Origin of the sequence: Pseudomonas sp. PDM02, assembly GCF_014852285.1 — a bacterium.
In the GTDB taxonomy this organism is placed as follows: Bacteria; Pseudomonadota; Gammaproteobacteria; order Pseudomonadales; family Pseudomonadaceae; genus Aquipseudomonas; species Aquipseudomonas migulae.
In genome coordinates, this window is sequence record NZ_JACVBL010000005.1 from 1 (window position 1) to 54845 (window position 54845).

Sequence of the window (54845 nt, forward strand, 5' to 3'; positions counted from 1 at the left end):
GCGATATAAGCCATTTTTTGATGCATCGCTACAACTGGATTCGGCCTCATCAATTCAACGATGGGTTGGCACCAGCGCGGGCCGAGGAAAAACTTAACGTCGTGTCCGGGATTAGTTGACCACTACACACCCCCCGTCAGGCAGTTTCCTTAGGTTCAGCTCTTTTGCCAGCAAGTAGGCCTGGTGGTTCACGTTCTTTGCCGTGCGTGAAGGCAACTTCAAGAAAGCGTCGTTGATTGGCTGATAAATCTCCAGCCAAGAGACGCGCTTCTGCGTGAAATTCAGCAATTTGTAGCAGCTTCGCCTTTCGTTTTTTTAGGCTCATGCATACCTCGTCTATCGAACAGATCAAGACGAAGAGCATAGGGGCGCGGGTTCGGGGAATAAATCAGTCCTGGGATCTGCTTTTTGTAGGACCGTGCCGAGATAGATGAAGGACATCGGCGAAAGAGAGTGGATGGTCTTGCGAGGTGAAGATTGCTGCTTATGATCGAGCTGAATGCAGCCGTAGGAGGCGTGAATGAACACGAGTGGAATGCGCCCGATTCATCCTGGTGAAATTCTCAGTGAGGAGTTTTTGAAGCCGCTGGGTATGACAACCGAAGCTTTGGCTCGCTCGCTGAATGAGACGGAGGCGGAAATAGGCGATGTTGTGAGTCAGCAGGCCGGTGTCAGTGCTGGTCTGGCGAAGAAGTTATCCATCCAGTTGAACACCACGCCCGAATTCTGGCTGAATCTGCAATCGAGCTTCGATTTGCGTACAGCCCAGATCGAGCGTGGTTGACGTCAAGTGTTCAAAGCGATTGCAGCATCCTCGAAGCTCGCTTCCACCACGGCGTATTCACGGCGCATTGGTGTGGTTCGTGATCAACCAGCATCTGCGGAACATCCTGCAACCGAATCCACGGCTGGTTATTCCAGTGCAGCAAACTCAGCGACATTTCCGGCCAGTTCAGCAGGCTCAGGATGGGGCGTTCGGTTGAGGTGGGTTGTTCTGCGTCTCTGAGGGCTGGCACTACGTCGTGGGTTAGCCATTCGCGCAGGGCTCGGTGTTCGGGGCAGTAGTGGTAGATCAGTAAGGCGTAGACGCCGGATTCGCTGATCAGCAGGGCATCTTCGATGCTGCCGTGGATGAGCATTCGCGCGGATTGACGTTGGTCGGGGTCGAGTTTTCGGACGGCGCGGTCGTCGAGGTGGAGGCGCAGGAAGCGGCCGAGGTCGCGGGCGCTGAACCAGGGTTGGTTTTCGAGGAGGAGGGCGTGGAGGTGGAGTTTGTGGCGGGTGAAGACGTGGGGGATCAGATAAGCATCATCGCTATTCATTGATACAGCTCCTCTTGCTAAAAGGGCTGCCCGCAATCGTCGCCAAACAATTGGGTGGCAGTTGTACGCGGGTTGGCGAACCGGAGCAAAAGGAACCCGGCAGACCCGAAGGCCTCCCACGCACAACCGCCATGACTTGTGTCGATGGTCGTCATGCTCCTTAAGCTTCCAGGTCGCCAAACCCAGTGCTGAACATTCAGCATTGGGCGAGCTTAGGAACCGGGGCATTGCGACGCAATCGGACGGCGGTGGTTTTGTTGTAGGACGTTGCCGGGATTTTTGCGGGGCTGAAGATCAAATGATCGCAGCCTGCGGCAGCTCCTACAGATGAATCTGAAGGTCGTTCCGACCTTCAATCGCGAGCAGGCTCGCTCCCACAGTGGATCGGGTTTCAAAGTGGGATTTGCGGGGTTACTCGGTTGGGGGGTTGAGCTTTGCTTCCAGCTCGGCAACCTTCGCTTCCAGGCTTTCCAAGCGTGCCCGCGTGCGTGCCAGCACGACCATCTGGCTATCAAACTCTTCCCGGCTCACCAGGTCCAGTTTGCTGAAGCCGCTCTGCAGCAACGCCTTGAACTGGCTTTCGATTTCGCTTTTCGGCAGTGGGGTGTCGCCGCTGAAGAGGCGGGAGGCTGTGCCGGTCAAGGCGTCGAGGAAATCTTTGGGCGCGAGCATGGGAAAGGTCCTGGAAACAATGGCGGGCAGTGTATCACGCAGTGTCTATAGTCAATCCCGACCGCAGGGATGCACGCTTTTCGCGCATGCGGACGGACGGTGCCGCACCGTTGTTGTGCGTAACGCGTCCGGTGTTGCAGCGATGTGGTGGGCATCTACGGCCAAGAGCTTGAAAACTGAGGGTTTTGTGGAGATGGCAAGCTTTCTGCTTAGACGGTAGTGACCCATGCACTGATGCAGTCGATGTGACGAATGCAGTGCGCCAAGCGAAACGGGGGAAGAGTTTCGTGCGGAGCGGTTAGCTGGCGTCGGACGGGCAGGTAAGGCCGACGATGCGTTACAAAGCCAGGCACTGCGCTTAGACTTGAGCCGGGTTTGTTTTCCTGGGGCAAGTCCACCAATTCGGGAGAGAGTTTTCATGAAGCTAGTCACTGCCATCATCAAGCCGTTCAAGTTGGACGACGTGCGCGAATCGCTGTCCGAGATCGGCGTGCAGGGCATTACCGTTACCGAAGTCAAAGGCTTCGGACGGCAGAAGGGTCACACCGAGCTGTATCGCGGCGCGGAATACGTGGTCGATTTCCTGCCCAAGGTGAAGATCGATGTCGCCATTGACGACAAGGATCTTGATCGGGTTATCGAGGCGATAACCAAGGCAGCCAACACCGGCAAGATCGGTGACGGCAAGATCTTCGTGGTCAATCTGGAACAGGCGATTCGCATCCGTACCGGCGAAACCGATACCGACGCGATTTAAGCCGCCACAAACCCCAACGCCCCAGGAGAAAACAATATGACTCTGCGTAAATTCGCAGGGCTAGGAGCCCTGTTGTCCCTCGTAATGCCCAGCCTGGCCATGGCGGCAGACGAAGTGGCGGCCCCAGTCCTCAATTCCGGCGATACCGCCTGGATGCTGACCTCGACGGCCCTCGTGCTGTTCATGACCATTCCCGGCCTCGCGCTGTTCTACGGCGGCATGGTTCGCTCCAAAAACATTCTTTCCGTGATGATGCAGTGCTTTGCCATTACCGGTCTGATCAGCGTCCTGTGGGTCATTTATGGCTACAGCATCGCGTTCGACACCACCGGCATGGAACAGGGCGTCGTCAACTTCAACTCCTTCTTCGGCGGCATGGGCAAGGCTTTCCTCGCTGGTGTCACCCCCGCCAGCCTGACGGGTCCTGCGGCGTTGTTCCCTGAGGCGGTGTTCATCACCTTCCAGATGACGTTCGCCATCATCACCCCGGCGCTGATCGTCGGTGCCTTCGCTGAGCGGATGAAGTTCTCCGCGATGCTGATCTTCATGGGCATCTGGTTCACTCTGGTTTATGCACCGATCGCGCACATGGTCTGGTCCGGCAACGGCGGCCTGATGTGGGACTGGGGCGTGCTCGATTTCGCTGGCGGCACCGTGGTGCACATCAACGCCGGTGTGGCCGGTCTGGTGGCGTGCATCGTGCTCGGCAAGCGCAAAGGCTTCCCGACCACCCCGATGGCCCCGCACAACCTCGGTTACACCCTGATGGGCGCGGCCATGCTGTGGGTTGGCTGGTTCGGCTTCAACGCCGGTTCCGCCGCAGCGGCCAACGGCACTGCTGGCATGGCGATGCTGGTTACCCAGATCGCAACCGCCGCCGCCGCACTGGGCTGGATGTTTGCCGAGTGGGTCACCCACGGCAAGCCAAGTGCACTGGGTATCGCCTCTGGTGTGGTCGCCGGTCTGGTTGCAATCACCCCGGCCGCTGGCACCGTGGGCCCGATGGGCGCGCTGGTGATCGGTCTGGCAGCGGGCGTGGTGTGCTTCTTCTGCGCCACCACCCTGAAACGCAAACTCGGTTATGACGATTCCCTGGACGCCTTCGGTGTACACGGTATCGGCGGTATCCTCGGCGCGATCCTGACCGGTGTGTTCGCCGCTCCGTCGCTGGGTGGCTTCGGCACCGTCACCGACATCGCCGCACAAGTCTGGATTCAGTGCAAAGGCGTGGGCTTCACGGTGATCTACACCGCAATCGTCACCTACATCATTCTCAAGGTGCTGGACGCTGTCATGGGTCTGCGTATCACCGAAGAAGAAGAGGCTGTCGGCATCGATCTGGCGCTTCACAACGAACGCGGCTACAACTTGTAAGACGCGCATAAAAAACTTGCCCGGCTTGCCGGGCATTTTTTTGTCTGGAGTTTGTCAGTGTGAGGACTGCTGAAAGGTTTTTTCGTACACGTTTAGTGGTGTTTACGGCGGGCGTTTTTCTGCGGCCAATGGCTTACATGATTGAAGGAATATTAGGGCCTTTGTTTTTTCCCAGAGCGCGCTAGAATGCGCCCCGAACGTGCGGAGAACTGTATGTGGCAACAGACTCTGATTACCCTGCGGGCGAGGCCCCGGGGCTTTCATCTGGTAACGGACGAGTTACTCGCCGGCCTGCCTGAACTCAAGGCGTGTCGGGTCGGTCTGTTGCATTTGTGGCTGCAGCATACCTCGGCGTCGTTGACCATCAACGAGAACGCCGATCCGGCGGTACGTCGCGACTTCGAACGATTTTTCAATCGTCTGATCCCACAAGGAACAGACGGCTATGAGCATAACGACGAAGGCCTGGACGACCTCCCGGCGCACTTCAAGGCCAGCGTGCTTGGCTGTCAGCTCAGTTTGCCGATTTCGGCGGGCCGACTGGCGTTAGGGACCTGGCAAGGCGTTTATCTGGGCGAGCACCGTGATTTTGGCGGTGCCCGTAAAGTCCTCGCCACCGTGCACGGTGAAGAGGCATGAGCCGCTGGTCACCAGCGGTTATTGAATTTTTCCGGCAGCCTTCGACAGAGGGCAAAGCTGGGCTATAACTAATCTGCTTTTCGCAAGTCATGAGGTAGAACATGAGCGACGATGATCTGGAAAACGACGACCTCGAAGTAGGCGACGACGACGAAACCGAAGAAGGTCTGGAAGCAGCGGCGGAAGACGTCGCTGAAGACGACGGCGGTGATGCGCCCGTTCCGACCGCCAAAGGCAAAGCCAAGGCAGCGGTATCGGTCGATGAGCTGCCGAGCGTCGAAGCAAAAAACAAGGAACGCGATGCCTTGGCCAAGGCCATGGAAGAGTTCCTGGCCAAGGGCGGCAAGGTGCAGGAAGTGGAGGCCAACGTGGTCGCCGATCCTCCCAAGAAGCCTGACAACAAGTACGGCAGCCGGCCTATCTAAGCGTCTGCCCTTGCTTGCTGAAAAAGCCCGCCGTCGCTGCGGGCTTTTTCATGGGTGATAGATAGGTGGACCGCGTTATCGTTCTTCGCGGGCAAGCCTCGCTCCTACAGGATTTGTGTCGTTCACATAATTGGCGTGCGACACAAATCCTGTAGGAGCGAGGCTTGCCCGCGAAGGCGGCCTCAAAGGTGCTACGAAATTGAATTCCACCGAGCCAGCAACGCCGGCAGCTCGGTCAGGCTGCGGATTTCTGCGTCCGGCGCTTTCTGCGCCTCCCACAATTTGCCTTGCGGGTTGAACCAGATCGCCCGCAACCCCGCCTGCTGTGCCCCGGCAATGTCATCACCCGGATGGTCGCCGATATGCACCGCCGTCGCGGCCGTTGCGCCGCCACGCTTCAGCGCCTCATGAAACAGGCGTGCGTCCGGTTTGGCGATGCCGATGTCTTCGGCGCACAGCGCAAATTTGAAGTAGTCGGCCAGCCCTAAACGGCGCACATCGGCATTGCCATTGGTGACGACGCCGAGTGCATAGTGTTTGGCCAGCGTCTCCAGTGTCGGTTCGACTTCCGGGAAGATTTCCAGCTGATGCCGGGCATGCAGAAACACTTCAAAACTCTGATCGGCCAGGTCTGACGCCTGTTCATGGCCGTAACCGGCTTCTTCCAGTGCGTGGAAAAGCACCCGGCGACGCAAGGCGCTGATTCGATGCTTGAGGCCCGGTTCGTTGCCCAGAATGCGCTCGCGAATCCCCCACAAATGCTCCACCGGCACCGCGCCCAGATTCGGTGCATGTTCGGTCAGCCATTCACGCAATACGGCTTCGGCGCTGACGATGACCGGGGCGGTATCCCACAAGGTGTCGTCGAGGTCGAAGGTGATCAATTGGATCGTCATGAATCATCGCCCTTAATGCGTTTGGCCCGTGGATGGGCGCTGTCGTAAACCGTCGCCAGATGCTGGAAGTCCAGATGGGTGTAGATCTGGGTGGTCTTGATGTCCGAGTGGCCGAGTAATTCCTGCACCGCGCGCAGGTCCTGCGAGGACTCCAGCAGGTGGCTGGCGAAGGAGTGTCGCAACATGTGTGGGTGCAGGTTTTGCCCCAGTTCACGCTCACCGGCGGCCTTGACCCGCACCTGAATCGCCCGAGGGCCGAGGCGCCGGCCTTGCTGGCTGACAAACACGGCGTCATCCGCCGGGTTGGTCATGGCGCGCAATGGCAGCCACAACTCCAGTGCTTCGCGGGCCTTTTTACCGACCGGCAACAGGCGCGTCTTGCTACCTTTACCGAGCACCTGAACCATGCCGTCGGCCAGGTCCAGTTGATCGAGATTGAGCCCGGTCAGCTCCGAAAGCCGCAAGCCCGAGGAATAGAACAGCTCCAGAATCGCCTGGTCCCGACGCGCCAGAAAGTCATCCTCCACCGCACCTTCAAGCAGTTGCAGCGCACGGTCGGTGTCGAGGGTTTTCGGCAATCGCCGCTCGCCTTTCGGCGGCGCCAGGCCATTGGCTGGATCGTGATCGCAAAGGCCTTCGCGGTTCAGATAATGATAGAGCCCACGCACGGCCGAGAGCAGGCGCGCCAGGCTGCGCGACGATTGACCCTGGGAATGCAGGCGGGCGATCAGGCTGCGCAGGCGCTGGATATCCAGCGCGGCCCAGCTGCCGATGTTCTGTTTGACACAGAAGCCCAGCACTTTGTCGAGGTCGCGGCGGTAGGCGTACAGCGTGTGGGGCGACACCTGCCGCTCACTGCGCAGGTGTTCGCAGTAAGCGTCCAGTTGCCGTTCCACGATCAGCGTACCGAGCGCAGAGAGCTGTTGACCCGTGGCAGCACGCGGCCCATGACTTCGGCGATGTAGCTGAGGAACAGCGTGCCGACCGAGCTTTTGTAGTGCTGCGGATCACGGCTGGCGATGGCCAGGACGCCGAGAATGCCTTGATGGCTGATGGCGACGACGGCGGTCGAGCCGATCTGCTTGCGCTGCTCTTCGCCGAACAGGAAGTCCAGTTCATGCTCGCGCAGGCTGCCGCTGACGCTTTTGTCTTCCGAAAGCAAACCGCCAATGGCCGTCTGCGCGTCGGCGTGGGTCACCCAGCGGCCAACCGGCATCGGGTTGTCGCCCAGCAGGATCAGGCTGACAAAAGGCACCTGAAAGTCCTGACGCAGACTGTCTTCGACGCTGATCACCACATCTTCCAGGCTGGTGGCGTCCATCAGCGCGAGAATCAGGCGGCGGGTCTTGTCGAAGAGACGGTCGTTGTCGCGGGCCACGTCCATCAAGTGCGAGAGGCGATGGCGCAACTCGATATTGCGGTCGCGCAGGATGGTCATCTGGCGCTCGACCAGCGAAATGGTGTCGCCTCGCTGGTGCGGAATGCGCAGGGCCGGGAGCAGTTCTTCGTGCTCGACAAAGAAATCCGGATGAGCCTCCAGGTACGCGGCAATCGCCGCCGCCTCAAGGCTTTCGGAAGGGGATTCGTCGGGCTGTAGGGCGGGAACCTGGGGCTTGTCGGTCATGGGTTTGACTCACTCAAAGACGTACTTGTCCTTCATAAACACGGACTGCCGGGCCGGTCATCAACACCGGTTGGCCAGGGCCTGCCCATTCAATGGACAGACGCCCGCCGGGCAGGTCGATCAATAGCGGCGAATCCATCCACCCCTGGCTGATCGCGGCCACTGCAGCAGCGCAGGCGCCAGTGCCGCAGGCCTGGGTTTCCCCGGCGCCACGTTCCCAGACGCGCAACTGCGCGCGGTTCCGGTCGATGACCTGGAGAAAACCGACATTGACCCGCGCAGGGAAGCGCGGGTGATGTTCGATTTTCGGCCCCAGTTCATGCACCGGTGCGTTGTTGATATCGCTGACCCGCAGCACGGCGTGCGGATTGCCCATCGACACGGCGGCGAGTTCCACCGTGGTGCCGTCGACGTCGAGCGAGTAGCTCGGCGCCTGACTGTCGGCAACGAACGGGATGTCGGCCGGCACCAGGCGCGGTGCGCCCATGTCGACGCTGATCTGGCCGTCACTGCGGATATCCAGCTCGATGATGCCACTTTTGGTTTCGACGCGAATCTGCCGTTTTGCGGTCAGGCGTTTGTCGAGTACGAAGCGGGCGAAACAGCGCGCACCGTTGCCGCACTGTTCCACTTCGGAACCGTCGGAGTTGAAAATCCGATAGCGGAAATCCACGTCCGGGTTACTCGGCGCTTCGACGATCAGCAACTGGTCGAAACCGATGCCGGTGTGCCGATCGCCCCATTGCTTGGCATGCTTGGGCAGGATGTGCGCGTGCTGGCTGACCAGGTCGAGGACCATGAAGTCATTGCCCAGGCCGTGCATCTTGGTAAAACGCAGCAGCATGGTTTTACTCCGGCAGCAGGCTTTCGCCAGCAAACAACTCGGCTACCGTCTCACGGCGACGCACTTCAAATGCCTGATCACCGTCCACCAACACTTCAGCGGCGCGGCCGCGGGTGTTGTAGTTGGAACTCATGACAAACCCGTAGGCACCGGCCGAATGCACAGCCAGCAGGTCGCCTTCTTCGAGGGCCAGCTGACGATCCTTGGCCAGGAAGTCGCCGGTCTCGCAGATCGGCCCGACGATGTCGTAGGCACGAGCGGCGGTGGCGCGAGGGCGCACGGCGGTGACGTCCATCCAGGCCTGGTACAGCGCCGGGCGGATCAGGTCGTTCATGGCCGCGTCGACGATGGCGAAGTCTTTGTGTTCGGTGTGCTTGAGGTATTCGACCTGAGTCAGCAGCACGCCGGCGTTGGCGACAATGAAGCGGCCCGGCTCGAACACCAGCGCCAGGTCACGACCGTCGAGACGCTCGCGCACGGCTTTGATGTAGTCGGCAGCCAATGGCGGCTCTTCATCGCGATAACGCACGCCCAAGCCACCACCGAGATCGATGTGGCGCAGGTAGATGCCGCAATCGCCGAGGCGGTCGACCAGGCCCAGCAGGCGGTCGAGGGCGTCGATGAACGGCGGCAGGGTGGTCAGTTGGGAGCCGATGTGGCAATCGACGCCGACCACTTCCAGGTTCGGCAGCTGCGCGGCACGCACGTACACGTCTTCGGCGTCGGCAATGGCGATGCCGAACTTGTTCTCTTTGAGACCGGTGGAAATGTACGGGTGCGTGCCGGCATCGACGTCCGGGTTCACACGCAGCGAGATCGGTGCGCGAACGCCCAGCTCGGCGGCGACGATTTGCAGGCGTTCCAGTTCATCGGTGGACTCGACGTTGAAGCAGTGCACGCCGACTTCCAGGGCGCGACGCATGTCGTCACGGGTCTTGCCGACACCGGAGAACACGATCTTGTCGGCGCTGCCGCCGGCGGCCAGTACGCGTTCCAGCTCGCCACGGGAGACGATGTCAAAACCGGCGCCCAATCGCGCCAGGACATTCAGCACACCCAGGTTGGAGTTGGCCTTGACCGCGAAGCAGACCAGGTGCGGCATGCCGGCCAGTGCATCGGCATACGCCAGGTACTGGGCTTCGATGTGGGCGCGGGAGTAGACGTAGGTCGGTGTGCCAAAGCGTTCGGCGATGGCGGACAGGGCAACACCTTCCGCGAACAGCTCGCCGTCACGGTAGTTAAAAGCGTCCATGGCGTTCCCTTATTGGTAGACGTCGTGCTTGTGTGCTTTCGACGGCTGCTTTTGCGAGGACTGGGCCTGCTCGGCAGGGTCCTGGGAATCGTCAGGCAGGTACAGCGGACCTTTTTGACCACAGGCCGACAATAAACAAGCAACCGCGACGAGCGCAGCAAAGGAAGAGATCAGGCGCTTCATGGCGAAATCCTTGAAAATGCGTTAATTGCGCCGGAGTATACCGGCCACCCGGCAGCTTGCCTATGCGACCAGGGTCCCGTCCGGCGGGGCTTCGCATGAAGCCGGCTAGCAAGGTGCAATCCCTGTGGGAGCGAGCCTGCTCGCGATGGCGGTGTGTCAGGTGACGATGATGTTGAATGTGCCGGCCTCTTCGCGAGCAGGCTCGCTCCCACAGGTGTACCTAAATCGGCCCTTGGTCGTTATCCTTTGCAATCACCGGGGCTCGCCCGTATCTTGCGGCGCTTGAGCCTGATCAGACACTTTTTGAGGTTGCCGTAATGAGTTTGTCCGAAGCGCGTTTCCACGATCTGGTCGATGCCACCCAGCAAACCCTGGAGGACATCTTTGACGACAGCGACCTGGATATCGATCTGGAGAGCTCGGCCGGTGTGCTCACCGTCAAGTTCGAAAACGGCACTCAGTTGATCTTCAGCCGCCAGGAACCCCTGCGTCAGCTGTGGCTGGCGGCGGTGTCGGGTGGGTTCCACTTCGACTACGACGAAGAGAGCGAGCGCTGGATGTGCGACAAGAGCGAAGAGCAGCTCGGCGAGATGCTTGAGCGCATCGTCCAGCAACAGGCCGGCGCTGAATTCGATTTCGAAGGTCTGTGAGATCGTGACCCAGCCGGCCCCTGTTCGACCACCCAAGCCGCTTTACAGCAATGTCAGCCCGGCGGTGCCTTCGCCGTGCAGCGGTGTGTGTCGGCTGGATGAGCAGAAGGTCTGCCTGGGGTGTTTTCGCCATGTCGAAGACATCCGCGAATGGCGCTCGGCGGATGATGAGCGCCGGCGGGTTATCTGCGCGCAGGCTATACAACGCAAATCCTTGGCTTGATGCACAGACCTGTAGGAGCAGAGCTTGCTCGCGAAGGCGGCGCATCAGTCGATACCCATGTTGGCTGACACGCCGCCTTCGCGAGCAAGCTCTGCTCCTACAGGTTTCATCGGCGTTACCGAAAAATAGGGTCCATCGCGCCCTGCTTGTATATTTTTTGAGCTGTGATAGTGTCCAGAAACGCCTCAACCCATCGAGGCTCGTGAAAACCCCGCCTTTTTCTGGCGGGGTTTTGCTTTTTCTGTGCAGAAGAAAGGAGTCTGCCTCTATCATGACCGCACCTTCCATCACCCTTACTCGTCTGGACGTTCAACGTCTGGAACGCCTGATCGACAGCCTGGACGACACGCTGCCGGGCGTTATCGCGCTGCAAACCGAACTGGATCGCGCCGATACCGTGGTCGGTCACGATGAAGTGCCCGCCGATGTCGTGACCATGAATTCCAGAGTGCATTGCCGCGAAGAAAGCAGCGGCAAGGACTATCACCTGACGTTGGTGTACCCCAAGGATGCCAACGCGGACGAAGGCAAGATCTCCATTCTGGCGCCTGTCGGTAGCGCACTGCTGGGCCTGAAGGTTGGCCAGCACATCGATTGGCCCGCTCCGGGCGGCAAAACCCTCAAGCTGACCCTGCTTGAAGTCGAATCGCAGCCAGCCAATGGCGGCCCCTTCCCGGAATAACTTGCCTCAGACCAGCTCGAGCGCGTCATTCAATGCGCGCTCCAGATCGGCCTTGTAGCGCAGGTACAAATTGCTTGAGCTCTGACCATCACCGAGCAGGCCCGACAGGTCCAGGTCGGTGATGTAGCAGCGATAGCGTTCGGTTTCACGGCGCTGCTCGACGATTTCCCGGGCGACCACACTGAACAGTTGGTCGCCATGCTCCAGCTCTGAAAATTCCCGCTGATTGCAATACAACGTGACTTGCACCTTGCCCGGTGCGGCCTTGCCGACGATCGCCTGCACATCGTAGAACGGCTTGTTGACCGGAGTTTGCGGCGCGAGTCGGGCTTCGACACGGCGCGCTCGTCCGGGACCCGACGGCAGCAGTTGGTAATACAGCGTGTCGAGGCTCAGTGGCTGGGCTGCGTCCATCGGCAGCAAGGCATCGCGCCGGTATTGGATCGATTGCAGGAAGCGTTGCAACGGCACCAGCAGGCTTTGTTCGTCGTGATAGGGCAAGCGCTGCTGCCACAAGGCATTGTACTCATCCAGCACGTACAGATCGGCCTGGTCATCGTGAATCCGGTAGAACACCTGAATGCACTCGGGCTGACCCATGGGCAGAATCAGTGCCAGGTCCTGATCCTCCAGCGCCATTGGGTCCAGGTGCAGCGGGCTGTAGCTCGCCAGCTCTTCGCCGAGGTAGTCGAACAGCGCCGGCAGGGTGGCGAGGGCGACGTGATTGACCTGCCCCGGCACCAATTCCAGCACGTGATAATGCTGCTGGACCTGAATCAGGTAGCGATGATTGAGTTTGCTCAGCAGCAGGTTCTGCGCGGTGTCGATCACTTCCTCGACCCGTTGCGCAATGAACTGCGCGCGGTTGTGGCAGAAACAACGCACCCGCAACTTGGGTTGCTGTGGGCCGTTCGGCAGGTTGTTGAGGTAATCGCGCAGGCAGTCGAGCAGGGCGTGAGGGCCGTCGAAGCGATTGACCGAGACCTCGTTCCAGCTGTTGAGCGTGACCTGATCCAGGGTCAACACCAGGTTCTCGCGGACCCCGGCGTAACTCAGCGAGTCAGTGCGCTCGGTGGTCATCAGAATGTTCAGGTCGCGGTGATGCTTGAGCGGATCGACGCCGACATTCACCAGAATCAGCACCTCGCTCGGCACGCTGGCGCGCAGCAGCGGTTCTTCGGCGACCGTGGGCAGGGGCAGGGCGATGCTCTGTTGCAGGCTGCCGAGCAGGTTGAACAGTTCGAATTCGCTCAGGTCACTGTCGCCGGGATGCAGCGCCAGGCGCGTGCTGCTATCGATCACGCCGTTGCGATGGCACCAGGTCAGCAGTTCCAGCAATTGGCGACTGCGCTTGATCGGTGCGAAATGCTCCCACTCGAGGGCGGTCAGGCTGCCGTTGTACAAGCCCCACTGGGTTTGCCCCGATTCTTTCTTGTCTGGCGCATGCACCAGCGTCAGGGTGTCTTCGGCCAAGTCCGGGGCGATGCCCGGGTTGATGAACTCGACTTTGTCAGCCTTGCGCTCGAACGCTGCGTACAGGCGTCGGCCCAGCACGTTGAGGTCGCGCTTGTTGATCAGGCTGACGGTCTGTTCGCTGCGGGCGAACTCGGTCAGGAAGCGGTAGCTGTAATTCAGTTCGTTGACCAACGCCCGGCGCTCGGAACTGACCTGACGGACTTTCCATTGGCTACGACTATCAAGCAGCGCCAGTTGACGCTGATCCCAATGCCATTCGTGGGCCAGACGTTCAAGCAACGAGCGCTGCCAGCTCTGGGTGCGGCTGCTGCCAGTGAGTTTACGATTGACCTTCAGGTACAGCGCGCGCCGCACCAGCTCCAGGCGCTCCGATTCGCCACGGGCGGTGAGGTATTCCTCGATTCGCCGGTAAACCACGACGTACGGGTCCAGCTCATCGAGGTCGAGCTGGTTGGCGAACACCGCTTGTTTGAAGCGCAGGCTCAGGCATTGAACCCTGGGGTGTTCGCTGGCGTAGACCTCGGTCAGCAACAGCTTGAGCACCGACTTGTAGGGTGACTCGATCCCTTTGAACAACTGCCAGAGCCCGGCACCGATGAACTCGCCGGGCGGGATGTACGCCAGATGCCCCAGGTCCAGGGTTTCGTCGGCACGGATGAAGCGTTTGGACAGCAGCGTGTGGGTGTAGCGGTCGTACGCAGCCTCTTCGTACACCGGCACCAGCCACCAGATGGGCGTGCGGCCAGCCAGCCAGATTGCTGTGCGGTAGAACTCGTCCAGCAGCAGGTAATGCTGGGTGGTGCCGCAGTCTTCCGAACTGAGTTGATTATCCCGCTCGCCGAGCACGAAGCGGGCCGGGTCGATCAGGAAAAAATGCGCCTCGGCACCCTGGCTCGCGGCCCAGGTTTCGAGCAACTGGCATTTTTTACGCAGCTCGTTGAGTTCGCTTTCGCTCAAGTCCGGTGCGTGACAGACCCACACGTCCATGTCGCTTTGATCGGCCTGCGCCAGGGTGCCGAGGCTGCCCATCAGGAACAGGCCGTGAATCGGTCGCGGTGGATTGCTGCCGTGGCGCGGCTTGTATGAAAACGAGCGGGTCAGGCGCTGGGCTTCGGCCAGGGCGTTGGCGTCAGGCTCGAAGTTCGACAGCCCGGCGGGGGTGCTTCCGGAAACGTAACCTGGCAACAGCGGATGATTGACGTGGAAAAACAGCGGCAGCAGGGTCAACACCCCTTGCTGACGGGTCGACAGCCCTTCCATGGCCCGCGCCATGCGGCCCTCGTTGAGCTTTAGAAAACGTGCGCGCAACTGACCGAGAACCTTGCGGTCGATTCCCTCGTCCAGATCGGGGCGGATTTCATGGGTGCGGGTCATGTCAGCTCAAACCGGCTCGCAGGGCTCGGACGTGGAGGATCTCAGGATGAGGGGCAGTTTAGCGCCTCGGCCCCGGGATATTCAGGCTGATTTTGTTTTTTGGCGTCAGATTTCTATCGTTGGGCGACAGTTCGTATCGAAGAGTGCCCGCGGAAATCCCGTAGCGGGGGTTTCCGTGGGCGATACGGTGGGTCAGGCTGTTTCCTGGACGCTCAGAATGGTGAGAACGGTTTGCACACTTTGCGCGGCATCACGACCCAGGCTGGTCAGATAACCGCCATCGGGTTGGTCGATCAGTTCTTTTTCGAACAGGCGTTGAGCGGCAGCTATGGCTTTCGGGGCAGCGGTCTGATGAATTTTCAAACCTTCCTGGGAACTGTCCAGGTTGAAGAGTGCGAGGATTTCCAGTTCGGCAACCAACTCAGGGGTAAGCGACATAAGGACTCCAGACTTTCTAGGAATTGGACGACAGCGCCCCTAAGGTGATCCCACTCGCGCGGCATGTCCAGTGCTCGCGACAGGGTTTTTTCTCTTCGGGAAGCATTCCCCGGCAGCGGGGTGCGTACCAGTGTAGTCAGGGTCTGGGGGAAAGGCCTGGGGATTGTTTGTAGGAGCGAGGCTCGCCCGCGAAGAACGGTAACGCGGTGTTTCAGAGGGACCGCGGTGGAGCTTTCGCGGGCAAGCCTCCCTCCTACGAAGGGCGGGGGATTACTTCTTTTCCGGCGGCAATTCCGGCAAGGCACGCAGTGCCGCTTCGTACCATTCGGTGTTGAACGCGCGGTCTTCTTCGAGGATCGCGTCGATTTCTACCGCTAAAACGTGAGCCATCAGGTTGAGGATTTCCTCACGCTCGTAACCCACCAGGGTCAACTTGTTGAAGGTCGCCTTGGCGGCTGGCGGGTTGTCGCTCTCGATCTGGTTTTCGATCGCTTCGATCAGGGTATTTTCGGTGAATTCTTCTTCGTCGCTATCGATGTCGGTTGGCTCGCTCATGGCAGGCTCCTCAAGTTAAGGCGGGCAGTTTACCTGCATTCAGCGCTGTGATGCTGCTGGCGAGAAACGCCCGGGCGTTCTATAAACAGGCACTGCCAACCCCCGCACGGCCTGGAGGCTTCGTGATGCTCAAGCTTTATGGATTTTCCGTCAGTAACTACTACAACATGGTGAAACTGGCGCTGCTGGAGAAAGGACTGCCGTTCGAGGAAGTGCCGTTTTATGCGGGGCAGAGCCCTGAGGCGCTGGCCATCAGTCCGCGTGGCAAGGTGCCGGTGCTGCGCGTCGAGCAAGGGTTTGTCAACGAAACGTCGGTGATTCTCGAGTACATCGAGCAGAGCCAGAAAGGCACGCCGCTGCTGCCGAGCGATCCCTTCGAGCGCGCACAGGTCCTGGCGCTGGCCAAGGAAATCGAGCTGTACATCGAGCTGCCGGCTCGTGCCTGTTATGGCGAAGCATTTTTCGGCTCGCCTTTACCCGACGCCATCAAGGACAAGACCAAAGCCGAGTTGCTGCTGGGTTTTGCCTCGCTTGAACGGCACGGCAAGTTTGCCCCTTATGTTGCAGGCGATAGCCTGAGCATTGCGGATTTGTACTTTCTGTACAGCGTGCCGTTGGCCTGTGCGGTGGGCCACAAGTTGTTTGGTGTTGACCTGTTGGCAGACATGCCAGCGGCCAAGGCATTGCTCGAGCGCCTGGAGCAGAACCCGAACGTGCAGCGGGTTGCGGCGGACAAGGATGCGGCGATGCCAGCGTTCCTGGCGATGGTGGCGTCCAAGAAATAAAGAAGTGGCGGCCATTGTGTGTGTCAGAAGATTCGCAATCTTTTGTCCCATATGGCCGTCGCCCTTGTCCGACGGGCCGTTCAGGCATTTGCGTCTTACGCGGTAATAACCGGGTTCTTCCACGGCCCCGGGTATTGGTTACTTTGAGCATCGATCGTTTCCGATCAGGAAACCTCCACGGTCAAGGAGACCCGACGATGCTCAAACTGTATGGCTTTGCCGCCAGCAATTATTTCAACATGGTCAAACTGGCACTCCTGGAGAAAGGCGTGCCGTTTGAAACGGTTCCGTTTCATGGATGCCAGAACCCGGACATCCTGGCGGTCAGCCCACGCGGGAAAGTGCCGGTACTGGAAACCGAACAAGGGTTCTTGAGCGAAACGGACGCGATCCTCGATTTCATCGAAGAGACTCAACCGGGCATTTCACTGTTGCCGCAATCGCCATTTGAAAGGGCAGGCGTTCGAGCCATGGCCAAGGAGATCGAGTTGTATATCGAACTGCCGGCGCGAGTCTGTTATGTCGAGGTGTTCTTTGGTGGCAGGCCGACCCCCGAGGCGCTGAAGGCCAAATCCGAGCGAGACCTGATCAAGGGATTTGCCGCCCTGAAACACCGGGCGCGGTTTGCGCCGTACGTGGCGGGCGAACAGTTCACCCTGGCCGATTTGTACTTTCTTTACAGCGTCGATCTGGCTGTTGACGTCGGAAAGCGTTTGTTCAACGTCGATTTCCTCGACGACATGCCCGGCGCCAAAGCGTTGCTGGAGCGCCTGGCGGATAACCCGAATGTACAAAAAGTCGCCGCTGACCGGCTGGCCGAGGCGCCTGCCTTTTTGCAGCGGGTGGGAGCCGTTGGGCGCGCGACAGCCTGAGCATAAAAAAGCTCGATGGCCTTTCAGCCATCGAGCTCAGGTGTTACAGAGGCCGTTTAACGGCTGGCGAGCAACGCCTGGCCGCGAGCCACCGCCTGCTTGACCTGCGCCGGAGCGGTCCCGCCGATGTGGTTACGGGCGTTCACCGAACCTTCGAGGGTCAGCACGGCGAACACGTCCTGATCGATCTGGTCGCTGAACTTGCGCAGCTCTTCCAGGCTCATTTCCGCCAGGTCTTTACCGCTTTCCACGCCGTACTTCACGGCATGGCCAACGATTTCGTGGCAGTCACGGAATGGCAGGCCACGACGCACCAGATAGTCGGCCAGGTCGGTGGCGGTGGAGAAACCGCGCAGCGCCGCTTCGCGCATCATTGCGTGCTTGGGTTTGATCGCCGGGATCATGTCGGCAAAGGCTCGCAGCGAGTCGCGCAGGGTGTCGGCGGCGTCGAACAGCGGTTCCTTGTCTTCCTGGTTGTCCTTGTTGTAGGCCAAAGGCTGACCTTTCATCAGGGTCAGCAGGCCCATCAGTGCGCCGAAGACGCGACCGGTCTTGCCGCGAACCAGCTCCGGCACGTCGGGGTTTTTCTTTTGCGGCATGATCGAGCTGCCGGTGCAGAAACGGTCCGGCAGATCGATGAACTGGAACTGGGCGCTGGTCCACAGCACCAGCTCTTCGGAGAACCGCGACAAGTGCATCATCGCGATGCTCGCGGCCGAGCAGAACTCGATGGCGAAGTCACGATCGGACACGTTGTCCAGCGAGTTGCCGCCCACGGCGTCGAAGCCCAGCAGTTGCGCGGTGTATTCGCGGTCGATCGGGTACGTGGTGCCCGCCAGCGCGGCACTGCCCAACGGCATGCGGTTGGTCCGCTTGCGGCAGTCGACCAGACGCTCGTAGTCGCGGCTGAGCATTTCGAACCAGGCCAGCATGTGGTGCCCGAACGTCACCGGCTGCGCGGTTTGCAGGTGAGTGAAGCCTGGCATGATGCTGCCGGCTTCGCGCTCGGCCTGTTCCAGCAAGCCTTTTTGCAGGCGGGTGATTTCGCCCAGGATCAGGTCGATCTCGTCACGCAGCCACAGGCGAATGTCGGTGGCGACCTGGTCGTTACGGCTGCGGCCGGTGTGCAGCTTTTTACCGGTCACGCCGATGCGGTCGGTCAGACGCGCCTCGATGTTCATGTGCACGTCTTCGAGGTCGATGCGCCAGTCGAACTGGCCGGCCTCGATTTCACCCTGGATGGTCTTCAGGCCATCGGTGATGCTGTCGCGCTCGGCATCAGTCAGCACGCCGACCTTGGCCAGCATGGTGGCGTGGGCGATCGAGCCCATGATGTCGTGGCGATACAGGCGCTGGTCGAAAGTGACGGAGGCGGTGAAGCGGGCGACGAAGGCGTCGACGGGTTCACTGAAGCGGCCGCCCCAGGACTGATTGGTCTTGTCAGTGCTCATGAATTCGCTCGTATCGGCTGAAGAAAGATGGCGTTGAAAGCTGCGGCGGATAATAACAGGGTTGCCAATCCTGTCGCTGACACTGGTCGATACGTTTTTTTCTCATGCGTCGACCCATACTCAAGGCAGGCATTGTGGAAATTGCGCAACGATATTTTTCAATTGAGCAATAACGTGCCGGCAACCGTCTACAGTTGGACAGTAGGATCAGCGCACTTCCTGGCGCTGCAGCGGACGATAAGAAGAGGGGGTGTTCATATTGTGTATCAGCAAACCCTACGGCGATGCCTCGCCAACCGCCAATTGCCCGGCAAATAAAAATTTAGCAGTCGGACGGGCGGCACTTTTTGGCCCTCGCGCTAGTCTTAGCGTGGATCGCGGTGACAGACGTCACTTCACCTGTCTACGCTATCCTTGTGCGAGACTCACGCAGGAATCCAGCGCAATATGAATGTCCTGATCGTTGATGACGAACCCCTTGCCCGCGAGCGCCTGAGCCGAATGGTCGGCGAACTCGAGGGATACAGTGTCCTGGAGCCGAGCGCCACGAACGGCGAAGAAGCGTTGGCACTGATCGACAGCCACAAACCGGATATCGTGCTGCTCGATATCCGCATGCCGGGCCTCGATGGCCTGCAAGTGGCTGCACGATTGTGTGAACGCGAAACCCCGCCCGCCGTGGTGTTTTGCACAGGTCCCGATGAATTTGCCGTGGAAGCCTTACAGGCCAGCGCCGTAGGCTATCTGGTGAAACCTGTGCGTACAGAACAATTGCATGACGCGTTGAAAAAAGCCGAACGCCCCAATCGCGTCCAGCTCGCGGCTTTGACCCGTCCCGCCGCCGAAACCGGCAGCGGCCCGCGCAGCCATATCAGCGCCCGTACCCGTAAAGGTATTGAACTGATCCCGTTGGGGCAGGTGGTCTACTTCATTGCGGATCACAAATACGTGACCTTGCGCCATGAAGGCGGCGAAGTGCTGCTGGATGAGCCGCTCAAGGCCCTTGAGGATGAATTCGGTGACCGTTTCGTGCGAATCCACCGCAACGCCCTGGTCGCCCGCGAACGCATCGAACGCCTGCAACGCACGCCACTGGGGCATTTTCAGCTGTTCCTCAAAGGCCTGAACGGTGACGCCCTGATCGTCAGCCGACGCCATGTGGCCGGTGTGCGCAAAATGATGCAACAGCTTTAATTCGCCACCCGCAGGCGAACTTCTCACCCGATTGCCGGACGTCCGGGGCCAGGGAGGCCAGGCAATTCCTGATTCAAGTCAAAGCGGATTTGGTTGAGCTGTTATTATCTGCCGTATCTATTCAGTACGGATTGATCCATGTCCTCTCGCGAAATCCGCATCGCCACCCGCAAAAGTGCTCTCGCCCTGTGGCAGGCCGAATACGTCAAAGCCCGTCTGGAAGAGGCCCATTCAGGGCTGCTCGTGACGTTGGTGCCCATGGTCAGTCGTGGCGACAAGCTGCTCGACTCGCCGCTGTCGAAAATCGGCGGCAAGGGCCTGTTCGTCAAGGAGCTGGAAACCGCGCTGCTGGAAAATGAAGCCGACATCGCCGTGCATTCCATGAAAGACGTCCCGATGGACTTCCCGGAGGGCCTCGGTCTGTTCTGCATCTGCGAGCGAGAAGACCCGCGCGATGCCTTCGTCTCCAATACCTATGCCAGCCTGGACGAATTGCCGTCAGGCAGCATCGTCGGCACCTCCAGCCTGCGCCGTCAGGCTCAGTTGCTGACCCGTCGCCCGGACCTGGAAATCCGCTTCCTGCGCGGTAACGTCAACACGCGCCTGGCCAAGCTCGATGCGGGCGAGTACGACGCCATCATCCTCGCGGCGGCCGGCCTGATTCGACTGGGCTTCGAGGATCGCATCACCTCGGCCATCAGCGTCGATGACAGCCTGCCCGCCGGTGGCCAGGGTGCCGTAGGCATTGAATGTCGCTCCGCCGACCGCGAAATTCACGCCTTGCTCGCGCCGCTGCACCATCAGGACACCGCCACCCGTGTCACCGCCGAACGTGCCCTCAACAAACATCTGAATGGCGGTTGCCAGGTGCCGATCGCCTGCTACGCCGTGCTGGAAGGCGAGCAGATCTGGTTGCGTGGCCTGGTGGGCGATCCGAGCGGCGGTCTGCTGCTCAGCTCCGAAGCCCGTGCACCGCGCGCCGATGCCGAAGCACTGGGTGTGCGAGTGGCCGAAGACCTCCTGAGCCAGGGTGCCAACGACATTCTGAAAGCGGTCTACGGTGAGGCAGGTCACGAGTGACGGGCTGGCGCCTGCTGCTGACGCGTCCGGCGGATGAGTCGGCGGCGCTGAGCGCTGTGTTGGCCGAAGCGGGGATTTTCAGCAGCAGTTTGCCGCTTTTGGAAATTGAACCGATTCCGGCCTCTGCCACAATGCGCCAGGTGATTCAGGATCTGGATCGTTATTGCGCCGTGATCGTGGTCAGCAAACCCGCCGCCAGAATCGCGGTGGACCTGGTCGACCAGTACTGGCCGCAAGCACCTCGCCTGAAGTGGTTCAGCGTAGGCGCGGCGACGGCGCAGATCCTTGATGAACACGGGTTGGACGTGAGTTTCCCGGCCGAGGGTGATGACAGCGAAGCCTTGCTGGAGCTTGCGTCGTTGCGCGAGGCTGTCGAGCAGCCTGATCCACGGGTGCTGATCCTGCGTGGGGAGGGTGGTCGCGAATTGCTCGCTGAGCGTTTGCGCGAGCTTGGTGCTAGTGTCGACTATCTGGAGTTGTATCGCCGCAAGCTTCCACAGTATCCGCCGGCAACACTGCCTGAGCGGATCAAGGCGGAACGCTTGAACGGGCTGGTGGTCAGCAGTGGACAGGGTTTTGAGCATCTGCATCAATTGGCCGGCGATGCCTGGCCACAGTTGGCGCAGTTGCCGTTGTTTGTACCAAGCCCCAGGGTCGCCGAGCTGGCACGTGCCGCCGGGGCCCAAACAGTTGTGGATTGTCGTGGCGCGAGTGCCACGGCTTTGCTGACGGTGTTACGGGAGCATCCCGAACCCGTTCTCTAATGCAAAGGATGGATACGTGAGCGAAACAGCCTTGCCTAAAGATGACTCCCGGCCATTGATCGATGCGCCGGTAGATGCACCGGTAGAAAGTGCGCCACCTGCTGCAGAGCAGCGCCGAGGCAATGGGCTGGCAATCGTCGCGCTGTTGCTGGGCGCCGCCGGTGTGGCGGTGGGCGGTTGGGGTGTCTGGCAGGTGCGTCACCTGCAAGCCAATACGCAGGAGCAGTTGAGTCAGGTGCAGGCGTTGAACGATCAGGCGCAAAGCCTGAAGCTCAACGAACAGCGCCTTAGCGCACGCCTTGAGCAAATGCCTGCCGCCGAAGAACTCGATGCCCGCAGCCGTCTGGTGATCCAGCTGCAAGGCGATCAGCAGCGCTTGAATCAACGCCTGGAAACCGTCCTCGGCGCCAGCCGCAAGGACTGGCGCCTGGCTGAGGCCGAACACTTGCTGCGCCTGGCCAGCCTGCGGCTTTCGGCGTTGCAGGACATCAACAGCGCTCAGGCGCTGGTGCAGGGCGCCGACGAAATTCTTCGCGAACAGAACGATCCAGGTTCCTTCGCCGCTCGCGAGCAAGTGGCGAAAACCCTGGTCGCCTTGCGCAGTACCGAACAGCCGGATCGCACCGGTCTTTTCCTGCGACTGGGTGCGCTGCGCGATCAGGTGGTCAGCCTCACCGAGCTGGCTCCCGAATACAAGGACCGGGGCGATTCGCTGCTGGGTCTGACCGCCGACGGCGACGGCGCGAGTCGTTGGGCGCAGTGGTGGGATCAGATCTCGCGTTACATCCGTATCGATTTCAATGCGGATAAAAATGTCCGTCCGCTGCTGGCAGGGCAAAGCCTGAGCCAGGTGCGCCTGGCCTTGAGCCTGGCGCTGGAGCAGGCGCAGTGGGCGGCGCTCAATGGTCAGGCTGCGGTCTACACCCAGGCGCTGGCCGAGGCGCGGGACGTGCTCAAGGGTAATTTCAACCCGGACAACCCGCAGAGCAAAGTGATGCTCGAGCAGGTGGGCGAACTGAGCAAGCAGCCGGTCACCGTGGTCACGCCGGACCTGACCGGCACGCTGAGCGCGGTTCAGGGCTATCTCGAGCGACGTAATGTCAACGCCGAGGACTCGATCAAACCCATGGCCAAACCTGCCGCAAGCACCGCGCAGGAGGCCACGCCATGAAACGCCTCTATGTGATCGTGTTTCTGGCCATCGCCGTTGCCGCCGCGCTGGGGCTGGCGATTGCCGAGCATTCCGGCTACGTGCTGATCGCCTACAAGAGCTTTCGTTTCGAATCGAGCCTGTGGGCCACCCTGGCGCTGGTGGCGGTGCTGTGGCTGGTGTTCTGGGGCATCAAGGCGTTGATCGAATTGGTGACGACCTCCAGCGGCGTGGTCAACCCATGGTCGCGGCGCAATCGCAGTCGTCGGGTGCAAGTGGCGATCGAGCACGGTCAGTTGGATTTGGCTGAGGGGCGCTGGGCCAGCGCGCAGCGTCATCTGCATCGCGCCGCCGAAGCCGAGCGCCAGCCGCTGCTTTACTACCTCGGCGCTGCCCGCGCGGCGAACGAACAAGGTCATTACGAAGAAAGCGATAACCTGCTGGAGCGCGCACTGGAGCGACAGCCTCAGGCCGAGTTGGCGATTGCCCTGAGTCACGCCCAATTGCAAACCGACCGTGGCGACACCGACGGCGCCCTCTCGACGTTGCAGGCGATGCATGAGCGTCACCCTCACAACGTACAGACCTTGCGCCAGTTGCAACGCTTGCATCAGCAGCGCGGCGACTGGTCGGCGGTGATTCGCCTGCTGCCGGAGCTGCGCAAGGACAAGATCCTGCCAGCGGCCGAGCTGGCCGAACTTGAGCGCCGGGCCTGGGGTGAAAACCTGTCCCTGGCTGCGCGTCAGGAAGAAGACGGGACGGTGGGTTTGCAATCGCTCAACCGCGCCTGGCAACAACTCACCTCGGCTCAGCGCCAGGAACCGCAACTGGTATTGGCGTATGCCGAGCAACTTCGGCAACTGGGCGCGCAGGTTGAGGCCGAAGAGGTCCTGCGAACGGCGCTCAAGCGCAACTACGACAGCCATCTGGCACGCCTTTACGGGCTGGTTCGCGGCAGTGACTCTGCGCGTCAATTGCAGACCGCCGAGGGCTGGCTCAAGGATCATCCGGCTGATCCGAGCCTGTTGCTGACCCTTGGTCGTCTGTGTCTGCAAAACAGTTTGTGGGGCAAGGCCCGGGACTATCTGGAAAGCAGCCTGCGCGTGCAGCGCAACCCGGAAGCCTGTGCCGAGCTGGCTCGGCTGCTGGCGCAACTGGGCGACACCGAGCGCAGCAACCAGCTGTTTCAGGAAGGCCTTGGTTTGCTGGACGAACGCTTGCTGGCCGCGCCGCTACCGGCGCCGGTTCATGCCTGATTGTGTGGCGAGGGGGGCAAGCTCCCTCGCCACGCAGTAGGTGTTGCAGCGACGTTTTCTTACATTCGTAGAGCCTCGACGGCAAAGTCCTACAGAGGACTACACCTGATCCTCTCGCTTCTGTCGGGAATTCCCTACACCTCTGCTGAAGTGTCCTTGCTGGCTTGCCTTGAAAGGCTGCTGCGCTTTCCTCTACCGTAACCACTTGTCTCTACTGGTACGGAAAAGCCATGACGTTGGCCTGCTCACGCTCCTTGTTTTTCATGGTTTTCATTGCCGGCGCGCTGGCGTTGGGCGTTTCCTACTACCTGGAATATGCAGTCGGCCTCAAGCCCTGCGGGCTGTGCCTTTTACAGCGGATTTGCCTGGCGGTGCTCACGGGTGTCTGCCTGATGGCTTCGGTTCATGGCCCCGGTCGCTTCGGTTCGTTCCTGTACTGGCTGCTCGGTTTGCTGTGCAGTCTGGCGGGTACGGTGACAGCGTGGCGTCAGGTGTTGTTGCAAGGCGATCCGGTGCAACAGCTGTCAGCGTGCTCGCTCAGCCTGGCGGACCCGTTCGCAAGCACCCCCTTGGTTTATGTGGTGCAGCAGATGTTCAAGGGCGCGGCCGAATGCGCACAGATTTCCTGGACGCTGTTTGACCTGAGCCTTCCCGAGTGGAGTCTGCTCTTCTTCATCGCCATGACGATCGTGAGTGTTTACCAGTTGCTGCGCGTGGTCTGGATCGCTTGTCAGCGACCGCTCAGCGGCACGTCGTCGCACCGGGCGCTGGTCGGCGATTAAACACTTGTATGAACTTTATCTGCTGCGTACCTTGAAGCCACAGTCGCGCGGGCATAATCTGGCCCGCACGTGTCATTGGAATTATGTTGCTCGAATGACGCTCTGCCTGGCCGACTCTTGATCTTCAAGTGTGCGACAGGTGTAGAGCAGCATGACCCACAAGGGAAGAGAGACCGCCATGCTCGAAAGTTGTCAGAATGCTCAGGAACGCTGGGGTGGAGTGCATCTGCTGATCGATCGCTGGTTGCAGGAACGTCACGAACTGGTTCGGGCCTATGATGATCTCGGCGCCAAGCCTGAGGCGCTGGGTGAGAACCGCAAGCCTTTGCAGGAATTCTGCGGCGTGCTGGTCGATTACGTGTCTGCCGGGCACTTCGAGATCTACGAACAGCTGACGGGGGAGGCCAAGGCTTTCAACGACAAGCGTGGCCTTGAACTCGCCGAGACCATCTACCCGCGCATCGACGTCATCACCGAGAAGCTGCTCGCGTTCAACGACCTGTGTGACGCAGGCAAATGCGTCGCAGAGAAATTCAAAGAGCTGGGTGGCCTGTTGCACGAACGCTTCGAACTGGAAGACTGCCTGATCGAAGTGCTGCACACCGCTCACAAGGAAGTGGATTCGGTTCAGGCCTGAATCCTTTCCCGCCACACCTCAAAACGGTGCGCTTTGCGCGCCGTTTTTTGTTTCCGCTGTTTAGCTGGTGGCGCCGCGCAATTCGACTTCGAATACCAGCGGCGTGAACGGCTCGATCAAGTCGCCGGCACCGTCGGCGCCATAGGCCTGAGCCGATGGAATCACCAATCGCCACTTCGCACCGACCGGCATGTTTTGCAGCGCGCTGCGCCATCCGCTGATCACGCTGTCGAGACTGAACCATTGCGGTTGGGTGTTCTGATCGAACACGGTGCCGTCGGGAAGACGACCGACGTACAGCACCTGAACCTTGCCATTCGGACCGGCTTTCGCGCCGGTGCCAGGTGTCAGCTCCGTCAGCAATATTCCATCGGCCAGTTCGCGAACGCCGGGTCTGGTTTTTTCTTCGGCGAGAAATCGGTGCTCTTTTTCGAGGGCGGCTTCGCTCTGTGGCGGAGGCGACTGCAAAGCTGTCTGCGCTTCGTGCTCGGTCAGAATCTGTTCGATCTGCTCATCTTTCAGGGCCAGGGGTTTGCCTTGATAGGCTTGCTGCAAACCTTCGACCAGCGCCTGCAGTTGCAGGTCGGGAACCTCCAGGCGCAAGCGTTCGCCGAGGCTCGCGCCCAGGCTGTAAGCGAGATCGTGAGCTTCATTTTCCTTGGTTTTTTCGGCGGCTTGGGCGATGGAAAAAAACACGCACAGCGATAAAAAAAGGTAGCGCGACATGGGCACTCTCCGACCTGAGATGCGGCAGATTATGCCAGTGTGAATGCGTTCGACAGTGAACTTGTTTTGCGTAAGCGCAGAAGATTTTCGATCCGTTGCAACGCGACGCTTTCGATACTGTCAACATGCCCTAGCGGCGGTAGCAGCAGAGGTCTAGTATGAGCCGCACCCACGTCAGCCAGGAGGTAAACCATGTCGGCCACCAAGAAGCCTGTAAATACCCCGTTGCACTTACTCCAACAACTGTCGGGCAGCTTGCTCGAGCATTTGGAAACCGCTTGTTCCCAAGCCTTGGCTGATGCTGAAAAACTGCTCGCCAAACTGGAAAAACAGCGCGGAAAAGCACAAGAGAAATTGCACAAATCCCGCACCAAATTGCAGGACGCTGCGGCGGCCGGCAAAGCCAAGGCACAAGCCAAGGCGAAGGACGGCGTGCAGCAACTCGAAGACGTGCTCGATGCCCTCAAGGATCGTCAGTCCGACACCCGCGCCTACATTCTGCAACTCAAGCGCGATGCCCAGGAAAGCCTGAAACTGGCCCAGGGCGTCGGTCGTGTTCAAGAGGCTGTCGCCAAGGCGTTGTCCTTGCGTGCGGCCAAGCCTGCTGCGGCCCCTGCGAAGAAAGCCGCTGCCAAACCGGCTGCTGCAAAAGCACCGGCCAAACCTGCCGCCAAGGCACCTGTGAAAGCGGCGGCTAAACCTGCAGCTAAACCTGCGGCGAAAAAACCAGTCGCTGCCAGCGCTGCTAAACCGGCTGCAAAACCAGCCGCTAAAACTGCTGCTGCCAAACCTGCTGCCAAGCCAGCCGCTGCCAAAACAGCTGCCGCAAAACCGGCTGCAAAAACCACTGCTGCCAAACCGGCCGTAGCGAAAACTGCAGCGGCCAAACCCGCCGCAAAACCGGCCGCTAAAACAGCTGCAAAACCAGCCGCTAAAACTGCCGCTGCGAAGCCTGCTGCCAAGCCAGTCGCCGCTAAAACCGCTGCCAAGCCAGCTGCAAAACCAGTGGCTAAAACTGCTGCTGCGAAACCTGCTGCCAAACCGGCCGCTACCAGGACTGCTGCTGCAAAACCTGCGACTGCAAAACCTGCCGCCGCTGCCAAGCCAGCCACCGCGGCAAAACCTGCCGCAGCGAAACCAGCAGCCAAACCTGCCGCTGCCAAGCCGGCTGCAAAACCAGCTGCCAAGCCAGCAGCCAAACCAGCCGTGAAAAAACCGGCCGCTGTTGCCAAGCCGACCCCGGTAATTGCTGCCAAGCCAGCGACTCCGGCGCCATCCGCTTCGGCCGCGCCTGCACCAGCAGCCTCCACCTCGACAGTCACCACGGCGCCAACGCCTGTCGCACCGTCGAGCACCAGCTCCACCCCAACCAGCGCTTCCTAAGTGCCGGTTGCCGCGACGCGCAGCTGATGCAGCGCGTCGCGGTCCAGGTGGGCGGCACCCGCCGCCACACCCTCCAGCCAGGCCGATAAATCGGTCGCCTCACACTGCGGCCAATTCAACGCCGCTCGCTCCAGCCGCATCAGCAAATGCCGCTCGGCTTCCAGCTCCAGCGTTTTTACTTGTTCGCGTAACGCATTCAGTTCGGCGTCCTCAGTCGCGACGACTTTCCATCGCATGCGCAAGGCGCGCAGCGGTTGAACGACATCCGCGTCCCAAGGCTGCGCCACGTTGCGAAGCTGCTGCAGTCGATGCTCGTTGCAGGCGACTCCCCGCTGGCCCAGCCACAACCCGCATAGCAACAGGCACACATTCACCCCCGTCGATTGCAGGGTCAGGCACGCGGCTTCAACGCCGGGACGGGCGTAAGTGCCAAGGGAAAAGCTCCACAGGTCAGAGGACATAGTGCTACTCGCGCCAGTTGCGAGCGAAGCTGGTAGACTCCGCCGCCATTATGATTCGACTTCAGAACCTGACTTTACAGCGTGGCCCGCAACGTCTGCTAGAAGACGCCGAGCTGACCCTGCACGCCGGCCACAAAGCCGGCCTCATCGGTGCCAACGGCGCCGGCAAATCGAGCCTGTTCGCCTTGATCCGGGGCGAACTGCACCCGGACTCGGGTGACTGCTTCCTGCCGGCCGACTGGCGCATCGCCCACATGCGCCAGGAGATCGAGACGCTCGAGCGCCTGGCGGTCGACTACGTGCTCGATGGCGACCTGCGCCTGCGCGAGGTGCAACGTGACCTCGCCGCGGCCGAAGCCGCCCATGACGGCACCGCTCTGGCCCGCCTGCACTCGGAACTCGACAGCGCCGACGGTTACACCGCCGACGCTCGTGCCCGCAAGCTGCTGGCCGGGCTTGGGTTCACCAATGAGCAGATGGATCGCCAGGTCGGCGATTTCTCCGGTGGCTGGCGGATGCGCCTGAACCTGGCGCAGGCATTGATGTGCCCCTCGGACTTGCTGCTGCTCGACGAACCGACCAACCACTTGGACCTCGACGCCATCATCTGGCTCGAAGAATGGCTGAAAAGCTATCCCGGCACCTTGCTGCTGATTTCCCACGACCGGGATTTTCTCGACGCCGTGGTCGATCACGTGGCCCACGTCGACCAACGCAAGATCACCCTGTATCGCGGTGGTTACAGCGCTTTCGAACGTGCCCGCGCCGAACGTCTGGCCCAGCAACAGCAGGCCTACGAGAAGCAGCAGGCGCAGCGTGCGCACATGGAAAGTTACATCGCCCGCTTCAAGGCCCAGGCCACCAAGGCCCGTCAGGCCCAGAGCCGGATCAAGGCGCTGGAGCGGATGGAAGAGTTGTCCGCCGCCCACGTCGATTCGCCGTTCGACTTCGTCTTCCGCGAGTCGACGAAGATTTCCAGCCCGCTGATCGATCTGTCCGATGCCCGTCTGGGCTACGGCGACAAAGCCGTGCTGGAGAAGGTCAAGCTGCAACTGACCCCCGGCGCGCGCATCGGTTTGCTCGGCCCCAACGGTGCCGGTAAATCGACCCTGATCAAAAACCTCGCCGGTGAGCTTTCGCCGCTGGCCGGTCGGCTGACCCGTGGCGAGAACACCGTCGTCGGTTACTTCGCCCAGCATCAGCTCGATTCCCTCGACTCGAAGGCCAGCCCGTTGCTGCACTTGCAGCGTCTGGCGCCAACCGAGCGTGAACAGACGTTGCGCGACTTCCTCGGTGGTTTCGACTTCCGCGGCGCGCGCATCGATGAGCCCGTGCTGAACTTCTCCGGTGGCGAGAAAGCCCGGCTGGCCCTGGCGTTGATCGCCTGGGAGCGGCCGAACCTGTTGCTGCTCGACGAACCGACCAACCACCTGGACCTGGAAATGCGCCTGGCGCTGACCATGGCCCTGCAGGAATTCAGCGGTGCGGTACTGGTGGTCTCCCACGATCGTCATTTGCTCAAAAGCACCACCGACAATTTCTATCTGGTGGCGGACGGCAAGGTCGAGGAGTTTGATGGCGACCTGGAAGACTACGCCCGTTGGCTGGTCGACTACCGTCAGCGCAATGCCCCGGTCAGCACCACGCCGGTCAATCCGGACAAGACTGACAAGAAGGCCCAGCGCCAGGCCGCCGCTGCGTTGCGTCAGCAACTGGCACCGCACAAGCGCGAGGCTGACAAGCTCGAAGCCGAGCTGGGCAAGCTCCACGAGAAGCTGGCGAAGATCGATACCAGCCTCGGCGACAGCGACATTTACGAGCCGGCGCGCAAGAACGACCTGCGTGATCTGCTGGCCGAGCAAGCCAAGCTGAAAGTGCGTGAAGCCGAACTGGAAGAAGCCTGGATGGAAGCCCTGGAGTTGCTGGAAAGCATGCAGGCGGAGCTGGAGGCGCTGTCCTGATGGAGGCGTTCAAGCTGCCGCTGCCGGCGGTGTGGGTCGAGCCGATCTGGCTCGTCGTGCAAATCCTGCTGATTCTGTTGGCCGGTTACTTCACCCAGCGCTTTGTCGCGAAGTGCCTGACACGCCTGGGCGAGCGCTACCCGTTTCCGCCGCAGCTGCTGATGCCGCTGCGGGGCGGCCTGCGCTGGCTGATCATGGGCAGTGCGCTGATTTTCGTGCTGGAACGCCTCGGGGTGTCGGCGACGGTGCTCTGGACCGCACTGTCCGGCTTCGTCGCGGTCGCGGCGGTGGCGTTTTTCGCCATGTGGAGCGTGCTCTCCAATCTGCTCTGCGCGATCCTGATCTTCACCGTCGGCCCGTTTCGCCTCGGCGATGTGGTCGAGTTGGTGGACACCACTGACAAGCCCGGCGTCAAAGGTCGGGTGGTGGCGATCAATCTGCTTTACACCACGTTGATCGAAGCTGAAGAGCTTGGGACCGGCAGTGCGATGGTTCAGGTGCCTAACAGCCTGTTCTTCCAGCGCTCGGTTCGACGCTGGCGCGGTACGGATGTATTCCCTTCCAGCGGGTTTGAAAAGTAAGCCCTCCGTTGCCTGACATACCGCTTTCGCGAGCAAGCCCGCTCCCACACTAGGTCCGTGTGGTTCGCATGATTTGTGTTCGCCAAGATCAACTGTGGGAGCGGGCTTGCTCGCGAAGGGGCCCTTGAGTCTTAAAACGCTGGTCGGCGACCGCAACATCCTGCAAAAAATCGATGGTCATCGGCCCAAAGCCGCATTAGCTTAGACATCTGTTTACGAGTCCGAGTCGAGGTGTGCGATGGAGCTTCAAACATGGCTGGCGTTTTTTGCCGCCTGCTGGGTGATCAGCCTGTCCCCCGGTGCCGGCGCCATTGCGTCGATGTCCAGCGGTCTGCAATACGGTTTCTGGCGCGGTTACTGGAATGCCCTGGGCCTGCAATTGGGCCTGGCGGTGCAGATCGCGATTGTCGGCGCCGGTGTCGGCGCGATCCTCACGGCGTCGGCCAGCGCTTTTTATGCGATCAAATGGTTCGGCGTGGCGTACCTGGTTTATCTCGCGATCAAGCAATGGCGCGCACTGCCCAGCGACATGAGCGATGACGCGGCGGTGCGTCAGATCGGCAAACCGATGGCCCTGGTGTTCCGCGGTTTTCTGGTCAACATCAGCAACCCCAAGGCCCTGGTGTTCATGCTGGCGGTGTTGCCGCAGTTTATCGATCCGCATGCGCCATTACTGGTTCAATACCTGATCATCGGCGTAACCATGGTCTGCGTTGACTTGATCGTCATGGCCGGTTACACCGGGCTGGCGTCCAAAGTGCTGCGCATGTTGCGCACGCCCAAGCAGCAAAGACGCATGAACCGCACGTTTGCCGGGCTGTTCATTGGCGCTGCGGCGTTTATGGCGACGCTGCGCAAAGCGGCGGTGTAAAACCGTCAGGCACAAAAAAGGCGACCCTTGAGGTCGCCTTTTTCGTTCAAGGGATCAGCGCAAAATGACCGGCTCTGTATCCTCTGGCAGATTATTGCTCAACGGCGCCTGCTCTTGCTGCTCATTCCCGCTGCCACCCAGTTGTTCGCTCAACTGACGAGCCACATCTTCCCCCAGGGACTTGGACACCTCACGTACCAACCGTGGGCGACTCTGTGAGATCTTCGCGTCCCGATGGTTCGTCAACTTGGTGTCCTGGCCTTCGCCCATCGCCGTGAAGGCCGAGGTGATTTCGAAGGTTTTGGTGTCGATCAGGCTGAAATCCGCCACCAGGGTCAGTGCCAGCACCGAGGAATAGCTGTTGGTGTTGGGTATCTCGTTGACATCACTGTTGAAGTCTACGTCCGACAAGGTGCCGAACAGTACATAGTCGGCGCCCTCGAAGTTGCCGGCCTTGATCCGCTCGATCACGTCATAGATATCGACTTTGGACTCGGCGGTGTGCGGCTTGCCTTGCACCAGCTGGAACATTCCGGAGCGCAGCATCTGGCCCTTGATGTCGCCGGTGAATTTGCGCAGCTCGGTTTGCTCGATGTAACTGGTTTTGGATTCGAACGAGTCGTAGCTCGAAGAACCGCTGGAGCTGTACTCACCCTCGCGGTAATTGTCCTTGGACGAAACGGTGTGGATGTACTGCTCCACGCGCTCCTCGTATGCCAGGTCGGTTACTGCGACTTTCGGGGCCGCCTGCACGCTGAACGTGCAAGCCAGGGCCATCATCCCAATCCATGCGCGCATTGATTAATGCTCCGTAGTTTTTCGGATCTCTTTTTCGTCCATCCACTCGGCCAGACCGCTTTCAACGTCGATCAATTGCAGGCTGAATTTGTAGAAGACGTCCTTGTACTCGCTGCTGCGCTTGACGATCGAGCTGATCGAACCTTCAAGGCGGTATTTGGCGGCGATCATGTTGCCGATCTTGGACACGGTGGCTTTCTTGTACAGACCGCTCTGGTTTTGCAGCTGGATCTGATCAACCTGGCTCTGCATATCGGTGTTGTCGCTGGAGAAGCGTGCCGTGCCCGATTTCATCAGTTGGGTCTTGATGGTGGTGGTGATTTCACGGGTGTCGATGTATTCGCTGGTCTTGTTCTTCACGTCGTAGACCTGGACCACCGGGCGTCCACGCAGAATGCCGGACTGGGCGAGAGAGCGGGTCATGGACTCGGCGATGATCTGCAGGTCGGTGGAGCTGAACTCGTTGGTGATGGTTTCCACAGCCTTGGTGTCGCCATAGCTGGTGTTCTTGCTGCCCAGGGTCGGTGGGTGGTTGCTGGCGCAACCACTGGCCAGGAGGGCGATAGCGGCAATCATCGAAAAGCGTACAAACATGGGAATGCTCTCTGAAGCTGAACGAATAGGGTGTTAAGGCGTATTGATTTCCAGGCGGAAATCCACGGCCTTGGGGGTGGGCGCTATGGCCTGAATGTAGCGGGTCTGCTCGCCGTACATCATCTGGCTCTTCCAGGTTTCTTCTTCGGCAACCGGGAAGCCATCAGGGTCGAGCCAGGCAAAGCGGTAGTAGAAGGTCTTGTTGTCGGAGCTGGTGTTGCTCAGCTGTGTATTGACCGTAATGAAGCCGTTTTCCCGGGCGACACGCATGGCGTCGATCTCAATGTCCCTTAGCTTGCCCAAGGCCACTACCTTGCTGGCGGCTGTTGTGGCGCAACCGGCCAACAAGGCCAGGATGACGACAGCGATGAGTTTGAAGCGCATGGGAAGACTCCGTAATTAAAGTTGTTTGAAGCTGGCCACGGCTGTCGGGCTGGCGCTCGGGGTCGCGTGAACGGCCAGGCCGCTGGCGAAGACCTGGTTGCCCACGGCGCGCAGGCTGATGACTTGATAGCGCTGGTCAACGGTGATCTTGAGCACTGTCGTTCCAACCGCGACCTGGTGCTCGCCTTTCTTCAGGCGCAGGCGCACGACATGGGTGTTGTCCGGCAGGGTGCGCCACGTACGGGTATCGGCACCTTCGAGCACGGTTGAACTGTAACCGACTGCCATGCCCGCCAACTGGCTGACTTGTTTGATCTTTTCCTGCGCCACGCCACGGGTAGCCGCACGAACAGTGGTGCGCACAATGATGCCCGGCATGTCGTCACGCAGTGCGCGGCGGGACATGGTGGTAATGCTGTTGAGTTGCGTCAGGGTGAGTTGCTGACCGTCCACGCCAATCTGGGTGAGCGGGGCGGTGGAGGTATCTGGCTTGATGACCGGGAAGGACAGCGGAGCGATCACCACGCCGTTGCTGATCGGCAGAGTCAGTGGCAAGCGGATCGAGCCCCGGGCCGGCGCCAGCCCGCTTTGCACGACGATCAGGATGTCGCTGTCTTCGTCCTCGGCACTTTTCTGGTCCAGATCCTTCAATGCCTGCTCCAGCAGCGGAGTGTTTGGGCGCAGTTCGGCTGCTGTGCGGTAACCCGGTGCGGCCAGGCCTTTTTCGCCCAGGGCTTCGTAGACGAAGCCGGCCAGGTAATGGCTGAAGGCACTCTGGTAGCTGTTTTTCAGCCCAACCACTTCAGGTGCGTCGAGGCTGGCGACGGGATAGCCATACAAGTCTTTTAACTCGGTCTTGATGCCTACCTTATCGGCTTCCTCTTCGCTCTTGAGGTATTCCTTGTCGCGCAGGTCGGCGATCACCGCTTCACGTTCGTGGGTTTTCTTGATCGCGATACGTGCGCCGTCGAAGTCGTTGACGGCCAGCAGATTCAGGGCCATTTGCGTGGTCAGCATGACTTTTTCGTAGTCGTAGCCTTCGTAGCGGCGGACCTTGTCGTTCACCAGGAAGCTGCCGAACTGAGCGAGGTACTTGCCGGCATCGAGTTTGACCGACTCTTCCCATTGACCGACCACGACATCGGCGCTGTTCCAGGCGTTCTGGCTGCCAGACAGATCGCCCTTGGCGCGCAGCAGTTCACCCTTCTCGAAGTAGTAGAGGAGGTCCTTGTCTGCACCGAAGTTGTTCTTTTCCAGCAGGGTCAGCGCCGCATCGATATTGCCGGAAGCCAGCTGCATGTTGGTTTGTGCGAGCTCCGAGTCGTAGTTGCGAAACACCGAACAGCCGGAGAGGAGCGTGACAGCACTGACCGCAATCACTGCAAGGGCGCGGGAGGCCATAGGTACTTCTTCCGTGAATGGTGATCAGCCACGCTTGCTGGTCGGGCTTTTTGGACCTATCGGCGCAGACGTGCGTCCTGCCAATTCCTCATAAGCAGAGGAGCTTTGAGTGCCATATCGATCAATTGAAGGCTCGTCATTATAGACAGGGAAGGTGGCGCAGTAATGGCTTTTTGATTGCTGCTAAACAGAAAGATGCCATCATCTGGAAAAAGCACCATTCGAGGTCTGCGACGGCGTTTCAGACAACAAAGCTTGAGCGAAACTCATTCGAAGTGAACAATGTGTTACTTCGTATTTCCAATTGAGATTCATTCATGACTGCCCCGTCCCGTTTCTTGGCCTGGCTGGTATTGCCGCTGTTTGCCTTGTGCAGTTCCAATCTGCTGGCCGACACCGTAGAAGGTGCGCCGCAAGCGCTGCATTTGCTTGATTACATCGGCGCCGATTACCCGGAGTCGGTCGAGGCCGGCAAAGTCATCAATGAGTCTGAATACCGCGAGCAGCTGGAATTCAGCCAGGTGCTGCAAGGCCTGATCGCCGGCCTGCCGGCCAAGCCGGAAAAAGCGGTGCTGGAGCAGGGTGTCGGCACTCTGCGCAAATCCATCGCTGCGCGGCAGGACGGCTCGGACGTTTCCCGTCAGGCACGGCAGCTCGGTGCGAAGCTGGCGGTGGCCTATGAAGTCAGTCAGGCGCCGATCATTACACCGGACCCAACCCGTGGTGCGTCGATGTACACCCAGCATTGCTCGGTCTGCCATGGCGATGCAGGTGCCGGTGATGGCCCTGCCGGTGTCGGCCTTGCGCCGCCGCCAGCCAATCTGCGCGATGCCGCGCGGTTGGATCGCCTGAGCCTGTACGCGATCTACAACACCTTGGGGATGGGTGTCGAAGGCACTGACATGCCGGCCTTCGCCGACCAGCTGGACGATCGTCAGCGCTGGGACCTGGCGACCTACATCGCCGGTTTCAGTGCCGATCCGGCCGCAGCCGCATCTGAAAAGACCTACAACATCGCCGACCTGGCCCGTCAGACTCCGGCCGAAGTGCTGGCTGGCGAAGGCCCGCAAGCGGCAGCGACTTTCCGTGCGCAGCGTGCGCAACCGCCGCAGGTCAAGCGTGGCCCGGCGCAGTTGCTCGATTACACCGCTGCAACGCTGGACAAAAGTATCGCGGCCTATCGTGCCGGCGATCACGACCAAGCCTATGACCTGTCGGTGGCGGCGTACCTGGAAGGTTTCGAACTGGTCGAAAGCTCGCTGGACAACGTCGACGCCAACGTGCGCAAGGACACCGAAAAATCGCTGATGGCGTACCGTCAGTCTTTGCAGGACGGTTTGCCGGTGGCCCAGGCCCAAGAGCGTCTGGAGGCGGCCAAAGCCAAGTTGAAACAGTCTGCCGGCCTGCTGGGCAGTGATGGCCTGAGTTGGTCCTTGAGTTACATCTCCGGTCTGCTGATTCTGCTGCGCGAAGGCCTGGAAGCGATTTTGGTGCTGGCGGCGATCCTTGCCTTCCTGCGCAACACCGGCCAGCAATCGGCGGTGCGCAGCGTCAACGTTGGCTGGGGCCTGGCGTTGCTGGCCGGTCTGGCGACCTGGGCACTGGCGGCGTACGTGATTGATGTCAGCGGCTCGCAGCGTGAATTGCTGGAAGGTGCGACAGCGTTGTTCGCCGCGGTCATGGTGCTCTGGCTCGGCGTGTGGATGCACGACCGTCGCCACGCGGCGGCCTGGCAGGATTACATCAAGAGCAGCCTGGTGGGCGGCGGTGGCCGTTTCGGTTTTGCGACACTGGCGTTTTTCTCGGTGTACCGCGAACTGTTCGAAGTGATTCTGTTCTACGAAACCCTGTGGTTGCAGGCGGGGCCGGCGGGGCATAACGCGGTGTTGGCGGGCGGGGCGACGGCGCTGGTGCTGTTGGTTGGCCTGGCGTGGGTGATCCTGCGGGGCTCGGCGAAACTGCCGCTGTCGCTGTTCTTCAGTATCAACGCCGGGTTGTTGTGCGCGTTGTCGGTGGTGTTTGCCGGTCATGGCGTGAAGGCGTTGCAGGAAGCCGGGATCTTCGGCACACGGCCGGTGCCGTTCTTTGACTTCGACTGGCTGGGTATTCACGCGGATGCGTATTCGTTGAGTGCGCAGGCGGTGGCGATCATTGCGATCATTGTGTTGTATGGGCGTAGCTGGGTGGCGGAGAAGCGGCGGGTGCCGGTTTCCTGACAGCATTCGCTGCGCTCACATTCGCGGGCAAGTCGGGTCGCCGCACCGCTCGCTCCTACAGGATTCGCGCGTTTTTTGTGGGCGCGTATAACCTGTAGGAGCGAGGCTTGCCCGCGAAGCTTTTAAAGGGGAAAAACTCTATGCGCGTGTGGATCGATGCCGACGCTTGCCCCCGGGCGGCGAAGGATCTGGTAGTGAAGTTCGCCCTCAAGCGTCAGTTCGAGGTGGTGCTGGTGGCCGGGCAGCCGCAGATCAAGCCGGGGCTGGCGCTGGTGAAGTTGATCGTGGTGCCGAGCGGGCCGGATGCGGCGGACGATTATCTGGTGGAACACGCGGTGCCTGGTGAGCTGGTGATCTGCAGCGATGTGCCGCTGGCGGACCGCTTGGTGAAGAAAGGCGTGGCGGCGCTGGACCCGCGAGGCAAGGAGTTCGACGCGCAGAACATGGGTGATCGGTTGGCGGTGCGCAACCTGTTCACCGACTTGCGTGAACAGGGGCAGATGAGCGGCGGGCCGGCGCCGTTTGGCGAGCGCGAGAAGCAGGCGTTTGCCAATGCGCTGGATCGGATCCTGACGCGGCTAACCCGCAAATCCTGAACTTCACGCTGAACCCTGTGGGAGCGGGCTTGCTCGCGAAGGCGGTGTGTCAGACACATTAATGCTGACTGACGCACCGCCTTCGCGAGCAAGCCCGCTCCCACAGGGGAATGGTGTTACTCGTCGTTTTCGTGGGTCAGTTCGAGCACGCGGTCGACCAGTTTGTTGATGCCGGACGCTGCTTCGCTGATCGATTGCGCCAGCATGTACGCCGGGGTGCTCACCAACTTGCGTGCTTTGTCTTCAACGATGTCAGTCACAGCGCAATCCTTGTGAGTGGCGCCCATCTTGTTCATCGCGGCGGCGGTATCGGCGTCATTGCCGATGGTGCAGGTCACGCCCGGTCCATAAATCTTCGCGGCCAGCGCCGGCGAGATGCAGATCAGCCCGACCGGTTTGCCCGCTTCGGCAAACGCCTCGGTCAGGGCGAGAACATCGGGTTGCACGGTGCAGCCAGCGCCTTCGATGGCGAAGTTCGACAGGTTCTTCGCCGCGCCAAAACCACCCGGCACGATCAGCGCATCGAACTCTTCGACGTCAGCTTCGCGAATATCCTTGATGTTGCCCCGGGCGATCCGCGCCGACTCCACCAGCACATTGCGCGACTCGGGCATTTCTTCGCCGGTCAGGTGGTTGATCACGTGCAACTGCGCGATGTTGGGGGCGAAGCACTGCACCTGCGCGCCGCGCTGATCCAGTCGCAGCAAGGTAATCACGCTTTCGTGGATCTCGGCGCCGTCGTAGACGCCACAGCCGGAAAGGATCACTGCAATTTTTTTGCTCATGGGCTTTTCTCCAGATTCATGGCGTTAAATGTCCACTAATTTGTCACTCGTTGCCATAGGTTCAATTCGCGGCTACACCTAGCATCTGTCCTCAAGATTCCGATCAGGGCGCGTCATGGACTTCATTCTGTATGCGGTGCCGTTCTTCTTTGTGCTGATTGCCGTCGAGCTGCTGGCCGACCGTTGGCGCGGGGTCAGCAACTATCGGGTGGCCGACGCGATCAACAGCATCAGCACCGGCGTGCTGTCGACCACCACGGGCCTGTTGACCAAGGGCGTGGGGCTGGTGACCTATGCCTTTGCGCTCAAGCATCTGGCACTGTTCGAACTCTCTGCCGACAGCGTCTGGGTCTGGGTGTTCGCCTTCGTTCTCTACGACTTCTGCTACTACTGGCTGCATCGCATGGGCCACGAACGCAACATCCTCTGGGCCGCGCATTCGGTGCATCACCAGAGCGAGGACTACAACCTCTCCACGGCGTTGCGCCAGACCAGTACCGGTTTCCTGTTGAGCTGGATTTTCTACCTGCCGATGGCGGTACTCGGCGTGCCGCTGCTGGTGTTTGTCAGCGTCGCCGCGCTGAACCTGCTGTATCAATTCTGGGTGCACACCCGGCACATTCCCAAGCTCGGGTGGTTCGAGTGGTTCTTCGTCACGCCATCCAATCATCGGGCCCACCATGCACAGAACGCTCTCTACATGGATCGCAACTACGGCGGGGTGTTCATTATCTGGGACCGTCTGTTTGGCTCGTTCCAGGAAGAAGACGACAACGAACCGGTGATTTTCGGCGTGACCACGCCGCTGGCGAGCTGGAATCCGTTGTGGGCAAACGTGCAGTTCTACGCGCAGCTGTGGGATGACGCGCGACGGGCTGAAAGCACGTGGGACAAGTTGCGGATCTGGTTCATGCGCACCGGTTGGCGGCCAGCGGACGTGGCGGCGAAATACCCGATGAGCAAGCCGGACTTGAGCCAGTTCCGCAAATTCGAAGTGCCGCTGGACGGGCGTCAGCAGATTTATGTGCTGTTGCAGTTCTGCGTCTACATCGCGCTGGGCAGTTACTTGATGAACTTCGAGCCGCAGCTGCCGACCGCCGCGCTGGTGCTCGGCTGGAGCGCCGTGGCGCTGGGATTGTTTTCCTTGGGCGTGGCCCTGGAGAATCGCCCGTGGGCGTTGAAGCTGGAGCTGCTGCGGCTGGCGTCGAACGTGCCGCTGGTGTGGCTGGCACCGCTGGTCGGGCTGTGGCCGGCCAGCGCGGTGGGCTGGGTCGGCCTGCTGAGTTACAGCCTGCTCAGCGGAATCGGTCTCTACTGTTGCAGAAACCGTTTCACTCGCTTGGCGTCTTGACCTCGGCGGCCTTGGCCTGTTCGGCTTTCAAGGCCTGCTCTTCGGCATAGACCTGCTTGGCCAGGCGCGCATTCTTGAAGCGGCGACGCAGCCACAAGGCAAAGCCCAGCACCAGCAGGGCGCCGAGTACCCATAGCTCATACTTCTTGACGCTGCCCAGCATGCCTTCGAGCACAGCGCCGAAGTGATAGGCCGCAGCCGCCAGTGCGGCCGCCCAGATCGCGGCGCCGATCCCGTTCAGCAACAAGTAACGTCCCGGCGGATAACCCGACAGGCCGATCGCCACCGGCATCACCGTGCGCAAACCGTAGACAAAACGGAAGCTCAGCACCCAGATGTCCGGGTGCCTGCGAATGTGTTCCAGTGCCCGGTCGCCCATCATCTGCCAGCGAGGCTTGCGCGCCAGCAACTTGCGGCCGTGCTTGCGTCCCAGGAAGTACCACAGCTGGTCGCCGGCATAACTGCCGAAAAACGCCACGACCACCACGATGTTGATGTCCATGTATCCACGGAACGCGAGGAAGCCTGCGAGCACCAGGATGGTTTCGCCTTCGAAGAACGTGCCGAGAAAAAGGGCAAAGTAGCCGAAGTCATGCAGAAATTGTTGGAGCATTGTCTGGGTGCTGGCGAAATGAACGCGCAGCCTAACCCTTCGTGCACATTCATGAAAGTGTCCAAATGTGTCTCGACGTGAACATTTCCTACAAGGACAATGGAATGCGACTACGTGTCGCGGGGGTGCACACAACTGTAATACCACGGTCATAATGGCCGCTTATAACTGTCACGCTCGCCCGCCAGCGCGGGCTCAGGAGTCTGCCGTGAGTTTTACCCCCGCCAATCGCTTGTTTCCAGCCACCCGCCTGCGCCGTAACCGCCGTGATGATTTCTCGCGTCGACTGGTTCGTGAAAACGTCCTGACCGTCGATGACCTGATCCTGCCGGTGTTTGTGCTGGACGGTGAAAACCGTCGCGAAGCGGTGGCCTCGATGCCCGGCGTTGAACGCCTGACCATCGACCTGTTGCTGGAAGAAGCGGCCAAGTGGGTCGAACTGGGGATTCCAGCCGTAGCGCTGTTCCCGGTCACGCCACCGGAACTCAAGTCGCTGGACGCCGCCGAAGCGTGGAACCCGAACGGCATTGCCCAGCGCGCCACTCGCGCCCTGCGTGCGCAGTTCCCTGAACTGGGTGTGATCACCGACGTCGCGCTGGACCCGTTCACCACCCACGGTCAGGACGGTATCCTCGACGAAGAAGGCTATGTGCAGAACGACATTACCGTCGACGCACTGGTCAAGCAGGCCCTGTCCCACGCCGAAGCCGGTGCTCAAGTGGTGGCCCCGTCGGACATGATGGACGGTCGCATCCAGGCAATCCGCGAAGCCCTCGAACTGGCCGATCACGTCAACGTGCGGATCATGGCCTATTCGGCGAAGTACGCCAGCGCCTATTACGGCCCGTTCCGCGATGCGGTGGGTTCGGCGCTGAACCTGGGCAAAGCCAACAAGGCCTCCTATCAGATGGACCCGGCCAACAGCAACGAAGCCCTGCACGAAGTGGCGGCGGACTTGTCAGAAGGCGCAGACATGGTCATGGTCAAGCCAGGCATGCCATATCTGGATATCCTTTACCGGGTCAAAGAAGAATTCAAAGTGCCGACTTTTGTTTATCAGGTCAGCGGTGAATACGCCATGCACATGGCGGCGATCCAGAATGGCTGGTTGAGCGAAGGGGTTATCCTCGAATCCCTGACCGCTTTTAAACGTGCAGGCGCTGATGGCATCCTGACTTACTTTGCCGTACGTGCTGCTCAATTGTTACGAGAGCAAAAATAGCCCTCCCAGGAACATTCGATGAATACCGAAGGACTCACTGAAGTTGCAGTACAAGAGGCTCAACCCGTGGTGGAGCCGATCGCCGAAACCCCGCCGGAGCTGGAGCCTGCTCCACCCGCGGTAGTGGTCGAAACCGCACCGGCGGCGCCAGCGATTGTCATTCCGGGCCTGGATGACAGCAGCCTGTACATCCACCGCGAACTCTCGCAACTGCAGTTCAACATCCGCGTGCTGGAACAGGCGCTGGACGAGTCCTATCCGTTGCTGGAACGGCTGAAGTTCCTGCTGATTTTCTCCAGCAACCTGGATGAGTTCTTCGAAATTCGTGTGGCCGGTCTCAAGAAGCAGATCACCTTCGCCCGTGAACAGGCCGGCGCCGATGGTCTGCAACCGCACCAGGCCCTGGCCCGGATCAGTGAGCTGGTACACGGTTACGTTGACCGCCAGTACGCCATCCTCAACGACATTCTGTTGCCGGAACTGGAGAAACATCAGGTCCGCTTCATCCGTCGTCGTTACTGGACCACCAAGCTCAAAACCTGGGTTCGCCGTTATTTCCGCGACGAGATCGCGCCGATCATCACCCCGATCGGTCTCGACCCGACGCACCCGTTCCCGTTGCTGGTGAACAAGAGCTTGAACTTCATCGTCGAGCTCGAAGGCATCGACGCCTTCGGTCGCGACTCCGGTCTGGCGATTATCCCGGCCCCGCGTCTGCTGCCGCGAGTGATCAAGGTGCCGGAAGAAGTCGGTGGCCCTGGCGACAACTATGTCTTCCTGTCGTCGATGATTCACGCGCACGCCGATGACTTGTTCCAGGGCATGAAGGTCAAGGGCTGCTACCAGTTCCGCCTGACCCGAAACGCCGACCTTGCCGTCGACACCGAAGACGTGGAAGACCTGGCCCGCGCCCTGCGCGGCGAGCTGTTCTCCCGTCGCTACGGTGACGCGGTGCGTCTGGAAGTGGCCGACACGTGCCCGAAACACCTGTCCGATTACCTGCTCAAGCAGTTCAACCTGCACGAAACCGAGCTGTATCAGGTCAACGGTCCGGTCAACCTGACCCGCCTGTTCAGCATCACCGGCCTCGACAGTCAGCGCGAGCTGCAATACCTGCCGTTCACGCCGCAGATCCCGAAACTGCTGCAGAACAGCGAGAACATTTTCAGCGTGATCAGCAAGCAGGACATTCTGCTGCTGCACCCGTTCGAGTCGTTTACGCCGGTGGTCGATTTGCTGCGTCAGGCGGCGAAGGATCCGCACGTATTGGCGGTGCGTCAGACGTTGTACCGCTCCGGCGCCAACTCGGAAATCGTCGATGCGCTGGTGGATGCGGCGCGTAACGGCAAGGAAGTCACCGCGGTGATCGAATTGCGCGCGCGGTTCGACGAAGAGTCCAACCTGCAACTGGCCAGCCGTCTGCAAGCGGCCGGTGCGGTGGTGATCTACGGCGTGGTCGGCTTCAAGACCCACGCCAAGATGATGCTGATCCTGCGTCGCGAGGCTGGCGAAATTGTGCGTTACGCCCACTTGGGTACCGGCAACTACCACGCGGCCAACGCCCGTCTGTACACCGACTACAGCTTGCTGACCTCCGACGACGCCCTGTGCGAAGACGTCGGCAAATTGTTCAGCCAGCTGATCGGCATGGGTAAAACCCTGCGCATGAAGAAGCTGTTGCACGCGCCGTTCACCCTGAAGAAGGGCATGCTCGACATGATTGCCCGGGAGACGCAGTTCGCCCTCGACGGCAAACCGGCGCACATCATCGCCAAGTTCAACTCGCTGACCGATCCGAAGATCATCCGCGCGCTGTACAAGGCCAGCCAGTCCGGCGTGCGCATCGATCTGGTGGTGCGCGGCATGTGCTGCCTGCGTCCGGGAATCGCCGGGGTTTCGCACAACATCCACGTGCGCTCGATCATCGGCCGCTTCCTGGAACACACCCGGGTCTTCTACTTCCTCAATGGCGGTGAAGAGCAGATGTTCCTCTCCAGTGCCGACTGGATGGAACGCAACCTCGACAAGCGCGTCGAGACTTGCTTCCCGGTGGAAGGCAAGAAGCTGATCATGCGGGTCAAGAAAGAGCTGGAGCTTTATCTCACCGATAACACTCACAGCTGGAGCCTGCAGGCGGACGGTCGTTACATCCGCAACACGCCGACCGGCAACCAAAACCCGCGCAGTGCACAGGCCACGTTGCTGGAGCGGTTGGGCAGCCCGATTCTGGCGGTGCGTTAACCTTCACGCGGCATAAAAAATGGCGATCCCTGCGGATCGCCATTTTTGTTTCCACTACCACCATTCCCTGTAGGAGCCTGAGCGCGCAGACCCGTAGGAGCGAGGCTTGCCCGCGAAGGCGTCCTCGAAATCGCCTTCGCCGGCAAGTCGTGCTCCTACAGAACCGTGTACGGCGAGCGTTTTTCGGGGGGTTATCGGACGTTGAGCACGAAACCCACACGCGTCAGCCATTCAGCTTCCAGCGCAAAGTCAGCCTGGGTCAGCTGGTTGTCGTCCAGCCAGTTTTCCGGGAACAACACCTCCAGGCTGTCACCATTGGCGTGCAGCGCCACTTGAGGCATTTCCTGGGTGCCGCGGATGTGATGGAACAGGATCGCAAAGCGCAGCAGCACGCACAGGCGAATCAGCTTGATGCCTTCGTCGCCAAAATCGGCAAACCGGTCCCGGGGAATATTGCGGCGGTGGCCACGCACCAGGAGCGCGAGCATCAGTTGGTCTTCGCGGGAGAACCCGGCGAGGTCCGAGTGCTCGATCAGGTACGAGCCGTGCTTGTGATATTGATAGTGAGCGATGTCCAGGCCCACTTCATGGACCTTGGCAGCCCAGCCGAGCAGTTCGCGCCAGACGCCGTCGTCCAGCTCCCAATCTTCCGCCACCTGATCGAACGCATGCAGTGCCTTGCGCTCGACCCGTGCCGCTTGCTCCAGATCGACGTGGTAACGCTCCATCAGCGAGCTGAGCGTGCGCTCACGGACGTCTTCATGATGGTGACGGCCCAACAGGTCATAGAGCACGCCTTCGCGCAGAGCACCTTCGCAGTGGTCCATGCGTTGCAGTTCGAGGGCGTCGAAGATCGCTTCGAGAATCGCCAGGCCCGCCGGGAAAATCGCCCGGCGGTCAGGCTTGATGCCTTCGAAGTCGATTTTCTCGACGTCGCCGAGCTTGATCAGCTTGCGCTTGAGCCAGGCCAGGCCTTGGGCGTTGACCTCGCCCGTACCGTGACCGCCGGCTTTCAGCGCCAGGCCGATCGCGCGGATGGTGCCCGAGGAGCCGATGGCTTCATCCCAGGTCAGGCGATGCAGGGCGTGTTCGATGCTCATGATCTCCAGCCGCGCCGCCGTGTACGCCTGGGCGTAGCGGGCCGGGGTGATCTTGCCGTCCTTGAAATAACGCTGGGTGTAGCTGACGCAGCCCATTTGCAGGCTTTCGCGCAGCAGCGGCTCGAAGCGCTGGCCGATAATGAATTCGGTACTGCCGCCGCCAATGTCGGCCACCAGGCGTTTGCCCGGCGTATCGGCGAGGGTGTGGGACACGCCGAGGTAGATCAGGCGCGCCTCTTCACGACCGGAGATGACTTCCACCGGGTGGCCGAGAATTTCTTCGGCGCGGCGGATGAATTCGACGCGGTTACGAGCTTCGCGCAAGGCGTTGGTGCCCACGATCCGCACGGCGCCGGGCGGCATACCGCTGATCAGTTGGGCAAAACGCTTCAGGCAATCGAGCCCGCGCTGCATGGATTCTTCGTTGAGGTGGCGCTCTTCGTCGATGCCGGCGGCCAGCTGAACCTTCTCCCCGAGACGCTCGAGAATACGGATTTCGCCGTTCTGGGCCTTGGCCACGACCATGTGAAAGCTGTTGGAGCCCAGGTCGATTGCGGCGATCAGGGACAGATTCTTGGCTTGGGATTGCGGCATGGTCAGGGGGTCTCGGTCGATAACCTCGACATCGTGCCACGATCAAACGCTGACGCCAACGCGTAGCGTTCAAAGCCTTGATCCTGAGCAGGAAAGAGTAGTGATCTCGCAGACGCCTTCGCGGGCAAGCCTCGCTCCTACAGGTTGGCGGTGGGTGAATGTTCCGCGAACAGCCTGAATCTGTAGGAGCGAGGCTTGCCCGCGAAGGCGACATAACAGCCACTGAAGATCTTTCAGACTGTCGCCTCGACCGTCCCGATAAAATTCGCCAACTCCGCCGTCTGCGGGTTCGCGAACAGAATCTTCGGATCCCCGACCTCATGCACCTTCCCCTGATGCATGAACACCAACTTATCCCCAACCTCCCGGGCAAAGCGCATTTCATGGGTGACCATGATCAGCGTCATACCCTCCTTGGCCAGTTGCCGAACCACGCTCAGCACCTCATTGACCAGTTCCGGGTCCAGCGCCGAAGTAATCTCGTCGCACAGCAACACCTTCGGCGACATCGCCAGCGCCCGGGCAATTGCCACGCGCTGTTGCTGCCCGCCGGACAGCCGATCCGGGAACGCATCAAACTTCTCGCCCAACCCGACCCGTTCCAGCATCTCCCGCGCCAACTCCACCGCTCTGGCCTTGGGCACTTTTTGCACCACTTGCGGCGCGAGCATCACGTTTTCGCCCACCGTCAGGTGCGGGAACAGGTTGAACTGCTGAAACACCATCCCGACTTTCTGCCGCAGGCTGCGCAAATCGGCGCGCGCGGCATCGAGGTATTCGCCGTCGACTTCGATCACGCCGTCGTTGATCGACTCCAGGCCGTTCAGCGTGCGCAACAAGGTCGATTTGCCCGAGCCGCTGCGGCCGATGATCGCCACCACCTGGCCTTCCTCGACGCTGAGGTCGATGCCTTTGAGTACATGGTGGTCGCCGTAATATTTATGCAGGGCGGAAATTCTAAGCAGAGGCATGCAGTCTCCTTTCCAGGTAGCGCGCACTGAGGGACAAGGGGTAGCAGAGAAGGAAGTAGCCGAGGGCGACGAGGCCGTAGACCATGAACGGTTCGAAGGTCGCGTTGGCGAGCATCCCGCCGGTCTTGGTCAGTTCGGTGAAGCCGATGATCGAGGTCACGGCGGTGCCTTTGACCACTTGCACCGAGAAACCCACGGTCGGCGCCACGGCGATGCGCAACGCTTGCGGCAGGATCACGTAGCGCAGTTGCTCCAGCGGGTTGAGCGCCAGGCTCGACGAAGCTTCCCACTGACCGTTGGGAATCGAATCCACGCAACCGCGCCAGATCTCCGCCAGGTAAGCGCTGGTAAACAGGGTCAGGGCAATCGCCGCCGCCATCCACGCCGAGATTTCCACCCCGGCCAGCGCCACCCCGAAAAACACCAGGAACAACTGCATCAGCAGCGGCGTGCCCTGGAACAGCTCGATGTAGGTGCGTGCAACGTTGCGCGGCAGGGCATTTTTCGAAATGCGCATGACCATGATCAGCAACCCGATCAACCCGCCGCCGATAAACGCCACCAGCGACAGCGCCAGCGTCCATTGCAGGCCTGTGAGCAAGTTGCGCACGATGTCCCAGAACGTGAAATCGCTCATTGGCTGCTCCTTGCTATGTAACGACGACCGATCCAGTTCAGCAATTGGCGGATCAGCAGCGCCATGCACAGGTAGATCAGCGTGGTCAGGGCGTAGGTTTCAAAAGCGCGGAAGTTGCGCGACTGAATGAAGTTGGCGGCAAAACTCAGCTCTTCGGTGGCGATCTGCGAACAGACCGCCGAGCCGAGCATCACGATGATGATCTGGCTGCTCAGCGCCGGCCACACCTTGCCCAGCGCTGGTAGCAGGACCACATGGCGGAAGGCTTCGAACCGGGTCATCGCCAATGCCGCTGCGGCTTCAAGTTGCCCGCGAGGGATCGCTTGAATGCCGGCGCGGATGATCTCGGTCGAATAAGCGCCGAGGTTGATCACCATCGCCAGCACCGCCGCCTGCCATTCGGAAATCTGCACGCCCAGCGATGGCAAACCGAAGAAGATGAAAAACAACTGCACCAGGAACGGCGTGTTGCGGATCAACTCGACGTAAACCCCGAAGATCGCCGAGAACGGGCGGATATTCCACGCCCGCACCAGCGCGCCGACAATGCCCAGACCGACGCCGAGCACCGCGCCGATGGCCGTCAGTTCCAGGGTGAACAGCGCACCGCGCACGAGCAGGTCGGTGTTTTGCACCACCGGCAGAAAGTCGAACTGATAGGCCATATCAAATCTCCCGAGGGACGATCAGAGATCGGCCGGCAGCGGCTCTTTCAGCCAGGTCTGTGAGTTTTTTTCCAGCGCGCCGTCAGTCTTGGCGGTGGCGAGGATCTGGTTGACCTTGCCCAGCAACGCCGGCTCGTTCTTGTTTACGCCGACGTAGACCGGCGAATCCTTGAGCTTCACTTTCAGCGCGGGTACGCGTTTCGGGCTTTTCTCGCTGATCGCGACCATCACCACGTTGCCGCTGGCGATCAGGTCAACCTGTCCGGCGAGGTAGGCTGCGATGGTCGAGTTGTTGTCTTCAAAGCGCTTGATGGTGACGCCTTCGGGGGCGACTTTGGTCAGTTCGATGTCTTCGATGGCGCCACGGGTGACGCTGATGGTTTTGCCCTTGAGGTCGTCCAGGCCTTTGATGGCAGCATCCGGCGGGCCGAACACCGCGAGGTAGAACGGCGCGTAGGCGCTGGAGAAGTCGATGACTTTCTCGCGCTCGGGGTTCTTGCCGAGGCTGGAGATCACCAGGTCGACCTTGCCGGTGGTCAGGAACGGGATGCGGTTGGTGCTGTTGACCGGCGTCAGTTCAAGCTTGACCTTGAGTTGGTCGGCCAGCAGTTTCGCGGTGTCGATATCGAGGCCGCGGGGTTTCATGTCCGGGCCGACCGAGCCGAATGGCGGGAAGTCCTGAGGCACGGCAACCTTGAGGACGCCGCGTTTGACCACATCCTCCAGACCGTCGGCGTGGGCGGGCACCTGGCTCAGCAGCAGGCTGGCGAACAGGGAGGCGAGGAGGGCGCTGTAACGCAGGGTCATGGCAAATCTCCGGATCGGCGAGGAATGGTTTCTGCGGATCGACAGAGCACGGGCCATGCCAACATTGGGTTTTTGCCGTGCCAGGCCACGGTTTTACTGGCGTTGTTCGGTCTTACTGGTCTGAACAGTCGGTCTGTGTTTCGCACTCTGATAGCGCATCGTCGGCCATTACCGAACCCCGGTGGGGCACGACTTGCCGGGCGCCGCGAATAGCTTTAAAACTAGCCGCTCATTCGCCTGGTTCGTCCGAAAACCATGAATTCGATTTCCCGAGCTGTACCTGAAGTGGCGCTGCAAGCCATCCGTAAACTGATCGCCGAACAAGGTTTCGGGCCGGGGGATGCCTTGCCTTCGCAGCGGGATCTGGCGGTGCAATTGGGGGTCAGTCGGGCGTCGTTGCGCGAAGCGTTGTCGTCGCTGAGTGCCTTGGGCGTGATCAGCATTCAGCCGGGCAAAGGCGTTTTCGTGCAGGCGCCGGTGGACTTGCCTCGCCAAGATGCGGCGCTGAGCTGGCCGTTCGCGGCACAGGCATCACCGCTGGATATCTTCCAGTTGCGCTACGCCCTGGAAGGTTTTGCCGCCGGGCTGGCCGCCGTGACGTTGAGCACCGATGAGCTCGATGCTTTGGAGGACAACGTCGCCGCGATGCGCAATGAACTGAAGGTGGGTGACTTCGAGGCGGCGGCGCGCCTGGACTTCGAGTTTCACCGGCGCATCCTGCTGGCCAGCGGTAATCAGGCAATGCTGAGCATCCTGACGGCCAGCGCCGACATTTTCCTGGAGAGCCAGAAGCTACCGTTCATCCGGGCCGAACGGGCCATGGAAACCTGGCACGAGCACCGCAAAATCCTCCGTGCACTGGCCCGGCGTTCGTCCGGCGCGGCGCAGAAGGCCATGCACGAACATGTGCGCAACGCTGCCCTGCGCACCGGAATTGCCTTCGTCGCTCCCGCCACATCCTGACTTGAGCTATACCCAAACTCATGCACCACCATAGTGAGACTCAATCATCTGCACCTTCCTGAACGAGGGAAGGGCGGCTATGATGGGCCACGTTTTTTTGCTTACAACCTGGAGACTTCCATGAGCAGCGATCTTATCAAACACGTTAGCGACGCTAGCTTCGAGGCCGACGTACTCAAGGCCGAAGGCGCTGTACTGGTCGACTACTGGGCTGAGTGGTGCGGCCCTTGCAAAATGATCGCTCCTGTTCTGGACGAGATTGCTGAAACCTACAAAGGCAAGCTGACCGTTGCCAAACTGAACATCGACGAAAACCAGGAAACCCCGGCCAAGCATGGCGTGCGTGGTATCCCGACCCTGATGCTGTTCAAGAACGGCAACGTTGAAGCGACCAAGGTCGGCGCACTGTCGAAGTCGCAACTGGCTGCTTTCCTCGACGCCAACATCTAAGCGTCGTTTGTAAAGTGTCCGAAAAAAGGCCCCGCATATTGCGGGGCTTTTTCGTTATTGAGGGCTAGACGCTCCGAAACTCAGGTGTTACATTCGGCCCCGCACTGGTTTCTCCACTGCCCCCTGCTAGCCGTCGCCGACGCACTCCTTTTCGAATAAGTACGCGATCCTGTCGCCTTCTCTGCGGCGCGGCCTCATTAAGCCAAAAGCTTAATTTCCCCCCCTCCATAAATGATTACGTCATTCCTATATGAATCTGACTGAACTCAAGCAAAAGCCGATTACCGAACTGCTCGAATTGGCCGAACAGATGGGCATAGAAAATATGGCCCGTTCGCGCAAGCAGGACGTGATTTTCTCCCTGCTCAAGAAGCACGCTAAAAGCGGCGAGGAAATCTCCGGTGATGGCGTGCTGGAGATTCTCCAGGACGGCTTCGGCTTCCTGCGCTCCGCTGACGCTTCCTATCTCGCCGGCCCGGACGATATCTACGTCTCGCCGAGCCAGATCCGCCGTTTCAACTTGCGCACCGGTGACACTATCGTTGGCAAGATCCGCCCTCCAAAGGAAGGCGAGCGTTATTTCGCGCTGCTCAAGGTCGACACGATCAACTACGATCGTCCCGAGAACGCGAAAAACAAGATTCTCTTCGAGAACCTGACCCCGCTGTTCCCGACTGTGCGCATGAAGATGGAAGCCGGCAACGGTTCCACCGAAGACTTGACCGGTCGTGTCATCGACCTGTGCGCCCCGATCGGTAAAGGCCAGCGCGGTCTGATCGTTGCACCGCCGAAAGCCGGTAAAACGATCATGCTGCAGAACATCGCGGCGAACATCGCACGTAACAACCCTGAAGTTCATCTGATCGTATTGCTGATCGACGAGCGTCCGGAAGAAGTAACCGAAATGCAGCGCACCGTGCGCGGCGAAGTGGTTGCCTCGACGTTCGACGAGCCGCCAACCCGCCACGTGCAGGTTGCCGAAATGGTGATCGAGAAGGCCAAGCGCCTGGTCGAACACAAAAAAGACGTGGTGATCCTGCTCGACTCCATCACCCGTCTGGCTCGCGCCTACAACACCGTGATCCCGAGCTCCGGCAAAGTGCTCACCGGTGGTGTCGATGCTCACGCCCTGGAGAAACCGAAACGTTTCTTCGGTGCCGCGCGGAACATCGAAGAAGGCGGTTCGCTGACCATCATCGCCACCGCGCTGGTTGAAACCGGCTCGAAGATGGACGAAGTGATCTACGAAGAATTCAAAGGCACGGGCAACATGGAACTGCCGCTGGATCGCCGTATCGCTGAAAAACGCGTCTTCCCGGCCATCAACATCAACCGTTCCGGCACCCGCCGCGAAGAGTTGCTGACGGCCGACGACGAGTTGCAGCGCATGTGGATCCTGCGCAAGTTGCTGCACCCGATGGACGAGATCGCTGCCATCGAGTTCCTGGTCGACAAGCTGAAAACGACCAAGACCAACGATGAGTTCTTCCTGTCGATGAAACGCAAGTAAGTCGATAGACCAGCAAAAGCCGGGGAAACCCGGCTTTTTGCTATCTGATTTTTGATGAACGGCGTTTCGTTGTTCTGAACAGAGGGGTTCGGCGCTAAACTGCCAGCCCCCGAACGCCACGGCCAACACGAGGCTCACGCATGCAGTATCGCGACTTGCGCGACTTTATCAGCGGCCTGGAACAGCGCGGCGAACTCAAGCGCATCCAGGTTCCGGTGTCCCCGGTGCTCGAAATGACCGAGGTCTGTGACCGCACCTTGCGTGCCAAAGGTCCGGCCCTGCTTTTCGAGAACCCGACGGGCTATGACATTCCCGTCCTCGGCAATCTGTTCGGCACCCCCGAGCGTGTTGCGCTGGGCATGGGCGCAGAAGCGGTGAGCGAACTGCGCGAGATCGGCAAGCTGCTGGCGTTCCTCAAGGAACCCGAGCCGCCGAAAGGCTTGAAGGACGCTTGGTCGAAGCTGCCGATCTTCCGCAAGATCATCGCCATGGCGCCCAAAGTCGTCAAAGACGCGGTGTGCCAGGAAGTGGTCATCGAGGGCGACGACGTCGACCTCGCGATGCTGCCGGTGCAGACCTGCTGGCCGGGCGACGTCGGCCCGCTGATCACCTGGGGCCTGACCGTCACCAAAGGCCCGAACAAGGACCGGCAGAACCTCGGCATCTACCGTCAGCAAGTGATCGGCCGCAACAAGGTCATCATGCGTTGGCTCAGCCACCGTGGCGGCGCGCTGGATTACCGCGAGTGGTGCGAGAAGCATCCGGGCCAGCCGTTCCCGGTGTCCGTGGCGCTCGGCGCTGACCCGGCGACCATTCTCGGCGCTGTGACGCCTGTGCCGGACAGCCTTTCCGAATACGCTTTCGCCGGTTTGCTGCGTGGTAATCGCACCGAACTGGTGAAGTGCCGTGGCAACGACCTGCAAGTGCCGGCCACCGCCGAGATCATCCTTGAAGGCGTGATCCATCCGGGCGAAATGGCCGACGAAGGTCCGTACGGCGACCACACCGGTTACTACAACGAAGTCGACAGCTTCCCGGTGTTCACCGTCGAGCGCATTACCCACCGGATCAAACCGATCTACCACAGCACTTACACCGGTCGTCCGCCGGATGAGCCGGCGATTCTCGGTGTCGCGCTGAACGAAGTGTTCGTGCCGATCCTGCAGAAGCAGTTCCCGGAAATCACCGACTTCTACCTGCCGCCCGAAGGCTGCTCGTACCGCATGGCCATCGTGACCATGAAGAAGTCGTATCCCGGCCATGCCAAGCGGGTAATGCTCGGTGTCTGGTCGTTTTTGCGACAGTTCATGTACACCAAGTTCGTTATCGTCACTGACGACGATATCAACGCACGGGACTGGAACGACGTGATCTGGGCCATCACCACGCGCATGGACCCCAAGCGCGACACGGTGATGATCGACAACACGCCGATCGACTACCTCGATTTCGCCTCGCCGGTGTCCGGCCTGGGTTCGAAAATGGGGCTCGATGCCACGCATAAATGGCCCGGCGAAACCACACGCGAGTGGGGCCGGGTAATCGTCAAGGATGAAGCCGTCACCCAACGGATCGATGCCATCTGGAATCAGTTAGGAATAGATTGATGCGTGTAACTTTGCAGCCCTCCGGAGCAGTGCTAGAGATACTGCCCGGCGAGCGGATTCTCGATGGCGCACGCCGCCTGGGCTATGAATGCCCGCAAAGCTGTCGCAACGGCAATTGTCATGTGTGCGCCGCGCTGCTGGTGGAAGGACGAGTCGAGCAGGCCGGTGGTGTGCGCGACCATGGCGAGTTCTACACTTGCATAGCAGAGCCGCTGGAAGACTGCATTGTGCTGTGGGATGGCGTGCTCGCGCTGGGAGAATTGCCGGTGCGCAGCGTCTCGTGTCAGGTCATTGAGTGCAAGGATGTCGGCGGCGATACCTGGCGCGTGAGTTTTCGCGCACCAGCCGGCAAGCCGCCGCGTTATCACGCCGGTCAGTATTTGATGATCGAGCGTGAGAACGGTGAAAAATCCGCATTTTCCCTGGCCTCGGCACCGCATGCGGGGCGTGATCTGCAAATTCACGTACTGGCGCGCGAAAGCAGTGCGCTGAGCCTGATCGAGCAACTGCAACGCAATCCGATGGTGCGGATCGAAATGCCCTTCGGCGATACCCATCTGGCAGAGTTGCCGGACGGTCCGCTGGTGCTGATCGCTGCGGGCACCGGCATGGGCCAGATCCATAGCCTGATCGAACATTGCCGGGCGTCGGGTTTCAAGCATCCGGTGCACCTGTACTGGGGCGTGCGTCGCCCTGAAGACTTTTATGAGATCGAGCATTGGGACGAATGGCAGAAGCTGCCGAATCTGTTCCTGCATAAAGTCGTCAGCGATCAATGTGGCTGGAAGGGGCGCTGCGGGATGTTGCATGAGGCGGTGTGCGAGGATTTTCCGGATCTGAAAGCGCTGCATGTATACGCCAGCGGCTCACCGGCGATGGTCTACGGGACATTGGACGCGTTGGTCAACGCCGGGATGGATGCTCATCAGATGCGTGCCGATGTGTTTGCCTACGCACCCAGAGGATGACGCTTCCCCTGTAGGAGCGAGCCTGCTCGCGATGGCGGTCAACGATAACGCGCTGCAGCAGCATGAACGCGTTGTCCCTGCCTCCATCGCGAGCAGGCTCGCTCCTACATATAACTTCGTATATAGCCGATCGGTATTTATAAAATTAATTAAATGCCGGTAGGTTATAACTCAATCAGGCAATTAATTAAGAACTGTGCCGTGGCACTTAAATTGCCTTAAAACATATGTGCCTTATTGTTACAGCGGTGCGTTCTATTAAGTAATTCATTACCCGCGGGGAGCTGAACGCTATTCGCCATGAGCGCCATTGAATCTGCTTTTATGAATCTGGCTTACCCTCCGCGGCTCGATCTGGGGCCGCAGTTGACGCACGAACAATTGCTCAGCTCGATGCAGTCGACCATGGCGCGCCACAAGGGTGGGCCGGTCTGGCTGTTCGCTTACGGCTCGCTGATCTGGCGCCCTGAGTGCGCGGCGGTTGAACGGGTTCGCGGCCGGGTGCATGGCTACCATCGCGGTTTGTACCTGTGGTCCCACGAACATCGCGGCACGCCGGAAGTACCGGGGCTGGTATTTGGCCTGGATCGCGGCGGCTCTTGCAGCGGCTTCGCTTATCGCTTGCCGGAAGAACAACTCGAAGCGTCGCTGTATGCCTTGTGGCAGCGCGAAATGCCATTCCCTTCTTATCGCCCACACTGGTTGAACTGCCGTCTCGAAGATGGCAATCAGGTTCAGGCATTGGGATTTGTGTTGGAGCGACACCTGCCCAGCTATGCCGGCAACCTGCCGGATCACGTGCTGAGCCACGTGTTCGAAAACGCTTGCGGGCGTTACGGCACCACTCGCGATTATGTCGAGCAGACCGCCAACGCCCTGCGTAGCCACGCCATGCCAGACCGGAATCTGGAGGCGCGGCTCAAGCGCTGCAAATCAAAGGTCGATCAGGCGATGGCTTCGCGGGTCTGACTGGCGACCTGCTTGTGCCACAAGGTTGGCGCAAGGAAGGCCATTGCCAGCAGGCACGCGCCG

The 54845-nt window shown here is 60.3% G+C and carries 59 protein-coding genes and 1 pseudogene (1 of these 60 running past the window's edge); 33 read left to right on the plus strand and 27 right to left on the minus strand.

Annotation, left to right across the window (positions count from 1 at the left end; genetic code table 11):
• Window positions 1–136 precede the first annotated feature (136 nt).
• Entirely contained in the window at window positions 137–325 is a 189-nt protein-coding gene (locus IB245_RS10045; RefSeq protein WP_192227471.1) for a hypothetical protein, read from the minus strand.
• Window positions 326–520: 195 nt separating this feature from the next.
• Here IB245_RS10045 and IB245_RS10050 point away from each other — a divergent pair, with 195 nt between their 5' ends.
• Window positions 521–784: a HigA family addiction module antitoxin gene (locus tag IB245_RS10050; protein WP_192227472.1), complete on the plus strand. Its 264-nt coding sequence runs from the start codon at window positions 521–523 to the stop codon at window positions 782–784.
• Between the two features lie 10 nt (window positions 785–794).
• Here IB245_RS10050 and IB245_RS10055 read toward each other — a convergent pair whose 3' ends face one another.
• Both IB245_RS10055 and IB245_RS10060 read right to left on the minus strand, forming a co-directional pair.
• Window positions 795–1322: a Bro-N domain-containing protein gene (locus IB245_RS10055; protein WP_192227473.1), complete on the minus strand. Its 528-nt coding sequence runs from the start codon at window positions 1320–1322 to the stop codon at window positions 795–797.
• A gap of 411 nt (window positions 1323–1733) precedes the next feature.
• Entirely contained in the window at window positions 1734–1994 is a 261-nt protein-coding gene (locus tag IB245_RS10060) for an accessory factor UbiK family protein (RefSeq protein WP_008030504.1), read from the minus strand.
• Window positions 1995–2412: 418 nt separating this feature from the next.
• Here IB245_RS10060 and glnK point away from each other — a divergent pair, with 418 nt between their 5' ends.
• The 4 genes from glnK to sutA all read left to right on the plus strand — a co-directional run bounded on the left by glnK (window position 2413) and on the right by sutA (window position 5189).
• Window positions 2413–2751, plus strand: coding sequence for a P-II family nitrogen regulator (gene glnK, locus IB245_RS10065; RefSeq protein ID WP_002555808.1), 339 nt, complete (start codon window positions 2413–2415; stop codon window positions 2749–2751).
• Between the two features lie 36 nt (window positions 2752–2787).
• Complete coding sequence (locus tag IB245_RS10070; RefSeq protein ID WP_008030500.1) at window positions 2788–4125, plus strand: ammonium transporter; 1338 nt, start codon at window positions 2788–2790, stop codon at window positions 4123–4125.
• A 213-nt stretch (window positions 4126–4338) separates the two neighbouring features.
• On the plus strand, window positions 4339–4764 hold the full coding sequence (locus tag IB245_RS10075; RefSeq protein ID WP_008030499.1) for a secondary thiamine-phosphate synthase enzyme YjbQ: 426 nt from the start codon (window positions 4339–4341) through the stop codon (window positions 4762–4764).
• 101 nt (window positions 4765–4865) lie between these two features.
• Window positions 4866–5189 (plus strand): transcriptional regulator SutA, encoded by a 324-nt coding sequence (sutA, locus tag IB245_RS10080; protein WP_008030496.1) that lies wholly within the window; start codon window positions 4866–4868, stop codon window positions 5187–5189.
• Between the two features lie 191 nt (window positions 5190–5380).
• Here sutA and IB245_RS10085 read toward each other — a convergent pair whose 3' ends face one another.
• From IB245_RS10085 to lptM, 6 genes are read right to left on the minus strand one after another with little or no spacing between them, the layout of a single operon-like run.
• Window positions 5381–6085 carry an HAD family hydrolase gene (locus IB245_RS10085; RefSeq protein WP_192227474.1) on the minus strand — a complete coding sequence of 235 codons (705 nt, stop codon included), beginning with the start codon at window positions 6083–6085 and terminating at the stop codon, window positions 5381–5383.
• Window positions 6082–6981 (minus strand): tyrosine recombinase XerC, encoded by a 900-nt coding sequence (gene xerC, locus IB245_RS10090; protein ID WP_008040629.1) that lies wholly within the window; start codon window positions 6979–6981, stop codon window positions 6082–6084. Before xerC ends, IB245_RS10085 begins: the two co-directional genes overlap by 4 nt.
• 2 nt (window positions 6982–6983) lie before the next feature.
• Window positions 6984–7709 carry a DUF484 family protein gene (locus IB245_RS10095; protein ID WP_008024376.1) on the minus strand — a complete coding sequence of 242 codons (726 nt, stop codon included), beginning with the start codon at window positions 7707–7709 and terminating at the stop codon, window positions 6984–6986.
• Window positions 7710–7722: 13 nt separating this feature from the next.
• Complete coding sequence (dapF, locus tag IB245_RS10100) at window positions 7723–8553, minus strand: diaminopimelate epimerase (protein WP_192227475.1); 831 nt, start codon at window positions 8551–8553, stop codon at window positions 7723–7725.
• A gap of 4 nt (window positions 8554–8557) precedes the next feature.
• The gene (lysA, locus tag IB245_RS10105) at window positions 8558–9805 is read right to left on the minus strand and encodes a diaminopimelate decarboxylase (RefSeq protein ID WP_008040631.1); all 1248 of its coding nucleotides are present in this window, start codon (window positions 9803–9805) and stop codon (window positions 8558–8560) included.
• A gap of 9 nt (window positions 9806–9814) precedes the next feature.
• On the minus strand, window positions 9815–9988 hold the full coding sequence (gene lptM / locus IB245_RS10110) for an LPS translocon maturation chaperone LptM (RefSeq protein WP_008040632.1): 174 nt from the start codon (window positions 9986–9988) through the stop codon (window positions 9815–9817).
• Between the two features lie 317 nt (window positions 9989–10305).
• On the opposite strand from lptM, the gene cyaY reads away from it, so the two are divergent.
• The 3 genes from cyaY (at window position 10306) to rnk (ending at window position 11543) form a co-directional block, all read left to right on the plus strand.
• Complete coding sequence (gene cyaY / locus IB245_RS10115; RefSeq protein WP_008024366.1) at window positions 10306–10638, plus strand: iron donor protein CyaY; 333 nt, start codon at window positions 10306–10308, stop codon at window positions 10636–10638.
• Between the two features lie 4 nt (window positions 10639–10642).
• Window positions 10643–10861: a DUF1289 domain-containing protein gene (locus tag IB245_RS10120; RefSeq protein WP_081500210.1), complete on the plus strand. Its 219-nt coding sequence runs from the start codon at window positions 10643–10645 to the stop codon at window positions 10859–10861.
• 271 nt (window positions 10862–11132) lie between these two features.
• Complete coding sequence (rnk, locus tag IB245_RS10125) at window positions 11133–11543, plus strand: nucleoside diphosphate kinase regulator (protein ID WP_008024364.1); 411 nt, start codon at window positions 11133–11135, stop codon at window positions 11541–11543.
• 6 nt (window positions 11544–11549) lie between these two features.
• Here rnk and IB245_RS10130 read toward each other — a convergent pair whose 3' ends face one another.
• The 3 genes from IB245_RS10130 to IB245_RS10140 form a co-directional block, all read right to left on the minus strand.
• Window positions 11550–14393 carry a class I adenylate cyclase gene (locus IB245_RS10130; RefSeq protein WP_192227476.1) on the minus strand — a complete coding sequence of 948 codons (2844 nt, stop codon included), beginning with the start codon at window positions 14391–14393 and terminating at the stop codon, window positions 11550–11552.
• A gap of 192 nt (window positions 14394–14585) precedes the next feature.
• Window positions 14586–14831 carry a TIGR02647 family protein gene (locus tag IB245_RS10135; protein WP_008024358.1) on the minus strand — a complete coding sequence of 82 codons (246 nt, stop codon included), beginning with the start codon at window positions 14829–14831 and terminating at the stop codon, window positions 14586–14588.
• 270 nt (window positions 14832–15101) lie between these two features.
• Window positions 15102–15386: a hypothetical protein gene (locus tag IB245_RS10140; protein ID WP_008024357.1), complete on the minus strand. Its 285-nt coding sequence runs from the start codon at window positions 15384–15386 to the stop codon at window positions 15102–15104.
• 125 nt (window positions 15387–15511) lie between these two features.
• On the opposite strand from IB245_RS10140, the gene IB245_RS10145 reads away from it, so the two are divergent.
• Both IB245_RS10145 and IB245_RS10150 read left to right on the plus strand, forming a co-directional pair.
• Window positions 15512–16171, plus strand: a complete 660-nt coding sequence (locus IB245_RS10145) for a glutathione S-transferase family protein (RefSeq protein ID WP_008040635.1) — start codon at window positions 15512–15514, stop codon at window positions 16169–16171.
• Window positions 16172–16368: 197 nt separating this feature from the next.
• On the plus strand, window positions 16369–17043 hold the full coding sequence (locus IB245_RS10150) for a glutathione S-transferase family protein (RefSeq protein ID WP_008024354.1): 675 nt from the start codon (window positions 16369–16371) through the stop codon (window positions 17041–17043).
• Window positions 17044–17099: 56 nt separating this feature from the next.
• On the opposite strand, the gene argH is transcribed toward IB245_RS10150, so the two are convergent.
• Complete coding sequence (gene argH, locus IB245_RS10155; RefSeq protein ID WP_008024352.1) at window positions 17100–18494, minus strand: argininosuccinate lyase; 1395 nt, start codon at window positions 18492–18494, stop codon at window positions 17100–17102.
• 241 nt (window positions 18495–18735) lie between these two features.
• On the opposite strand from argH, the pseudogene IB245_RS29355 reads away from it, so the two are divergent.
• The 8 genes and pseudogenes from IB245_RS29355 to IB245_RS10190 form a co-directional block, all read left to right on the plus strand.
• Window positions 18736–18945: pseudogene (locus IB245_RS29355) on the plus strand (sensor histidine kinase); the annotation flags it as partial.
• Complete coding sequence (locus IB245_RS10160; RefSeq protein ID WP_008024350.1) at window positions 18942–19688, plus strand: LytR/AlgR family response regulator transcription factor; 747 nt, start codon at window positions 18942–18944, stop codon at window positions 19686–19688. The pseudogene IB245_RS29355 and the gene IB245_RS10160, both read left to right, overlap by 4 nt.
• A 138-nt stretch (window positions 19689–19826) precedes the next feature.
• Window positions 19827–20768, plus strand: a complete 942-nt coding sequence (gene hemC, locus IB245_RS10165; protein ID WP_192227477.1) for a hydroxymethylbilane synthase — start codon at window positions 19827–19829, stop codon at window positions 20766–20768.
• Window positions 20765–21532: a uroporphyrinogen-III synthase gene (locus tag IB245_RS10170; RefSeq protein ID WP_192227478.1), complete on the plus strand. Its 768-nt coding sequence runs from the start codon at window positions 20765–20767 to the stop codon at window positions 21530–21532. The genes hemC and IB245_RS10170 overlap by 4 nt, the downstream gene beginning before the upstream one ends.
• A gap of 16 nt (window positions 21533–21548) precedes the next feature.
• On the plus strand, window positions 21549–22703 hold the full coding sequence (locus IB245_RS10175) for a uroporphyrinogen-III C-methyltransferase (RefSeq protein WP_192227479.1): 1155 nt from the start codon (window positions 21549–21551) through the stop codon (window positions 22701–22703).
• Window positions 22700–23938: a heme biosynthesis protein HemY gene (locus IB245_RS10180; RefSeq protein WP_192227480.1), complete on the plus strand. Its 1239-nt coding sequence runs from the start codon at window positions 22700–22702 to the stop codon at window positions 23936–23938. Before IB245_RS10175 ends, IB245_RS10180 begins: the two co-directional genes overlap by 4 nt.
• A gap of 230 nt (window positions 23939–24168) precedes the next feature.
• On the plus strand, window positions 24169–24720 hold the full coding sequence (locus tag IB245_RS10185) for a disulfide bond formation protein B (RefSeq protein ID WP_192227481.1): 552 nt from the start codon (window positions 24169–24171) through the stop codon (window positions 24718–24720).
• Window positions 24721–24898: 178 nt separating this feature from the next.
• Window positions 24899–25357, plus strand: a complete 459-nt coding sequence (locus IB245_RS10190) for an Rsd/AlgQ family anti-sigma factor (RefSeq protein ID WP_032828552.1) — start codon at window positions 24899–24901, stop codon at window positions 25355–25357.
• Window positions 25358–25417: 60 nt separating this feature from the next.
• On the opposite strand, the gene IB245_RS10195 is transcribed toward IB245_RS10190, so the two are convergent.
• Entirely contained in the window at window positions 25418–26083 is a 666-nt protein-coding gene (locus tag IB245_RS10195) for an FKBP-type peptidyl-prolyl cis-trans isomerase (RefSeq protein WP_192227482.1), read from the minus strand.
• 192 nt (window positions 26084–26275) lie between these two features.
• Here IB245_RS10195 and IB245_RS10200 point away from each other — a divergent pair, with 192 nt between their 5' ends.
• Window positions 26276–27466, plus strand: coding sequence for an AlgP family protein (locus IB245_RS10200; protein ID WP_192227483.1), 1191 nt, complete (start codon window positions 26276–26278; stop codon window positions 27464–27466).
• Here the strand turns inward: IB245_RS10200 and IB245_RS10205 are convergent.
• Window positions 27463–27927 carry a TIGR02444 family protein gene (locus IB245_RS10205; protein ID WP_192227484.1) on the minus strand — a complete coding sequence of 155 codons (465 nt, stop codon included), beginning with the start codon at window positions 27925–27927 and terminating at the stop codon, window positions 27463–27465. The two genes, IB245_RS10200 and IB245_RS10205, sit on opposite strands and share 4 nt — an antisense overlap.
• Before the next feature lie 50 nt (window positions 27928–27977).
• Between IB245_RS10205 and IB245_RS10210 the strand changes: the two genes are divergently transcribed.
• The 3 genes from IB245_RS10210 (at window position 27978) to IB245_RS10220 (ending at window position 31340) form a co-directional block, all read left to right on the plus strand.
• Window positions 27978–29888, plus strand: coding sequence for an ATP-binding cassette domain-containing protein (locus tag IB245_RS10210; RefSeq protein WP_192227485.1), 1911 nt, complete (start codon window positions 27978–27980; stop codon window positions 29886–29888).
• Complete coding sequence (locus IB245_RS10215) at window positions 29888–30469, plus strand: mechanosensitive ion channel family protein (RefSeq protein WP_192227486.1); 582 nt, start codon at window positions 29888–29890, stop codon at window positions 30467–30469. The genes IB245_RS10210 and IB245_RS10215 overlap by 1 nt, the downstream gene beginning before the upstream one ends.
• Before the next feature lie 238 nt (window positions 30470–30707).
• On the plus strand, window positions 30708–31340 hold the full coding sequence (locus IB245_RS10220) for a LysE family transporter (RefSeq protein WP_008024319.1): 633 nt from the start codon (window positions 30708–30710) through the stop codon (window positions 31338–31340).
• Window positions 31341–31394: 54 nt separating this feature from the next.
• On the opposite strand, the gene IB245_RS10225 is transcribed toward IB245_RS10220, so the two are convergent.
• Genes IB245_RS10225 through IB245_RS10240 form a run of 4 tightly spaced genes read right to left on the minus strand, consistent with a single transcriptional unit; the run spans window position 31395 to window position 34517 of the window.
• Entirely contained in the window at window positions 31395–32138 is a 744-nt protein-coding gene (locus IB245_RS10225; RefSeq protein ID WP_008040655.1) for a hypothetical protein, read from the minus strand.
• Window positions 32139–32141: 3 nt separating this feature from the next.
• Window positions 32142–32732: a penicillin-binding protein activator LpoB gene (gene lpoB / locus IB245_RS10230; protein ID WP_192227487.1), complete on the minus strand. Its 591-nt coding sequence runs from the start codon at window positions 32730–32732 to the stop codon at window positions 32142–32144.
• A gap of 33 nt (window positions 32733–32765) precedes the next feature.
• Complete coding sequence (locus IB245_RS10235; protein ID WP_192227488.1) at window positions 32766–33116, minus strand: YcfL family protein; 351 nt, start codon at window positions 33114–33116, stop codon at window positions 32766–32768.
• 15 nt (window positions 33117–33131) lie between these two features.
• Complete coding sequence (locus tag IB245_RS10240; protein WP_192227489.1) at window positions 33132–34517, minus strand: COG3014 family protein; 1386 nt, start codon at window positions 34515–34517, stop codon at window positions 33132–33134.
• Between the two features lie 317 nt (window positions 34518–34834).
• Here IB245_RS10240 and IB245_RS10245 point away from each other — a divergent pair, with 317 nt between their 5' ends.
• Window positions 34835–36733 carry a cytochrome c/FTR1 family iron permease gene (locus tag IB245_RS10245; protein WP_192227490.1) on the plus strand — a complete coding sequence of 633 codons (1899 nt, stop codon included), beginning with the start codon at window positions 34835–34837 and terminating at the stop codon, window positions 36731–36733.
• 140 nt (window positions 36734–36873) lie between these two features.
• Complete coding sequence (locus tag IB245_RS10250) at window positions 36874–37329, plus strand: YaiI/YqxD family protein (RefSeq protein WP_192227491.1); 456 nt, start codon at window positions 36874–36876, stop codon at window positions 37327–37329.
• Between the two features lie 116 nt (window positions 37330–37445).
• Here the strand turns inward: IB245_RS10250 and elbB are convergent, their stop codons facing one another.
• The gene (gene elbB / locus IB245_RS10255) at window positions 37446–38114 is read right to left on the minus strand and encodes an isoprenoid biosynthesis glyoxalase ElbB (RefSeq protein ID WP_192227492.1); all 669 of its coding nucleotides are present in this window, start codon (window positions 38112–38114) and stop codon (window positions 37446–37448) included.
• 115 nt (window positions 38115–38229) lie between these two features.
• On the opposite strand from elbB, the gene IB245_RS10260 reads away from it, so the two are divergent.
• The gene (locus tag IB245_RS10260) at window positions 38230–39465 is read left to right on the plus strand and encodes a sterol desaturase family protein (RefSeq protein WP_192227493.1); all 1236 of its coding nucleotides are present in this window, start codon (window positions 38230–38232) and stop codon (window positions 39463–39465) included.
• Here IB245_RS10260 and IB245_RS10265 read toward each other — a convergent pair.
• A complete protein-coding gene (locus IB245_RS10265) occupies window positions 39446–40078 on the minus strand; it encodes a DedA family protein (protein ID WP_008040674.1) in 633 nt (210 codons plus the stop codon). The two genes, IB245_RS10260 and IB245_RS10265, sit on opposite strands and share 20 nt — an antisense overlap.
• Window positions 40079–40286: 208 nt before the next feature.
• Here IB245_RS10265 and hemB point away from each other — a divergent pair, with 208 nt between their 5' ends.
• A complete protein-coding gene (gene hemB, locus IB245_RS10270) occupies window positions 40287–41300 on the plus strand; it encodes a porphobilinogen synthase (RefSeq protein WP_010465043.1) in 1014 nt (337 codons plus the stop codon).
• 18 nt (window positions 41301–41318) lie between these two features.
• Complete coding sequence (ppk1, locus tag IB245_RS10275) at window positions 41319–43541, plus strand: polyphosphate kinase 1 (RefSeq protein WP_192227494.1); 2223 nt, start codon at window positions 41319–41321, stop codon at window positions 43539–43541.
• Window positions 43542–43732: 191 nt separating this feature from the next.
• Here the strand turns inward: ppk1 and ppx are convergent, their stop codons facing one another.
• The 5 genes from ppx to IB245_RS10300 all read right to left on the minus strand — a co-directional run bounded on the left by ppx (window position 43733) and on the right by IB245_RS10300 (window position 48315).
• Complete coding sequence (ppx, locus tag IB245_RS10280; protein ID WP_008024297.1) at window positions 43733–45235, minus strand: exopolyphosphatase; 1503 nt, start codon at window positions 45233–45235, stop codon at window positions 43733–43735.
• Window positions 45236–45468: 233 nt separating this feature from the next.
• The gene (locus IB245_RS10285) at window positions 45469–46206 is read right to left on the minus strand and encodes an amino acid ABC transporter ATP-binding protein (RefSeq protein ID WP_192227495.1); all 738 of its coding nucleotides are present in this window, start codon (window positions 46204–46206) and stop codon (window positions 45469–45471) included.
• On the minus strand, window positions 46193–46843 hold the full coding sequence (locus tag IB245_RS10290) for an amino acid ABC transporter permease (RefSeq protein WP_008024293.1): 651 nt from the start codon (window positions 46841–46843) through the stop codon (window positions 46193–46195). The genes IB245_RS10285 and IB245_RS10290 overlap by 14 nt, the downstream gene beginning before the upstream one ends.
• Window positions 46840–47508 carry an amino acid ABC transporter permease gene (locus tag IB245_RS10295; protein ID WP_008024292.1) on the minus strand — a complete coding sequence of 223 codons (669 nt, stop codon included), beginning with the start codon at window positions 47506–47508 and terminating at the stop codon, window positions 46840–46842. Before IB245_RS10295 ends, IB245_RS10290 begins: the two co-directional genes overlap by 4 nt.
• A gap of 21 nt (window positions 47509–47529) precedes the next feature.
• Window positions 47530–48315: a transporter substrate-binding domain-containing protein gene (locus IB245_RS10300; RefSeq protein WP_008024289.1), complete on the minus strand. Its 786-nt coding sequence runs from the start codon at window positions 48313–48315 to the stop codon at window positions 47530–47532.
• A gap of 255 nt (window positions 48316–48570) precedes the next feature.
• Here IB245_RS10300 and IB245_RS10305 point away from each other — a divergent pair, with 255 nt between their 5' ends.
• From IB245_RS10305 to IB245_RS10330, 6 genes are all read left to right on the plus strand, one after another.
• Window positions 48571–49278: a FadR/GntR family transcriptional regulator gene (locus IB245_RS10305; RefSeq protein ID WP_008024287.1), complete on the plus strand. Its 708-nt coding sequence runs from the start codon at window positions 48571–48573 to the stop codon at window positions 49276–49278.
• Window positions 49279–49398: 120 nt separating this feature from the next.
• Window positions 49399–49728, plus strand: a complete 330-nt coding sequence (gene trxA / locus IB245_RS10310) for a thioredoxin TrxA (RefSeq protein ID WP_003206727.1) — start codon at window positions 49399–49401, stop codon at window positions 49726–49728.
• A gap of 250 nt (window positions 49729–49978) precedes the next feature.
• Entirely contained in the window at window positions 49979–51238 is a 1260-nt protein-coding gene (rho, locus tag IB245_RS10315; RefSeq protein WP_007942421.1) for a transcription termination factor Rho, read from the plus strand.
• A gap of 140 nt (window positions 51239–51378) precedes the next feature.
• Window positions 51379–52845 carry a 4-hydroxy-3-polyprenylbenzoate decarboxylase gene (gene ubiD / locus IB245_RS10320; protein WP_008024285.1) on the plus strand — a complete coding sequence of 489 codons (1467 nt, stop codon included), beginning with the start codon at window positions 51379–51381 and terminating at the stop codon, window positions 52843–52845.
• On the plus strand, window positions 52845–53813 hold the full coding sequence (locus IB245_RS10325) for a CDP-6-deoxy-delta-3,4-glucoseen reductase (protein ID WP_008040685.1): 969 nt from the start codon (window positions 52845–52847) through the stop codon (window positions 53811–53813). Before ubiD ends, IB245_RS10325 begins: the two co-directional genes overlap by 1 nt.
• Before the next feature lie 300 nt (window positions 53814–54113).
• Window positions 54114–54782: a gamma-glutamylcyclotransferase gene (locus IB245_RS10330; protein ID WP_192227496.1), complete on the plus strand. Its 669-nt coding sequence runs from the start codon at window positions 54114–54116 to the stop codon at window positions 54780–54782.
• Here the strand turns inward: IB245_RS10330 and glpT are convergent.
• A protein-coding gene (gene glpT / locus IB245_RS10335) for a glycerol-3-phosphate transporter (RefSeq protein ID WP_008024279.1) crosses the window boundary here: on the minus strand, window positions 54758–54845 show its end. 1262 nt of this gene lie beyond the right edge of the window; 88 of the gene's 1350 nt are visible here — the last part of the coding sequence; its start codon lies beyond the right edge, outside the window — the gene reads right to left on this strand; its stop codon occupies window positions 54758–54760. The genes IB245_RS10330 and glpT overlap by 25 nt on opposite strands.

Coding starts and splice junctions, on each gene's coding strand:
- IB245_RS10045 (WP_192227471.1), bottom strand. CDS start 325: ATGAGCCTAAAAAAACGAAAGGCGAAGCTGCTACAAATTGCTGAATTT.
- IB245_RS10050 (WP_192227472.1), top strand. CDS start 521: ATGAACACGAGTGGAATGCGCCCGATTCATCCTGGTGAAATTCTCAGT.
- IB245_RS10055 (WP_192227473.1), bottom strand. CDS start 1,322: ATGAATAGCGATGATGCTTATCTGATCCCCCACGTCTTCACCCGCCAC.
- IB245_RS10060 (WP_008030504.1), bottom strand. CDS start 1,994: ATGCTCGCGCCCAAAGATTTCCTCGACGCCTTGACCGGCACAGCCTCC.
- glnK (WP_002555808.1), top strand. CDS start 2,413: ATGAAGCTAGTCACTGCCATCATCAAGCCGTTCAAGTTGGACGACGTG.
- IB245_RS10070 (WP_008030500.1), top strand. CDS start 2,788: ATGACTCTGCGTAAATTCGCAGGGCTAGGAGCCCTGTTGTCCCTCGTA.
- IB245_RS10075 (WP_008030499.1), top strand. CDS start 4,339: ATGTGGCAACAGACTCTGATTACCCTGCGGGCGAGGCCCCGGGGCTTT.
- sutA (WP_008030496.1), top strand. CDS start 4,866: ATGAGCGACGATGATCTGGAAAACGACGACCTCGAAGTAGGCGACGAC.
- IB245_RS10085 (WP_192227474.1), bottom strand. CDS start 6,085: ATGACGATCCAATTGATCACCTTCGACCTCGACGACACCTTGTGGGAT.
- IB245_RS10095 (WP_008024376.1), bottom strand. CDS start 7,709: ATGACCGACAAGCCCCAGGTTCCCGCCCTACAGCCCGACGAATCCCCT.
- dapF (WP_192227475.1), bottom strand. CDS start 8,553: ATGCTGCTGCGTTTTACCAAGATGCACGGCCTGGGCAATGACTTCATG.
- lysA (WP_008040631.1), bottom strand. CDS start 9,805: ATGGACGCTTTTAACTACCGTGACGGCGAGCTGTTCGCGGAAGGTGTT.
- lptM (WP_008040632.1), bottom strand. CDS start 9,988: ATGAAGCGCCTGATCTCTTCCTTTGCTGCGCTCGTCGCGGTTGCTTGT.
- cyaY (WP_008024366.1), top strand. CDS start 10,306: ATGAGTTTGTCCGAAGCGCGTTTCCACGATCTGGTCGATGCCACCCAG.
- rnk (WP_008024364.1), top strand. CDS start 11,133: ATGACCGCACCTTCCATCACCCTTACTCGTCTGGACGTTCAACGTCTG.
- IB245_RS10130 (WP_192227476.1), bottom strand. CDS start 14,393: ATGACCCGCACCCATGAAATCCGCCCCGATCTGGACGAGGGAATCGAC.
- IB245_RS10135 (WP_008024358.1), bottom strand. CDS start 14,831: ATGTCGCTTACCCCTGAGTTGGTTGCCGAACTGGAAATCCTCGCACTC.
- IB245_RS10140 (WP_008024357.1), bottom strand. CDS start 15,386: ATGAGCGAGCCAACCGACATCGATAGCGACGAAGAAGAATTCACCGAA.
- IB245_RS10145 (WP_008040635.1), top strand. CDS start 15,512: ATGCTCAAGCTTTATGGATTTTCCGTCAGTAACTACTACAACATGGTG.
- IB245_RS10150 (WP_008024354.1), top strand. CDS start 16,369: ATGCTCAAACTGTATGGCTTTGCCGCCAGCAATTATTTCAACATGGTC.
- argH (WP_008024352.1), bottom strand. CDS start 18,494: ATGAGCACTGACAAGACCAATCAGTCCTGGGGCGGCCGCTTCAGTGAA.
- IB245_RS10160 (WP_008024350.1), top strand. CDS start 18,942: ATGAATGTCCTGATCGTTGATGACGAACCCCTTGCCCGCGAGCGCCTG.
- hemC (WP_192227477.1), top strand. CDS start 19,827: ATGTCCTCTCGCGAAATCCGCATCGCCACCCGCAAAAGTGCTCTCGCC.
- IB245_RS10180 (WP_192227480.1), top strand. CDS start 22,700: ATGAAACGCCTCTATGTGATCGTGTTTCTGGCCATCGCCGTTGCCGCC.
- IB245_RS10185 (WP_192227481.1), top strand. CDS start 24,169: ATGACGTTGGCCTGCTCACGCTCCTTGTTTTTCATGGTTTTCATTGCC.
- IB245_RS10190 (WP_032828552.1), top strand. CDS start 24,899: ATGCTCGAAAGTTGTCAGAATGCTCAGGAACGCTGGGGTGGAGTGCAT.
- IB245_RS10195 (WP_192227482.1), bottom strand. CDS start 26,083: ATGTCGCGCTACCTTTTTTTATCGCTGTGCGTGTTTTTTTCCATCGCC.
- IB245_RS10200 (WP_192227483.1), top strand. CDS start 26,276: ATGTCGGCCACCAAGAAGCCTGTAAATACCCCGTTGCACTTACTCCAA.
- IB245_RS10205 (WP_192227484.1), bottom strand. CDS start 27,927: ATGTCCTCTGACCTGTGGAGCTTTTCCCTTGGCACTTACGCCCGTCCC.
- IB245_RS10210 (WP_192227485.1), top strand. CDS start 27,978: ATGATTCGACTTCAGAACCTGACTTTACAGCGTGGCCCGCAACGTCTG.
- IB245_RS10215 (WP_192227486.1), top strand. CDS start 29,888: ATGGAGGCGTTCAAGCTGCCGCTGCCGGCGGTGTGGGTCGAGCCGATC.
- IB245_RS10220 (WP_008024319.1), top strand. CDS start 30,708: ATGGAGCTTCAAACATGGCTGGCGTTTTTTGCCGCCTGCTGGGTGATC.
- IB245_RS10225 (WP_008040655.1), bottom strand. CDS start 32,138: ATGCGCGCATGGATTGGGATGATGGCCCTGGCTTGCACGTTCAGCGTG.
- lpoB (WP_192227487.1), bottom strand. CDS start 32,732: ATGTTTGTACGCTTTTCGATGATTGCCGCTATCGCCCTCCTGGCCAGT.
- IB245_RS10235 (WP_192227488.1), bottom strand. CDS start 33,116: ATGCGCTTCAAACTCATCGCTGTCGTCATCCTGGCCTTGTTGGCCGGT.
- IB245_RS10240 (WP_192227489.1), bottom strand. CDS start 34,517: ATGGCCTCCCGCGCCCTTGCAGTGATTGCGGTCAGTGCTGTCACGCTC.
- IB245_RS10245 (WP_192227490.1), top strand. CDS start 34,835: ATGACTGCCCCGTCCCGTTTCTTGGCCTGGCTGGTATTGCCGCTGTTT.
- IB245_RS10250 (WP_192227491.1), top strand. CDS start 36,874: ATGCGCGTGTGGATCGATGCCGACGCTTGCCCCCGGGCGGCGAAGGAT.
- elbB (WP_192227492.1), bottom strand. CDS start 38,114: ATGAGCAAAAAAATTGCAGTGATCCTTTCCGGCTGTGGCGTCTACGAC.
- IB245_RS10260 (WP_192227493.1), top strand. CDS start 38,230: ATGGACTTCATTCTGTATGCGGTGCCGTTCTTCTTTGTGCTGATTGCC.
- IB245_RS10265 (WP_008040674.1), bottom strand. CDS start 40,078: ATGCTCCAACAATTTCTGCATGACTTCGGCTACTTTGCCCTTTTTCTC.
- ppk1 (WP_192227494.1), top strand. CDS start 41,319: ATGAATACCGAAGGACTCACTGAAGTTGCAGTACAAGAGGCTCAACCC.
- ppx (WP_008024297.1), bottom strand. CDS start 45,235: ATGCCGCAATCCCAAGCCAAGAATCTGTCCCTGATCGCCGCAATCGAC.
- IB245_RS10285 (WP_192227495.1), bottom strand. CDS start 46,206: ATGCCTCTGCTTAGAATTTCCGCCCTGCATAAATATTACGGCGACCAC.
- IB245_RS10290 (WP_008024293.1), bottom strand. CDS start 46,843: ATGAGCGATTTCACGTTCTGGGACATCGTGCGCAACTTGCTCACAGGC.
- IB245_RS10295 (WP_008024292.1), bottom strand. CDS start 47,508: ATGGCCTATCAGTTCGACTTTCTGCCGGTGGTGCAAAACACCGACCTG.
- IB245_RS10300 (WP_008024289.1), bottom strand. CDS start 48,315: ATGACCCTGCGTTACAGCGCCCTCCTCGCCTCCCTGTTCGCCAGCCTG.
- IB245_RS10305 (WP_008024287.1), top strand. CDS start 48,571: ATGAATTCGATTTCCCGAGCTGTACCTGAAGTGGCGCTGCAAGCCATC.
- trxA (WP_003206727.1), top strand. CDS start 49,399: ATGAGCAGCGATCTTATCAAACACGTTAGCGACGCTAGCTTCGAGGCC.
- rho (WP_007942421.1), top strand. CDS start 49,979: ATGAATCTGACTGAACTCAAGCAAAAGCCGATTACCGAACTGCTCGAA.
- ubiD (WP_008024285.1), top strand. CDS start 51,379: ATGCAGTATCGCGACTTGCGCGACTTTATCAGCGGCCTGGAACAGCGC.
- IB245_RS10325 (WP_008040685.1), top strand. CDS start 52,845: ATGCGTGTAACTTTGCAGCCCTCCGGAGCAGTGCTAGAGATACTGCCC.
- IB245_RS10330 (WP_192227496.1), top strand. CDS start 54,114: ATGAGCGCCATTGAATCTGCTTTTATGAATCTGGCTTACCCTCCGCGG.